Genomic DNA, 40,970 nt, shown 5'->3' with positions numbered 1-40,970 from the left:
CGGTGAACGCATCCGCTGGCCATGCCCCGACCGGCCGGGGAAACGGTTGAGCCGCCGGTTGCGTGCCATCCGCCGCCGGCGATGAGGAAATATCCCGACCCCCGTCGGCGACACGCCAGCATCCCGGGTTTCCAGAGCTATCAACATCCATTATCTAGAGTCACGGCGCGTGACGAGCGCGTGGTCGGAAGCTCGGCAGGACGAAATTCCACCGTGGTCCACCGACTATCCAGGTCTGTCCAGGGGGGCGTCCTTGTCTGGTTCGGGTGATTCGCCATCGGTAAGTGTGGTGATTCCGGCGCTCAACGAGGCGCGGAATCTGCGGGAAGTATTCGGCCGACTTCCGGTGGACGCCGAAATAATCCTGGTGGACGGGAACTCCACCGATGACACCGTCCGACTGGCCCGCGAGCTACGCCCCGACGTGGTCGTCGTCCGCCAGACCCGATACGGCAAGGGCAACGCCATGGCCTGCGGCTTTGCCGTGGCATCGGGGGACATCGTGGTCACGCTCGACGCCGACGGCTCGGCCGACCCGGCCGAGATACCCTCCTTCGTCGCGGCCCTCGTCCAGGGCGCCGACTTCGTCAAGGGAACCCGATTCGCCCACCGTGGCGGCAGCAACGACATTACCCTGCTGCGTACTCTTGGAAATCTCTTCTTCTGTCATCTGGTCAACCTGCTCTTCCACCGCCGGTTCACCGACCTGTGCTACGGCTACAACGCATTCCGGCGAGATTGTCTGCCGATGCTCGGGCTGATGCCGGGAGAAACCGACGGCATTCGGCGGCATGGCGACGGCTTCGAGATCGAAACCTTGATCACCCTCCGTGCGACCAAGGCCTGCCTGCGGGTCACCGAGGTCGGCAGCTTTGAGCACAAGCGCCTTCACGGCGCGAGCAACCTGAATGCGGGCCGGGATGGTATGCGCGTCCTGCGGACCATCCTCGTCGAATGGTCGGAAAACCTTACCGCCCGGTCACGAAACCGCGCCAGGTGGGACGGCATGCTGCTCAGCAGTCCCGGTCAACCGGTATCGACCATCGTCAGCCAGCGACGTCCGGGCGACCTTCCCCATGGCCGGCGCAGGACAACCGGCGCGACGGAATACGCGTGATGACCCCCCCGGCCGGCCCGCGGCTCTCGGTGGTCATCTGTGCCTATACCGAACGGCGCCGGCACGATCTGCAGCGCGCGGTGACCAGCATCGCCGAACAGACCAGGAAGGCCGACCAGCTGATCCTCGTCATCGACCACAATGACCGGTTGCGCCGGTGGGCCGAGGCTGCGTACCCCGGTGCCACCGTGATCCCCAACACCGGCCGCCGTGGCCTGTCCGGTGCCCGCAACTGCGGCGTCGGGGCCGCCACCGGCGACGTGGTCGCCTTCCTGGACGACGACGCCCACGCCGAGCCGGACTGGCTGGCCCAGTTGGCCGCCCACTACACCGACCCCCGGGTCGCCGGGGTCGGCGGTGCCGCCATGCCGGTGTGGCCGCACCGCCGACCCCGCTGGTTCCCCCCCGAGTTCGACTGGGTGGTCGGATGCAGCTACGTCGGGCTGCCGACCGACACGGCTGCGGTCCGTAACCCGATCGGAGCGGGGATGTCGTTCCGGCGGGCCGTGTTCGATCGCGTCGGCGGGTTCACCGAGGGGCTTGGGCGGGTCGGCACCACACCGCTGGGCTGCGAGGAAACCGAGTTCGGTATCCGCCTTCAGGCGATCCTCCCGGACGCTGTCGTCCGCTACGAGCCACGGGCACGGGTCTGGCACCAGGTAACCGGCGACCGGGCCTCCCTGCGGTACTTCCTGGCACGCTGCCATGCCGAAGGCCTGTCCAAGGCCGCGGTAGCCGACCGGGCCGGGGCGGACGCGGCGCTCGCCACCGAACGGCAGTACCTGAGGCGGACGCTGCCCCGAGCACTGGCTCGTGACCGCCACAGCCTGGGCACCTGGCCGCGAGCCGGGGCCGTGCTGGTCGGCACCGGGTCCACGGCCATCGGCTACGCACGCGGCCGGCTACGCCTCGCCGCCGGCCGGCGTGACACGCCACGTCAGCCGATCCCGTCGGAGGTAGCTGTGATCCCGATTCTGCTGTACCACTCGGTGACCGATTATCCGGTGGCGAGCTATCGACGTTGGACGGTCGATACCGCAACCTTTGTCCGCCATCTCACCCTCATTGCCGGTTCCGGCCGGGTACCGCTGACGGTGTCCGAGTATGTCGAACGGAGGCGGCACCAGACCCTGCCTCCGCGACCGGTCCTCATCACCTTCGACGACGGATTCGCCGACAACCTGGCCGCCGCTCGTGAGGTCGTCGCGCACGGGCTCACCGCGACCTGCTACGTCGTCACCGACTGGATCGGCCAGGTCGGCATGCTGCGCGGCGCCGACCTGCGGACCCTGGCCGGCCTCGGGGTCGAGATCGGTGGTCACAGCCACACCCATCCCCGGCTCGACGAGCTTCGCCCCGACGAGGCGCGCCGGGAGATCAGCGACTGCAACGCCCGGTTGACCGCTGCGATCGGCGCACCGGTGGGCTCCTTCGCCTACCCCCACGGCAATTACGACCATGCCGTTCGGCGGCTCGTCGGGCAGGCCGGCTTCACGTCCGCCTGCGGGGTGCGCAACATGATGTCGCACGGCGCCGACGACCCGTTCGCCCTTGCCCGACTGACCGTGACGGTYGACACCCCGGACCGGCAGATCAGGGCGTGGCTGGACGGGGCCGGCCGCGCGGCCCCCGCTCGGGAGTTGCTGCGTACGCGGGGCAGCCGGCTCTCCCGTCGAACGAGGGCTCGGCTCCTCGGCCCGCGTCTACCCTACCGACCAATCGTCACCGATCTGCCCGTACCAGCCGATCTGCCCGTACCAGCCGTCCCGGCGGCGTTCGGGGAGGTGCGGCCGTGACCACCACGCCGCCGGCCATGATGCTGCCGGGCGACGGTCCGATCGCGCTGCACGAGGTAGAACTGTCCGCGCCGCTTCCGGTGCTCACCGGTGACGGGCCGGCACAGGTGCTGGTCCGGCTGCACGGCCGTCCCCTGGGGGTGGTCGCTGCGACGCTGTCCCCGGCCGGCCTGCGCCCGGACCAGCTCGCCGGCCGGGTCATGGACAGACTCGGGCCGGACGTGGCCGCCCACCTGACCGCGGACGGGCTCGCGGTTCCCGAAACGGTCCCGATCGACGGAGTTGTGACGTCAGACGTCTGCCGGCCGGTGCTCCCCGCCGAGCTCGCCGGGACCGTCGTCGTGACAAGCTGCGTCGCCTCCCCCTCGCTGGCGGCCACGCTCGCGGGAATCCTGGCGCAGTCCGTGCCAGCGCAGGAAATCATCGTGGTCGACAACCGGCCGCGCACGAGCGGCATCCGCGAACAGCTCAGTCGGATGGCCGGCGAGGTGCGCTACGTCGCCGAGCCAGAGAGGGGGCTTTCCCGGGCCCGCAACGCCGGACTGGCCGCCGCGACCACACCGGTGGTCGTCTTCACCGACGACGACGTCGAGGTCGACCCGCGCTGGTTGGAGTTCCTCCTGTCCGGGTTCGCCGCCGGCTCGGGTGTCGTCGACGAGACGGTGGGGTGCGTCACCGGGCTGATCCGGCCACTGGAGCTCTCAACCCCGGCGCAGGTGTGGTTCGAGCAGTTCGGCGGCTTCGGCAAGGGCTTCGTCGGACGCCGGTTCGACCGCACCGAAAATCGATCAGGCGACCTGCTCTATCCCTATACCGCGGGCGTGTTCGGCAGCGGCGCGAACAGCGCTTTCCGGACTGATACGCTGCGTCAGCTTGGTGGTTTCGACGAATTTCTCGGCACGGGCACCGCGGCCCGCGGTGGCGAGGATCTCGACATCTTCCTGTCCGTGGTGCGCAGTGGCCACGTCCTGGTCTACGAGCCGGCCGCGCTGATCCGCCACCTGCACAAGCGGACCACTGTCGAACTGCGGCGCCAGATGTACGACTACGGGGCCGGCCTCGGGGCGATGGTCACCAAACGCATCGCGACTCAACCCGCCGAACGCCTCCAGATCGCCCGTCTCGTCCCCGGCGGCCTGCATCATCTTCTCCACCCACGCAGCAGCAAGAACGCCGGCAAATCCCGTGACTATCCCCGGTCCCTGACCTTGATCGAGTTGGTCGGTGTGGCCCGAGGGCCGGTCGGCTATGCCGCCAGCCGGGCCCTCGCCCGGCGCCGGCAGCGCGATCTTCCTCATGACCACGCACCGACTCCCGGTGCTCCCCCCGCCCCCTTTCCCAGGGCGCCCATCCCCGAACCGCGGATCTCCACCGTGACCACTGGAGCGCAACCATGAGCAGCGTGTACGCCCGCCGAACAACGCAGGCGGCGCTCGTGGCGGTAACCGTGATGCTCGCCTTTCTTGTGGTCTGCCGAACAGATTCTCCGGTACGGGTCCTGCTCGCCGTCCCCGCCGCCTTCCTCCTTCCCGGGGCCGCCGTGCTGGCCAGGCTCCCGGTCGACGGGACGGCGGCATGGATCGGGCTTGCCGTCGCCATCAGCCTTGCCGTCGACGTCCTGACCAGCATGCTCATGGTCTGGTCGGGATGGTGGCACCCAGCCGTGATGCAGTCCGTCGTGGGACTTGCCTGCTGCGCGGTCCTCATCCACAGCCTGCGCGCGGAGCTGCGCGCCCAGCCGCGCGCCCGGCCGCGCGCTGACGGGAAGGTGCGAGGGCGTTGACCGGCAGACCGCTGCTTCCGCCGGAGATACCGGATCCCCGGCTCGGCCAGAACGCGGCTTCCCAGCCCCACGCCGCGGCTGCCCGGGCCCGCCTGCGCTCGGTCCGTCAAAGACGGCCCGAGGACCCCGGAATCCGGCGGCCGGCGCGGTTGTCAGGCCCCTTCGCGACGGGCCTTCGCTGGCTGTTTCCGCTGGCGGTCGGCATCACCCTCTGGGGGCTGTCACTGCGGTGGATCCACGTCGAGAACCTCACCGACTACGGTCTCCCGCCGGCACTGCCCATCGCCTGGTACGTCGGCCTGGGCGTGCTCCTGCTCGGCGCTGTCGGCGCCGTCGGGCGGGCCCGCTTCCAGCCGTTCATCGCGGCGGCCTACCTGCTTGCCTGCATTCTCGTGCTCTACGGCACCCTTCCGCTCATCCTGGACGTTCCGCACTACCCCTGGGTGTACAAGCACATCGGCGTGGTCCGCTATATCGAGCAGCATGGCGGCGTCGACATCGACATCGATATCTACCACCGATGGCCCGGCTTCTTCGCCGGTACCGCGGTCTTCGGCTCGCTTGCCGGCCGACCCAACCCGATCGCCTTCGCCGCCTGGACCGAGGTCTTCTTCACCGGCATCGACGCCCTTCTCGTCTGGGCGGCCACCAGGACGCTGCTTCGCGAGCCACGGATCGCTGCGGGCGCGGCACTGGTCTTCGTCGTGACGAACTGGGTCGGGCAGGACTATTTCGCCCCCCAGGCCCTCAGCCGGACGCTGGCCCTCGCCCTGTACCTGGTGCTCCTGCGGCAACTCCGCACCGGCGCGCCGAGGGCCATCCTGCGGCGGACCGTGCGGTCCGCCGGAGTCCACAGCAGAAGGCCGCCGCTGCGCTTCGCCGCCCCGCCAGGCCCAACCTGGCCGCTGCCGGTGGCGGTCGGCGTCGTGCTGCTCCTGGACGGGGCGGTGGTGGTCAGCCACCAGTTGACCCCGTACCTGCTCCTCCTCGGAGTCGGTGCGCTGACCGCGGCCGGGCTTGTGCGGCCGCGGTGGGTGGTGGTCGCCATGGCCGGTCTGACGATCGCCTATCTGATCCCGCACTTCGCCTATGTTCAGGATCATTTCGGGGTCTTCAGCAGTCCCGACCCGTTCGCGAACGCCCGGTCAGAGGAGCCGCCGCTTCCTTCGTCGGGGAAGCTGGCCAAAACCACCGGACTGATCCTGACCGGCACGGTCTGGGCGCTGGCCGGAGTCGGCGGGCTGCGCCGGCTGCACCGCGGTGACGGCCGGGTGCTCCCGCTCATCCTGCTGAGCATCGCACCGGGCGTCATCCTGTTCGGGCAGAGCTACGGCGGTGAAAGCATCCTGCGGGCGATTCTGTTCTCCCTGCCCTGGTGCGCGCCGTTGGTGTGCTGCGCCGTCGCGCCGATGACCGGGCGGTGGCGACGGCGGCACGTCCTGGCGGGCTGCGGCGGGATTCTCCTCCTCGCCACGCTCTTCATGCCCGCCTTCTTCGGGAAGACGGAACTGAATCTCATGAACGCCGACGAGGTCCAGGCCGGTGATTATCTGTACGCGCACGCCCGGCCCGGGTCGGTGGCCGTGCTGACCGGGGCCACCTTCCCGAGCCGCTACGGGGCTCGATATCCCGAGGTGGACGATGTCCTGATCACCGACACCTTCGGCGAGCGCGCAATCAGGCCATCGACGGTGAATGCCGTGGCCGACTTCATCGGAACGTACCCGGGACGGGGTTACCTCGTTTTCTCGACGGCACAGGAGGTGTATGACCGTGTATACCGGACGGCGACCGCCGGTGCGCTGCGGGCGGTGGAGACGGCCGTCCGCTCCTCGCCGCGGTTCCGCCTCTGGTACGCGACCCGGAACACCCGTATCTACGAACTCGCCGGATAGCACCTGGACCCTGCCGCGGCCCCGTTCGCCGCGGACTCTGCCGCTATCGGCGAACGGGGCCGCCGGCCAGAGCGGTGCCCAGAGCGGTGCGCTGTACCGCAACGGCATGGCGTTGGCGATGAGCGGCGGCCTCTCGTCGTTGGTGGGCAGCCTCTACTGGGTGCTGGCCGCCCGGCAGGCCGACCGGCCGTCGGTCGGCGAGGCCACCGCCCTCATTTCGGCCCTCACCGGTCTGTCCTACCTGTGCCAGCTGGGCCTGGGGGGCGCATTGACCGCCTTCCTGCCGCAGGCGGGGGGCCAGGCGCGCCGCCTGGTCGTCGGCGCCTACGCCGGCGCGGCCGGCCTCAGCCTGCTGGTCGGTTTGAGTTTTGCCTTGCTGGCCGCCCGGATGAGCCCGGCTCTCGCAGTTCTCCAGTCACCCCGGATCGCCCTCTTCTTCGCCATCTCGGTGGCGATCTGGTCGCTGTTCGCACTGCAGGACAACGTCTTCACTGGCCTGCGGAAGGCGGTCGTCGTACCGATCGAGAACACCGCTTACAGCGTCGTCAAGCTCATTCTGCTCGTCACCTTCGGTGGCGGGGTGAGCGGACTGGCATTGTTCACCTCCTGGGTGATGCCCGCGGCGGTAGCCGTCATACCGGCGTCGGTCATGCTGCTGGTGTGGCTGCGACCCGCCGGACGTGCGCCAAGCCCACCCGGGCTGGCCGCGGACTTCCGAAAATACCTGGCCGGCGACTCGCTGGCGGAGCTGGTGTCCCAGCTCAGCACGACGCTCCTGCCGATGATTGTCATCGCCCGGATCGGGGCGACGGAAGGGGCCGCGTTCGGAATCAGTTGGTTGATCATATGCACGGTCGACGAAATCCCCTGGAGCCTCGGGACCTCGCTCACGGTCGAAGGCGCGCAGCCCGGCGCCGACTCTCGCCGCCTCCAACGGGCGATGCTGCGCCGCATTCTCCCGATTGTTATCGGAATCGTCCTCGCCMTCATCGTCGCCGCGCCGCTTGTACTGGCTCTCTTCGGCCCCTCCTACCGGGCCGACGCGACCACTGTGCTTCGACTGMTGCTGTTGGGCTCGGTCGCCCGCACAGTCGTCATCCTGGAGCTGTGCACGGCCCGCGCGCAGCGGAGGGCCGGGTGGCTCGTGTGTATCGAGGCGCTGCTGGCGGTGCTGGTGCTGCCCAGTCTCTGGCTGCTGGGTGGGAGCCTGGGACTGGCGGGGGTCGGCCTGGCCTGGTTCGGATCACAGACCGCGACCGCGTGTGTGGTGCTCGCCGCGGGTCGAACCGGCGATGACCAGGTCGACTCGCCACCCTACCGCGGCTTCTCCGCCCGCCCACAGGTCAGCACCGGAAAGCGCGCGTCCTGAACATCGAGATCCTTGCGACTGACGTCGCCGACTGCCAGACCCAACAACGCCGAGACACCGGCCAGGACGTTTCCGAAACCCTCCACCGTGGCCTCGATCCCGACTCGGGCGAGTTCGGCGCGAAGACCCGGCGGCGTCCAGCGCCACTTGTCGTCGGCCCCGTCGTCCACGTCAATACGTCCCAGTGCCGGAACCGAGATCAACAGGACGCCGTTCGGTCGAAGCGACCGCCACAGATTCTCCAGACAGCAGCCCGGAGAGGTGTACTGAAGGACCTGAGTGAGAATCACACAGTCGAACTCGGCGGCGGGCAGACTGTCCGCGACATCGAGGTCGACATGAAGATCGGCATGATGGTTCGTCTTATCCCGGTCGATGATCGTAATCCGACCCGGAGTTCCGAACCGCGAGCTGTATTCCGCGTTTTTGACCTCCAGTACATGCCCCCGGATATCGTTGGCATGCCGACTGATCCACTGTTCGATATAGTGCCGGTCGACCGGCAGCCCGCGGTCCCATCCGTAACGGTCGCTGAACGGCCTGACCCGTTTCATGTTCCCCCACGACACCCGGCGCCCAGGCGCGTTCCGCAGCGTCCAGTACGCCATCTGCCGCACCACTTGCGGCGATCGCCGGTAGTAGCCGAGAGCCCACTCCGGCGGGAATCTCTCCCGCTCGACCGCCGGGTTCCCCGCCCTGGGCCTGTCACGTTGCATCACGTCACGCGTCACAGCCTTTCCGGTCGTCGTCACCGCCAGGCGGCCGTTTGCCGCTCCCGGGCGTAGAGCAACGGTCCGGCGGCGTAGCCGGCGAACTCCCGCAGCAGGGCACCCTTCGGGGCCTGGACCCGCCCGTCGAGCCGCTGGCTCGTCGCATGGCCGATGCGGGCCATCCCACGCAGGCCTCGTGGGATGCGACGTACCACCTCACCCCGGGTCGACCGCTGGAGAAGCAGCTTGGCCAGGAAGGCCGTGAAACCGGAGCCGTAGCCGAACATCTGAGCGAGCAGCGCCGCGTCGTCGGCGCGGTGGTGATGCCAGACGAAGGCGGCTGGTTCGTACGCGATCGCTCGGCCCGCCCGCAACATGCGCACGAAGAGATCGAGGTCCTCGCCGCCCCGGCTCCTGGTGCCCGCTCCCAACGCCTCGTCGAAGCCACCCAGGTCCCGCAGGAACGCGACGTCGAACCCGACATTCGCGCCGGTGCCGACGAAACCTATATAGGGGTACAGCGGACCGTGCCGCTCGTTGTCGGCGAGGTCGAAAAGCACCGGCTCGCAGCGGGTGGACCAGTACGACGCCCGGGCGTCGAAGTAGACTTCGGCCGCGCTCACGATGCTCGCCGTGCAGACGAGTCCCGTGACGCACGCAACGTCCGGCCGGCGCCGGAAACCCCGAACCAGCCCGTCGATCCAGCCGGGGTCAACCGAGACGTCGTCGTCGGTATAGGCGACGTACACCCCCCGCGCCAGCGCGAGCCCGCGGTTGCGGGCGCGGGAGAGACCCGGGCGTGGTTCGGGGACATAGCGGAATCGTTCGTCGGTGGCCGAAAACGAGTCGACGACCCGCTTCGTGGCGTCGCTCGACGGGGCATTGTCCACGATGAGGAACTCGACGGCCGGATAGGTGACCTCCGTGAGTCGACGCAGGCAGTTGGCCAGGATCTCACTGCGGTCTCTGGTGGCGACGACGACGGAGACGAGATCCGTGGAATCGAGATCGGTGGATTGAACCTTGTTCGGGCAGGCCTCGGTGGCCGCGGCAGGCCTGGTGCGGGCGTCGAGGCGCTCGAGCGGGCGGAGACCCTCGCCGACCAGGTGATCGTTGATGCGCCCGCCGAACTCCGACCAGACCCTGCCGAGCAGCTCATCGACGTCGATGCCGGTGGCCGTCCTGGCGGCCGCCGCGTAGCCGAGCGGCTCACCGTGCAGCAGGGCGAGGACCCGCGCACGTCGCTGACGGTCGCGTGGCGGCACGACCGAGCGCACGACGCCCCCGGCCGACACCTCGAGCTCACAGCACCAGATACCCTCGTCGGCCGCGGCTGGGCCGGCCGGGGACTCCCGATTCCCGTGCAGGTTCATCCGACGCTCCTCGCCTCGTGATCTTCGGCCTCGTGATCTTTGGTGTGTCCGCGGATCGTCCGTTGGACCGGGAGAACTCGACGCAATGCCCCACCCAGTTCCCGCTCGATGTCGGGACGGATGTCGGGACGTCGGTAAACCTGCGATCTGCGCACCGTCTCGACGAGCGCATCAACGCGGGTATGGCGCTCCACCTCGATCCTGGGCAGGGCATAGCGGTCCTGAGCCGTGGGGAAGGCGCGCCGAGTTTGCAGCGCGAACGCCGCGTCGTATCCCGCCTTCTTCACCATCATGCGCACGCGCGCGTCATGTTCCCCGTAGGGATAGGCGAACAGGCGTGGCACGGGCAGCCCGATGGCCGCGAGGTCGCCGCGCGCCGCGGAAAGATCGTCCCACAGGCCGGCCCCACTCATCCTCGTCAACTGCCCGTGAGTGCGGGAGTGCGCCGCCACTTCCCAGCCTTCCTGGTGAAGGGCACGCAGCCGGCTCGCGTCGAGGAGCGGCAGCCTGGCGGCGCCGTTCACCGCATCCCACCTGTTCCAACCGCCGATCTCTTTCGTGACCACGAAAACCGTCGCGGGAATACCAAGTTCCCGAAGGACGGGCACGGCGTGTTCGAACAGACTCGAATAGGCGTCGTCGAAGGTGAGGACCAGCGACTGATGCCGGGCGGGCCGGCCGTCGAGATGATGYAGGAGTTCATCGACCCCGACGAAGGTGAAGCCGGCGCCCAGCAGGGCTGTCAGCTGGGCCCGGAACTGTGGCGGGGGAACCGCATACCTACTCAGCAGGGGATCCGACACGTCCTCTATCGCATGATAGGCAAGGATCCGCAGGCCAACGTCCGGTGCGTGCAGGAGACCGCCGCGCTGGTGGGTTCCCCGCCAGTAGGAGCAGTCGCGTAGTCCCAGGAACATCCATCTGGTGGGCCGGTCCACCTTCCCGGCGCTGACTCTTCCGAGCACGAGACCCGCCGGGACGCGGGACGCCCAGGGCGGTGCCGCCGCCGCGGCCCTGGTGAGGCTTCCTCTGATCGTCTTCCCGCCATGCTGGGCAAAGAGCAGGTCACCGAGACCCGGATGTTTTCGGGAAAGCGCGGCATCGGCCTGCCCGGCCTGCGTCCACTGCCTCAGGTGCGCCTCGGGCGAAACGACGTAACGCTGGTAGGAGACGGCGTCGGCGGCGAATCGAACCCGCGCACCGCTCTGCAGCAGCCGGTAGAGGAAGTCGGTGTCCTCACCGCCGAAGCTGCCGCCGGCGGTAAAACCCGTGTCGAAACCGCCGAGCCTGGCGAAGGTCGACGCCCGCATCGACACCTGCCCGGAGAGCAGGTCCGCGACGGTCAGCCGCCCGTCCGACCGCAGCAGCCTCCGGCGGCGTGCCCGGGCCCACCGGTCGACTCCGTAGGTGAGCACCGTAGGAGGCGAGGCGGGGTGCATCGGGATGTGGCCGACCACGGCGTCGGCGCCGGCGGCGAGAAGCCGCTCATGCTCGACGAGGAGCCGCCGGTCCGCCGCCATGTCGTCGTCGAGAAAGAGGATGAACTCGCCGAGCGCGCCCGCGGCGCCACGGTTTCTCGCTGCGGCCGCGCCCGCGTTCTCCTGCCACAGGATTCGCTTGGAGAACGGCAGAGAGACAGCCTGGAGAGCCTTCTCAGTGCCATCCGTGGAACCGTCGACGACGACGATCAATTCGCAGGGCCACGGCATATCGAGATACCTGAGTTCCGCAATACTCTGCAATACCACGTCTCGGCGGTTGTATGTCGGCATCACAATGCTGAACCGGACCGAACGCCCATTACGGGCGGGCTGCCCCGCCGAATGGTCCGGGATGTCCACGCTCGGTTTCTCACGGTAGCTCATCGCGAATTCCACCGAGCCAACCCGGATGACGCTCGCCCCATGGGCCTGACTCTAGTTCGAGCCGGTCGGTGCGGCGGGACGCGACCCGCGGTCGTGTCGTCCAGGCAGATCAACCTCACGATCGCGTTCCACGAGCGCGGATAACGCTACGCGGCACGCAGCGGCAGAGCCCGGTCCCGGTCACCGGCAACGTACCCGGTCGCTTCCTTCGTTTTCTTCACACCGTTGATGCGAAGTAATCCCATGGCGGGTAGTACCAGGGTTAGTAATCCCAGGGCAAGGTTCCTGGGGATGGTCATGGTGTGTGGGCGATTGCGAACTCCCTCGACCGAGGCGTCGCCTGACCGGGGCGCCGCTACTGGGCACCCAGTAGCGGCGCCGCTACCGCGCATCCGGCCGGCGGGGCTGGTCGCGCAGGCGTTCCAGCGCCCGCCGGTCGCGCTTCGTCGGCCGCCCGGCGCCCCGATCGCGCACGGCCACCACCGGCGGCACCTCGCGCGCGACCGGCGGGCTGCGGTCGACGAAGGACTCCGCGGCAACGGGCGCGCCGACCCGCCTGTGCGGGATCCGGGTGACGACGACGACCCGCTCGTGCCCGGGCTGGCGCACCCGGATCTCGTCGCCGGCCCGCACCGGATGGGCCGGCTTGACCCGCTCGCCGTTGAGGCGGACATGGCCGGCGCGGCAGGCGGCGGTCGCCTGCGATCGCGTCTTGACCAGGCGCACGCACCAGATCCAGGTGTCGATCCGGGCGGTTCCCGCCGGCGACGTCATAGGCGTGGGCGACGTCATAAGTCTGACTGTACGAATCGACCGGCCGACCTGTCGTCGTTCGGGGACGGTCAGGCGGTGACGATCGACCTGCGTGGCGGTAGCAGGGCGCTCGTGACCGCCGCGACCGTGCCGGCGCCGGGACCGGCGTCGGTGAGAGCCGCGACGGAGTCAATGGGGTGGGAAGGCCGTGACGGGCCCGGTGATCGACAGCCGCACGCGGGTGCCGGGTTCGGGAAGCTGGCGCCCCGGCACCCGCGCCGTCACGGTGCGGCCGGACCGGTCGAGCCGGAGCTGGACGGTGGCGTCGTGGCCGAAGTACCGCACCTCGGTGACCCGGCCGACCACCACGTTCCGCTCCTTGTTCCGCTCCTTGTTCCGCTCTTCGTTCCGCTCTTCGTTCTCGTTTCGGTCCTGGCTCTCGTGCTGGTTCTGGTTCTCGTTCTGGTTCTCGTTCTGGTTCTTGTCGCCGTCCGCCGCGGCGAGGAGCCTGATCTGTTCCGGCCGGACGAGCAGGCGCGCCTCGCCCTGGGGAGACCCGGGCCGGACGGCGAGTTCGCCAAGGTCGCAGGAGGCGGTGAGCCCGGTGACGACGGCGGGCATGAACACGGCGGCGCCGACGAAGGCCGCGACGGTCGGGTTGCCGGGTGAGGCGTAGACGCCCTGGGGCGTGCCGGTCTGGGCGATGCGACCGGCGGCCATGACGGCGACCTGGTCGGCCAGTGACAGCGCCTCGTTCTGGTCGTGCGTGACGAGCAGCGCAGTGGTCCGGTTGGCACGCAGCGCTTCGACGACGGCGCGGGCGGTGTTCAGGCGGAGCCCCGCGTCCAGGGAGGAGAACGGCTCGTCGAGCAGCACCAGGGACGGCCGCGGGGCCAGGGCCCGCGCCAGCGCCACGCGCTGCTGCTGGCCGCCGGAGAGCTGATGAGGGAACCGGCGGGCCAGGCTCGCGTCCAGCCCGACGAGGTCGAGCAGCTCGGCGGCCCGCCCGGCGGATCGGCGTTCGGCGCGGGGCAGGCCGAACCCGATGTTGGCCGCGACGTCCACGTGCGGGAACAGGGCACCTTCCTGCGGGACGTACCCGACCCGCCGCCGCTGGGCGGGAACGCTGCGACCGGGGCCGAACACCCGTTCGGCGCCGAAGTCGATCGTCCCGCCGTCCGGGTCGCCGAATCCCGCCACCAGCCGTAGCAGGGTGGTCTTGCCGCAGCCCGACGGCCCGAGCACGGCCGTCACACTGCCGTCGGGCACTCGCAGATCGATCCCGGCGAGGGCTGTCGTGGCGCCGAACCGTTTGGTGACCTGGCTGACACTCAGCGCTGTCACGTGCTTCTCCTAGCAGAACGGGTGAGCAGGAAGGTCGCCGGGGTCGACAGCAGCACCATCAACCCCGCGTAGGGGGCGGCCGCGCCGTAATCGACGTCGCKGACGTTGCTCCAGAACTCGGTCGCCAGGGTGTCGGTGCCGGTGGGTGACAGCAGCAGGGTCGCGGTGAGTTCGGTGACCACAGCGAGGAACACCAGGATGGCGCCGGCGCCGACGCCGGGGGCGATCAGCGGCAGGGTGACCCGCAGCCAGGCCCGCGTCGGGCGCAGGCCCAGGGCGTGTGCGACGTCGTCCAGGACGGGTGGCGCCTGCGCGATCGCGCCCCGTACCGCCACCGTGGCCCGCGGCAGGAACATGATCGCGTAGGCGGCGATCAGGAGGGTGGTGGTCTGGTACACGGCCGGCAGGATGTGCAGCGATACCGTGACGAGAGCGAGCGCCACCACGATGCCCGGCAGCGCGTTGGCCGTGTAGGTGCTGCGTTCAAGCAGCGTCCCGATCCGGCCCGGGTGGCGTACCGCGAGCCACGCCACCGGAAGCGCCAACAGGACGGTGCACAGCGCGCCGGCGAGGCCGAGTCCGGCCGCGGTCGCGGCGGCGGTGGCCAGTTCGACGGCGGGGAAGGCGGCGGAGGCACCCACCAGCAGCCAGCGGACGAGGCTCACCAGCGGCACGCCGAGCGCCAGGCCCACGACCGCGCCGAGCCCGCCGACGGCGGGGGCGGTGAGCCGGCCGAGCCGGGCGGGTTGCGCGGTGCGGCTGGCTCCGGGCCCGAGCCGGGCGTAGCGGTGCCGACCGCGCAGGCTCAGCTCGGTGCCGACCAGGACCGCGCAGTACAGCACCAGGACGCCGGCGAGCATGTTCGCCGCCGGGCCGTTGAACGACGAGCGGTACTGGTCGTAGATGGCCGTGGTGAAGGTGGGGAACCGCAGCATCTGCAGGGCGCCGAACTCGGCGAGCAGGTGCAGGCCGACCAGCAGCGACCCGCCGAGGACGGCCGGGCGCAACTGCGGGAGCACGACCCTGGTGAACGTCCGCCACGGGCCGAGCCCGAGTGACCTGGCGGATTCCTCCAGCGCCGGGTCCAGCCCCCGCAGGGTCGCGCCGACGGGGAGGTAGACCAGCGGGTAGTAGGCGAGTGTCACGATCAGCAGGGCGCCCGGGTATCCCTCGACGTCCGCGGTCAGCGAAACCCAACCGTAGCTGACGACAAACGCGGGCAGTGCCAGCGGAGCGGCGAGCAGCACGTGCCAGACCCGTCGTCCCGGCAGGGCCRTCCGTTCCACCAGCCAGGCGGCGGCCGTGCCCAGGACGGCGCTGGCCGCCATCCCGCCGGTCACGAGCTTGGTGGTGTTGACCAGCAGCTCGCCGACCCTGGGCCGGATCAGCAGCCGCCAGGCCTCCGACCAGCCCACACTGACCGTGTATCCGACGACGAAGAACAGTGGGACGGCCGCGAGCAGCGCGACGAGCACGCAGGCCAGCAGCAGCGGGCGCGGGTACGCCGGGCCGGTGCGTACCCACCATCCCGCCGTCGTGGGCTGGCCGTTCAGAGCAGGCCCGCCCGCTGCATCAGTTCGACGACCTTTGGTCCGTTCAGGGTCGAGATGTCGATGTCGGGCGGATCGAGGGTCGACAGCGGCTTCAGCGCAGGGTTCGTGGGGACCGCGTCGGACACGGCGTACTCCAGGGCACCGCTGTCGACCAGCGCCTTCTGCCCGGCGTCGCTGGTGAGGAAGGCGACCAGCCGCTGCGCCTCGGCCTGCTGGTCGCTGGCCGCGAGGACGCCGGCGCCGGAGACGCTGACGAACGCGCCCGGGTMCCGGTGGCCGAAGAAGTGCAGGTCGACGTTCCTGCTGTCCTTGCCCGACTCCGCCTGGTCCTGGTACCAGTAGTAATGGTAGATCACAGCGGCGGGGACCTCGCCCGCGTTCACGGCGCGCAGCGCGGCGATGTTGTTGTCGTAGATCTTCGCATTGCGTTTCAGCCCGGCGAGYCACTCGGCGGTGGCCCCCTCGCCCTTCACCGCGAGTACGGCGCTGACGATGGCCTGGAAGTCCGCTCCGGCCGCCGCGACACCGACCTTCCCCTTCCACGCCGGTCCCGCCAGGTCCATGATCGACGTGGGCAGCTCGTTCTTGGCGACCTGCCCACGGTTGTAGATGAACACCGTCGACCGGGCCGCGAAACCGACCCAGTTGCCGGTGCTCGGGACGTACTGGTCAGGCACCTGGCCCAAGGTGGCCCGGTCCAGTTTGCTGAAGCGGCCGGCGCGGTCGACCAGCGTCATGGCCGGCGAGTTCTCGGTGACGAAGACGTCCGCCGGCGAGCTGTCGCCTTCCTGGACGATCTGGTTCGCCAGCTCGGGGTCGCCGCCGCGACGCAACTCGACCTTGATGCCGGTCTGCTTGGTGAACGCGTCCACCATCACCCRCATCAGGTCCTGGTGCTGCGCGTTGTAGAGCGTGATCGTCTTCCCGTCGTCCCCCGAGCCGCACGCTGACAGGCCGGCCAGGCAGGTGGCCGTCACCAGCACGACCAAGGTTCTTCCTAACGAACCCATCGGGCTCCTCCAGCTGAACACTCCACCTGAACCCTCCACCTGGACAGACACGTCCGACCGACCTCGAACCCCTAATCGGTGTAGAAGTTAACTCATGCTTACCTTAGCGCCGTAGAATGTGACGAGTGGCACAAGTCGGGAGCGCTGGCGGGCGAACCGCGGAGCGGACGCCTGGCGCCGAGTGGGATCGGCACGCCCGCCGTGAGCCGGCTGAGAAGGCCCATGGCATGGAACGAGACCTTCCACGCGGCGACGCCGACGGTGAGCGAGGCCAGCAGCGCCAGGACCGGATGGTCGTCCTGCAGAAGGGGGAACACCTGCCAGTGGGTCAGGTAGATGTAGAGCGAGCTGCCGGCCAGCGGGCCCGCCAGCCGGCGCAGCGGGCGTGGGCAGCGGACGCTCGTGGTCCAGGCCAGCAGGAGCACGCCGCCGAGCACCACGTGCTCCCGGCGTGCGTCAGCGAAGAACCCGGGGATGGTGAGCGCCGCCGCCGCGGTGAGGGCCAGCCGCTGCCGTACCGTGGTCGCGGCGGCGGTGGCCCATCCCAGCGCGAACAGCCAGAGCACCGCCACCGACGTCTGGGTGTGGCGTGGTCCCGGCGGTAGGGCCACGACGTCGAAGCGGGTGAGCAGACCGGCGGCGAGGACACCGGCGGCGACGGCCCACGGGCGGCGCCGCTGCCAGCGGTCGAACGCCGGCACGCCGAGCAGGGCCGCGAGGACCAGCAGGATCTGGACCAGGGCTTCGACGAACCAGAACTCCCAGGGTGGGCCCGCGCGGTCCGGCCCGAACACGCTGTTGAGCAGCACGATGTTGGCGGGTTCGTGTTCGTCCATGACGAGCACGAGTACGGTGATGAAGACGATGCTCGGCATCGCGAGGTACGCGATGCTGCGGAGCAGCCCGCGGACCCGGTCGCGCCGCGGCGCCGCGGTCAGGTGGAAACGGGCGAAGTTGTAGCCGGCGACGGCGATGAGGAGATGGGCGCCCCCGAGGATGCCGCCGACGGCGTCGAAGGTGTTGGCGTGCGTCCCGACGATCAGCACGATCGCAACCGCCCGGAGCAGCACGCTGGTCTCGATCGAGCTGCCAGAGCCGCCAGCCCGGCGCTTCGGTCGCGTGGCCGGCTTCAGGTCCCGCACGGCCATGGTGTGCCAGCCGGCGGGCAGGTGTCCGAGGGCGTCCTCCAGCCGCAGTGACAGTTCCACGTAGGACAGCGAGTCGCCGCCCAGGCTCACGAAGGTGCTGTCGTCGGTGACATCGTCGCGGTGGAGCAGCTCGGCGAACAGCCGGCGTACGTCGGCTGTTCCGTCCGACGGTCCGTCCCGTCCGGTGGGCGCGGTCGTGCGCGCCGGTCGCGCGTCGCGGGCGATCTCCTGCAGCGCGACCAGATCCGGTTTGCCGGTGGCCAGGCGGGGCAGGGCGGCCAGGCGGTGGACGCGGACGGCGTTCTCCGGCAGCCGGCAGGCCCGCGCGACCAGCCGGCGGACCGAAGGCGTGTCCCGGTCACCCTCGATCATCACGTCAACGGCGTCGTCGCCGGTCACGCAGCAGGCGCTGAGCCCCTGGCCGGCGAGGGTGTCTTCCACGTGTTGCAGGTCGATCCGGATCCCGAAGACCTTGGCGAATCTGGTCTGCCGTCCCACGATCTCGTACAGGCCGTCATCGGTGCGGCGCGCGACGTCCCCGGTGCGCAGCTCGTCGAGCGTCGGACCGAGCGCGAGGTCCGAGGCCGTCCGCGCGTAACCCATCATGACGTTGGGCCCGGAATAGACGAGCTGCCCCAGATCCCCGGTGCTGTCGGTGCTCCCGGTGCGRTCGGCCAGCGGCTCGAGCCGGAACGACCCGCCCGGGACCGGGACTCCGATGGTGTGGGGGTGGGTCGGCGCGAGGTGCGGCGGCAGGCAGGACATCCGCGCCGTGGCCTCGGTCTGGCCGTACATCACGACGAAGTCCCAGCCGTTGCGTCGTCCGAGCTCGGCGTAGCGGGCCACCCGGTCCGGCGCCAGTCGACCGCCGGCCTGCGTGATGTAGCGCAGATGCGGCAGCGACATCGCGTCGAAACCGATCCTGTCGAGCAGGTCGAACGTGTAGGGGACGCCAGCCAGCGAGGTTCCCTGCCCGTCCCGGAAGAGGTTCCAGAAGCAGGCGTCCACGACGGACAGGGACGTCAGGATCAGACCGGCCCCGCACAGGAGGTGACTGTGCACGACCGACAGCCCGTAGCAGTAGTACAGGGGCAGGGTCGTCGCGGCGCGGTCGCCGGGGCGAAGGCCGAGGCACTCGACGATCGACTCGGCATTGGCCTGCAGGTTCGTGTACGACAGCCGGACCAGTTTCGGTGAGCCCGTCGAGCCCGACGTGCTCAGCAGCAGCGCGAGGTCCGGATGAAGGTCGTGCTTCGAGCCCTCCCGCCGCTGCTCGACGCGGGTCCGCGTGCCGGCCGGGCGGATCACCACGTCGGGGTCATAGGACGTGATCAGGGCGTCGGTCGACGCGGCGTTGTCACCCGGCACCAGCAGGACCGCGTGCCCGGCGGACAGCGCCGCCAGGTACAGGACGAGGACGTCGATCGTGTTGACCGCCGCGAGGAGCACCAGCCGCCGCCCGGCGCCGAGCCGACCGGCGGCGGCGTCGACGCGTGCCGCCAGTTCGCGGTAGGACAGCCGGCCCTCAGCCGTGACAACGGCCGTGCGGTCACCGTGCCGTTCAAGGTGGCGGGCGAGGAACACAGTCGAGCTTGCGAGGGACGGGCCTGCCTTGGTCACCCAGCCAATGTACAAGTAAGGAAAGCCTACCCTAAGTCATACCTCTCACTGCGCCTACGTCATCGACCTGTGACGTTCGGTGCCGCAGCCGCCCATGGATGATCTTGCTGTGTGGCGGTGGCAGTGGCGGCGGCAGCGGTGGTGATGGTGGCCCCCCGCCCCAGGGCGGCACCCACCTGCTGGGAGGAGTTGAGTAACGCCGCGGGCGATATGGCGTCGTCGTCGGTTCGGAATGATGTCCAGCGGATAAGCGTGGTTCGCCGGGTGGCGGGCATCAGCTTGTTGACCTGTGATGTCGAGCGCCAGCTGACGGCAAGGTCCTTGTATCGGTGACCGACGAGGGGAGAATAGGATCGTGAGCGACATAACTGCCTCAGATCGTCGTACACATGAAAGATCCACAAATGTGCCCTGGTTTGGTTTTCTCGCCGTTGGAGCAGCTTTTGCCCTGTTCGCGCTGGCCATTCCGCAGTTCGATCTGACCACGGTATGGTCGATCGCCGTGCTTCTCGGGATCGTCCTGCTCCTCTTGTTGACCTGTGATGTCGAGCGCCAGCTGACGGCAAGGTCCTTGTATCGGTGACCGACGAGGGGAGAATAGGATCGTGAGCGACATAACTGCCTCAGATCGTCGTACACATGAAAGATCCACAAATGTGCCCTGGTTTGGTTTTCTCGCCGTTGGAGCAGCTTTTGCCCTGTTCGCGCTGGCCATTCCGCAGTTCGATCTGACCACGGTATGGTCGATCGCCGTGCTTCTCGGGATCGTCCTGCTCCTCGGTGCGGTGAGTGAGTTGCTGGCGGCGGCGGCGACGGCCCGGGACTGGCGCTGGTCCCATGCGCTGCTCGCGGTGCTGTTCGTGGCCGGCGGGGTGGTGGCGCTGGTCTGGCCGGATCCCACGGTCAAGGCAGTGGGCCGGATCGCGGCCTGGTTCTTTTTGATCAAGGGTCTCTACGACGTCGTCAACTCGTTCGTCGCCCGACGGACTGAGCAGCAGGCCGCGGCCGGGCAGTACGCCACCGCGGCGGAGGGCCGCCCCACCCCGGCCCAGTGGTGGATGCCGCTGATCGTCGGTGCGTTGGAGATCGGGGCGGCGTTCTGGGTGGTGGGTTCCCAGCGGGTCTCGTTGCCGCTGCTGGCCCTGTGGGTGGGCCTCACGGCCCTGGCGATCGGGCTGACCAAGATTGCCATGGGGTTCCGGCTGCGGGGCGTTTCCCGACCGCCCGCCTCGCTGGAGGGCCTGGCGATTCCCGGCTTCGGCGCCGGCGCGGTGGAAGGCAGGCGGCTGGAGGAGGGGCGCGTCCAACGACCCGTGTCCGGGAACCGTTGACGATCCCGGGTGGTCCCCGGATCCCGGCCCCGGTTTCTTCCCGGCCCATCGGCTTCCGCCACCGCGGTCGGTCTGACCCTGACGCCCCACCGCCCCGACTCGCGTCAGGGCGGTGGGGCGTCAGGGTTGTGCCCCGCGGGAGGCCCCTCGCCGCCTCGGCGCGCGTCGGCATAGCCTCGGCGGCGTGATCCGTGAGTCGCTGCCCGTCCCGTCGTGGGTGATCCGCTTGCATGCGCGTGCGCTCGCGCGGTTGACCGGCGCGCCCGAGGCGCGGCGCAGCGTCCGGTTCTTCGCCGACCAGGGCCGGGTCGTCGCGGTCCTCGTCGGGCTGTCCGTTCTCGGTTCGGCCGCCGTCGCCGTCGGGCCGTTCGTCCTGCGCCATCTCATCGACACGTCGTTGCCCACCGGCCAGGTGCGTGACCTCGTCGTCCCCGTTCTGCTGCTGTGCGCGGTGCTGGTGTTCGAGTCGAGYGTGCTTTCGGTGCGCATGGCGCTCATCGCTCGGCTCGGCGGCGTTGTCTCCGTGCGGATCCGTCAGACGGTGAACRCTCACCTGCAGCGCCTGCCCTTCGCCTTCTTTCCCCGCAGCCAGCAGGGGGAGGTGATGACGGTGATGTCCACCGACGTCCTGAACGCCCAGAACGCGATTTCCGCCACCGTGCAGGCGGTGGTCTGCCGGATCGCGGACATCGTCGTCGGCTCGATCGTCGTCTTCGTGCTGGACTGGCGTCTGAGCCTGGCGGTGATGGTCTTCGCGCCGGCCACGCTGCTGATCGTCCGCTCGGGCCGGCGGCGGCTCGCCGCGCTGTCCATCCGCCAGCGGGAGCTCGACGGTCTGCTCATGGTCCAGGTCGCCGACACCTCGTCGGTCTCCGGGGCGCTGCACGTGCGGCTGTTCGACCGGGTCGACTACGAGCAGACCCGCTTCGACGCGGCGGGCGCCGAGCTGCTCGCCGCCGCCGAGGATCAGGCCCGGCTGATGTCGCGGGTCCGGTTCCTGGTCAACCTCGGGATTATCGCGACGATGACGGCGGTGCTGGCGCTGGGGGCCTGGCTGGTCTCCAGCGGTCGCATCACGCTCGGGACGGTCGCAGCCCTGGGCGGCGCGTTGCTGGTGGCCTTCGGACCACTRTCGTCCGCTGTCAACCTGCGTGCGGAGCTCGCGGGTGCGGGCGCGTCCTTCCGGCGGATCTTCTCCCTGCTTGACGTCCCGCAGGACGAGGTACGCCTGAGGTTCGAAGGGGCCCGGGCCCCCGCGCTGACCGTCCCCCGCGCACCGCGGTCCGGGACGGAACCGGTGCCGGCCGCCGCTCGCTGGGGAGTCGATGCCGGCCGGGGACTCGATCTGACGTTCGACGACGTATGGTTCTCTTACGATCTTGCCACGGCCGAGGACCGGCCGGACGGCGACTGGCCGGACGACGACCCGACGTGGAACCTGCGCGGGGTGACCCTGAAAGTCGCCGCGGGGACGACGACGGCGATCGTCGGGGCCAGCGGGGCCGGCAAGACGACCATCACCTATCTGGCCAGCGGCATGCACCGGCCGCGGCGCGGCGGCATCCGTCTCGGCGGGGTTCCCCTCGACGACATCCCGCCGGATAGTCTGCACACGATGATCGGCGTCGTCCCTCAGGACCCGCATCTGTTCCATGACACGATCGCGGCGAACCTCCGTTACGGCCGGTTGGACGCAACCGACGACGAGCTGCGTGCCGCCCTGGCGGCCGCCAGCCTCTCCGCCCTGCTCGACCGGCTGCCCGAGGGCCTGGCGACCCGGGTCGGCGCCCGGGGCTACCGGTTGTCCGGTGGTGAGCGGCAGCGGTTGGCCATCGCCCGGGTCCTGCTGCAGTCACCACGGGTGCTGGTGCTGGACGAGGCGACCTCGGCGCTGGACACCGTCTCCGAGGCCGCCGTGCGCACCGCCCTGGACCGGCTCGCGGTGGGGCGGACGTGCCTGGTGATCGCGCACCGGCTGTCCACGGTGATTGACGCCGACCGCATCTACGTGATGGACCACGGCCAGATCGTCGAGGACGGCACGCACAGCGAGCTGCTCGCCGACGGCGGCGCCTACGCCCGCCTCTACCGGCCCACCGTCGTCTGATCGGGTGGGGGCTGTCGGTGGTGGTGCCGTCGCGAGCTGGCCGGCGGGAGGCCGTTACCCGCGTCGGCAGCCTTCCCGGTGCGCCCGGACCGCCCGTAGCACGCCCCGGGCGAGCAGGAACAGCACGAACAGCATCCCGCCGGCCGGCAGCGCGACCAGCAGCGCGGAGACGACCTCCGCGAATGCGGTGACCAGCTTCCCGTCACGGGTCGCCCGGCCCGCCAGCCCGAGATAGTCCCACATGGCCCGGGTCGTCCGGGTAAGCACGAACGGAACCGAGACCATGAGCACGACCAGGTTCACCAGGATCAGCGGCGCCGCGAGCAGCGCCCAGGCGGTCACCACGATCCGGGCCGGCCGGGTCAGCCCGTCCGGTCGGCTTCGGATGTCCGGCGGGGTCAGCCCGTCCGGTCGGCTCCGTCCTGCTGATCGGGCAGGYCGCCCGCGCGGGACGCGGTTGCGCCGCCGTGRCAGCGTCGCGCGTAGCGCCGGCCCCATCCGGTTGAACAGGTCCGGTACCCCGGCCAGGTCGCTGACGATGTAGTAGCCGTCGAGCCGGACGAAGGGCGCAAGCTGGCGTATGGCATCCAGGTGGACAAGGACGACGGCGGTCACCAGCACACCGGCGTGGGTGAGCGCGAGAGCCCCGGCGAGCAGCAGAACGAACAGTCCGTTGAAATAGATGCCGCCGAGGTCGGTGCGCAGCCGGCCGAGCCGGCTCAGCCGGTAGGAGTCGGTGACGTCGGTGAAGAAGGCCGGCCACACCAGGTACATGCCGAAACCGATGACTCCCGGGCGGGCACCGCCGTAGTGGCAGGCCGCGGCGTGCCCGCATTCGTGGAACAGTGCGCCGGCGAGGGCCAGGCCGACCACCACCAGGATCAGCGCCGGGGTCGCGAGCACCTCCGCCGCGCTGTCTCGGACGCTGTGCCGGCCGAACGTCCACACGTCGGTGACCACCAGCAGGGCCAGCAGCAGGGCCACGGCCGCTGGCCGGAACAGCATCGCGAACACCCGGCTGACCCGGTGCACGGCCGGCGCGGGTAGCAGGGTGTGCCGGGCTGCGAGTGTGAACAGCGCCTTCGCCCGTGGTGCCGGGGTGACGCCGTTCTCGCTGGCGATCAGGCCGAGTGGCATGAGCCGATCCGCTACGAGGTACGCGACGTCGGCGCCACTCATCCGGCGGGCGCAGACCACCGTGACCCGGTCGGCAATCGCGGCGACGTCGCGGGCGCCGTCCGCCGCTTCGAGGATGTGCGCGAGCAGTTCGGTGAGTGCGACGACCTGACCGTCGGCGCGGCGGGCCAGGAAGACGGGTCGGGCCAGGCCCGACCCGGTGAACTCGCCGAGTAGCGCCAGGCCGTCGGCCCGGCTCGGTCTGGCGGGTACCTCGGTCGGCCCGGGAACGCCCGTCGGATCGGTGACGCCGGTGACGCCGGTGATATCGGTGACGCCGGTGATATCGGTGAGGTCGGGCGTCCGGTCCGGTTTGGAAGGCACCGGCGGCATCGTTGTCGGCCGGGTGGACGACCGGGTGGACTCGGTCATCTGCGTCCCATCCTCATTGTCATGAACTGGCGGGAAGCCGGCCGCCGGTCCGTCGACCGGCGGCCGGCCGGGTGACCACCCCGGAGGAATCCGGCGGTGTATCTGTCGGTCGTAGCGGTAAAGCGGTAAAGCGGTAAAGCGGTCGGTGTTATTTCTGTATGATGATGTTGATGCTCGGTACCAGTGTGATGAGAATGGGCAGGAATCCACCGGCGACCTGCGGCTCCGCATGAGCGTCGATCTGTGCCATTTTCGACCAGGGGGAGCCGACCGGAAAGAAGGTTGGGTCAAACTCCTTCCGACCGATCTCGACCGCGGCGAGAGTCGTCCGTTCGGGTAGTAGTTCCGCCCATTCCAAGAACAGTTCTCCATTCAGCTCGCCGGCGCAGTTGCCCGTGATATCGTTCATCCTTGTTTCCCACCGATCTGAGTTGCCTCGGATATTCGGGCGGTGGGAACGCTAGCCACCGCTCAACCTGGTGGCCAGCACCTGCACAAGGTGTGTCACGGTCGTGCCAGCGTCGGTCGAAACTTCGGCTGGCCTTCTCGGATCGGCCTGACCGAGGCGAGGGCATGCCTTCCGGCCGGCCGAAGGATAGTCGGCCGGCCGGTGGCCGCGGGTGCACGGTGCCCTTGGCGACCTCGGGAGAACGTGGTCGGGTGCGGTTACCCGGCCGGGGAGACCGGCGKGAGGAGCAGAATCGTTCCGGAGTTCACCACTGCTCGATGCGGTTCCAGCTGTTGGCGATGGTCTTGACGAACGCTCCGTCGCTGTAGGCGGTCTGCGGCTCCGGATGATTATCGATTTGGGCATTGTTGCTGCCCGGCGAGCCGACCGGGTAGAAGGTGGGGTCGAACTCGGTGCGGTTTATCTCGATCGCCGCCAGGGTCATGCGCTCGGGCAGCAGCTCCGCGTGTTCTTGCGCCAGCTCGACGACGTCTGTCTCCCTGCGGTCCCTCATCTTCTGGCTCCCCTGTGTGTCGCTCGGTACCCGTCATGACGCAGGATGTGGGCACCGGCCGGTGGCGAGGAATCGGCCGGCGCGGGGCGGGGTCAGAACTCACCGGAGGGCGCGGATTCCGCGGCATCCGGTGGTACTACCGAACTGTAGGAGCCGCGGTTACCCTCCGCAACACGGATCTTGTCCTCGGTCGATCTGACCGGTCCAGGCCCACTCGGCGGGTGGTCGGATCATCATCCGCGCCCGGGCKCGAGCCTGGCGTGGGGAAGGCCGATTCTCTACGGATGATTCACCATGGCATTTTTCCCGATGGCGATAGATGGGAAATCAAAAATGGTAGACAATATTGAACTATGGTGAATTTTGTCAAAAAATATAAAATAATACTGACGTGTCGAACAATGCCGATCCACTTGTTGATGGATGTTCTCTTCCTCGGGGCTATCTTCGGCGGTGGATATCCGGATGCGGTCCGTTCAAACGACAGCAATTTTTCGCGTGGATGGTAGCGTCGTCGGTGTCCGAGGTCCCGCGTGAACGACGAAGGGTGGACAGGCGATGGCCGCGGCACCGATAGTTCCGCTGCATATACGGCGAGCGCAGTTCGATCCGATCGAGGAACTCGTCCGGATCCGGGACACCGACGGCGTCTGCCGCGTTGTCACCGTGTTCGGGATACCCGCGTATCTGGTCAGCCGGTACGAGGACGTCCGCGAGATACTCGCGGATCCGGGCAGGTTCAGCAACGTCAATCAGTGGGTCGTAGGTCCTGGCGGTCCCGTCCTGAGTGATGAGGAAATCGCCGAACTGCGGGCGGGGCAGATGCTCGCGTTCGATCCGCCAGATCACACCCGGCTGCGCCGGATGCTCACCCCGGAGTTCACCGTGCGCCGGATGCGCGGGTTGGAGCCGCGGATCCGGGACATCGTCGACGCGGCGCTCGACGAGGTGGAACGGGCCGGCCGGCCTGCCGATCTGGTCGCGACCTTCGCGCTTCCGGTGCCGTCGCTGGTGATCTGCGAGTTGCTGGGGGTGCCGTATTCCGACCGCGCGGAGTTCCAGCAGCGCACCCGCCGGCAGATCGACGCCTCGTTGCCGATCGAGCAGCGGCTGGCCCTGCAGCGCGAGGCCCGTGCGTACATGGCCGGGCTGGTCACGCGGGCGCAGGCGGCCCCGGGCGAGGACCTGCTGGGCATGCTGGTGCGCGAGCACGGCGACGAACTGAGCACCGCCGAGCTGGTCGGCATCGCCTCGCTGCTGCTGGTCGCCGGGCACGAGACGACGTCGAACATGCTTGCTCTCGGCACCCTGGCGCTGCTGCGCCATCCCGACCAGCTCGCCATGGTCCGCGACGATCCGGCCCAGGTCGAGCCCGCCGTCGAGGAAYTGCTGCGGTGGCTGTCCATCGTGCCCTCCGGTGTGCCCCGCACGACGACGACCGAGGTGGAGATCGCCGGTCACCGCATCCCGGCGGGCGAACAACTGCTCCTGGCGCTACCCGCGGCCAACCGAGACCCGGCTCTCGTCGGGGATCCGGACCGGCTCGACATCACCCGTGGCGCTCCCGGCCACGTCGCTTTCGGCCACGGCGTGCACCACTGCCTGGGAGCGCCGCTGGCCCGGATGGAGATGCGCATCGCGTTCCCCGCGCTGCTGCGACGCTTCCCCGATCTCGCGCTGGCCGTGCCCTACGAACAGGTCGCGTTCCGTACCCATCATGTCGTACACGKGCTGCACGCACTCCCGGTCACCTGGTGAGACCCGGTCCCTGGTGGAAGAGGGCGGAACAGGAGGGTGTCGCATGAAGATTGTCGCTGATCGCGCCGTCTGTGTCGGCGCTGGGATGTGCGTGATGACCGCGCCGGAGGTCTTCGATCAGGGTGACGACGGCCTCGTCGTCACCCTGATCGAAGAGGTCGCCGCCGGTCGGCTGGACGCTGTGCGCCGATCGGTCGCGCTGTGTCCGTCGAAGGCGCTGCGCGTGCTGGACGACTGACGAACGGGTCGGCCGCCCGGCGGGCGTCACGCGGTGCAGTTGCTGGTGAAGCCATCCGTGGGCGGCGTGGATCCCGGGGGCGTGGACATGGCACCTCCGATGCGTCGCGACCGGGGTCATCGGGCGCACGTCCGGATGGCGGGCGAGATCCGGTCTCCGCTGATCATAATAGGTTGATGAGCTGACGGATCGCGGCGCATCAAGACCCTGATGCGTGGTTCCGTGCCGCTCCGGGGTGCCGTGTTCCGGACCGCCGTGTTCCGGACCGCCGTGTTCCAGGGGTACCGTGCTTCCGGTTTTGGGGGCTTTCCCGACCGAGAATTTCCGTAGGCCCGCTCGGCCGAAGGTGGTCCATGAGCCAACGGGCGCGTCCGCACGTCCACCGAGACGGCGGCGTATATCTTGGGGTCGCGTCATATCAGTCCCGCGTCCGGAGTAACGTCTCCTTAGCGGTGCCACGCTGATATGCYGGCTGAACCCGACAAAACCCTCGGAGGAGACAGACTGTGTCGGATTCGCAAGGTCTTGTGTTCGCGTCAGCGGAGTGGCTGCCCAACGGAACCGAACATTGGGCCAACTTCAAGGTGACCATCTCCAACTACTCCACCGAGGACGTGGTGGATCCGGAGATATCCTGTACGTTCGCCGCGCCCCGGCTCATCCGGAATGTTTACGGACTGGTGTTCAACCCAGTTGATCGRCCGACTGACGTCGTCACTGGCCGCCTGGTGTCCGAACGGAAGATCATCCAGGCGAGGGGATCGCAGGAGTTCACCCTCGCGATGCAGAACGGTGGTACGGGCGCCGGCTCGGATCCCGCCCTGCTGCCGAACGGCTTCACGGTCAACGGGGAGAACGCCAACCCACCCGAGGACACCGATCCGCCCACGGTGCCGGAGAAGCTGCGCATCACCGGCTGGGCGCCGCACAGCCTGCACCTGACCTGGGATCCGTCCACGGACAACATCGCGGTGGCGGGCTACGAGGTGTTCTACCGGACTCCGGGTGGAGAACCCCGTGTCCTGGCGACCACCGCCGCCGAGGCCACGGTGTCGGGGCTGAACTCGTTGACGGAGTACATTCTGCGGGTCCGCGCGTTCGACGTCAGCGGCAACCGGTCGGAGCTGTCCGAGGAGGTAGCCGCGTCGACTACCGCCCCCCTCCCGGACCCCGGTACCTGGGATGCGCCGCGAGCGCCCTTCGTCGACTACACCGCATGGCCGAACCCGAAGCTCGCCGAATACGGCTCCCTGTCCGGAATCGACAGTTTCTTCGTCGGCTTCCTGGTGGCGCAGCCGGGCGGCGACAAGAAGGTGTACTGGGGCGGCTATCCGAGCTACGGGGAGGCCGCGACAGGCGATTTTGGCAAGGAGGACTTCGCCGCGTTCACCGCGCAGGGCGGGAAGGTCATCCTCTCCTTCGGGGGTGCTTCCAACGTCCCCCTGGAGGATGTGGAGACCGACGTTTCCAAGATTGTGGCGACGTATCGGGCGATCCTCGCGAACTACGGGGTCAGCCATGTCGACTTCGACTTCGAGGGAGCGTTCATCCAGAACCGGGCGGGGTTGGAGCGGCACGTCGCCGCCATCTCCCAGGTGCTCCCGGCCTACCCCGGCCTGAAGATCTCCTACACGCTTCCCGTCGACGGCGCTCCCGGCAGCCTGGTGGGTTTCAACCCCGACGGGGTGCGTCTGCTGCATCTGCTCGCCGACGCGGGCGTCCAGCCATCGCTGATCAACGGCATGCTGATGGAGTTCGGCCAGACGGCCCCCTCGGACGCCTATGAGTGCTGCGTGATCGCGCTTAACGGCATGTTCACGCACATCGCCGGGGCCTGGCGCGACTGGGACGAGCAGAAGGTCTGGCGGCGGATCGGCGCCTGCCCGATGTTCGGCCGCCACATCAACGGCCGGATCTTCACGCTGGACCACATGCGCCGGCTCGTGGAGTTCGCCCGTACCCACAACATCGGCGCCGTCTCCGGTTGGGACGCCACCCGGGACTACAACCAGGGCCGCCTGCCCGAATGCGCCGACTTCAACGGGAACGACCTGGCGAAGTGCACCTACGTCGAGCAGAACCCGTTCGACTTCTGCAAGATCATCGCCACCTACCGACCCGAGTCCGTTCCCGCCGCCGCGCTGCGGCGGTAGGTCCGCGCCCGCGGCCCGGCGGCGCACGTAGCCGCCGGGCCGCGGTCCGGCTTTCCTGGCGGCATTCCGCCAGGCGGACCGGCGGATCCGTCAGGCGACGGAGGACATCCCCGGTTCCCAGATCTCGAACCCGGCCGCCAGGTAGCGGTTCCTGGCCGCGGCTCGCATGATCTTGCCGCTGCTGGTCTTCTGTAGCCGGCCCGGCAGGGCCAGCACGAGGTCGTTCACCGAGAGGTCGTGTTCCCGCGTCACCGCCGCCCGGATCGACGCAGCGACGTCCCTCGCGTCGGCGGTGAGGCGCTGCTCGTCCCTGATCTCCTGCACGACGACCAGCTTCTCGCTGTCGGCACCGGGAACCGAGAACGCGGCGCACCCGCCGGGGCGCAACGCGGGGTGGGCCGACTGGACGGTGAGCTCGATGTCGTGGGGATAGTAGTTCCGGCCCCGAATGATCACCAGGTCCTTCAGCCTGCCCACGACGTAGACCTCGCCGTCGACCAGCAGGCCGAGATCGCCGGTGCGCAGGTAAGCCCGGCCGGTCTCGCCGTCGAACTCGGCGTGGAACACCTCGGCCGTCGCCTCCGGGCGGCGCCAGTATCCCTGCGCCACCTGGTCGCCGGAGACCCAGATCTCGCCCACCTCGTCCGCGGGGCACGGGCGTCCCGTTTCGGGGTCCACTATCCGGAGCTCCTCCTCCGGGAGGACGAGCCCGGATCCGACGAGACTCCGGCCGCGTCCGCCCGATGCCGGCACATAGCGCCGGTGACCGAGCGCCTCGACGTCCGCCTCGAGGGCGCGGGGACCGCGGCCCTTCCGGCTGCCGGTCACGAGCAGGGTCGCCTCGGCCAGGCCGTAGCACGGGTAGAACGCCTTCTCGTCGAACCCGTGGGGCGCGAAGATCGCCGAGAACCGGCGCAGGGTCTCGTGACGGATGGGCTCGGCCCCGTTGAACGCGACCTTCCAACAGCTGAGGTCGAGGTCCGGCACATCCCCCCGGGCGGCCCGTGCGACGCAGACATCGAAGGCGAAGTTGGGCCCGCCGCTGGTGTGGGCCCGGTACCGGGAGATGGCCGACAGCCAGCGCAGGGGCCACCGGATGAACGTCATCGGCGCCATGAGGATGCTGGTCGCCCCGAGGTAGAGCGGCTGCAGGATGTTGCCGATCAGCCCCTGGTCATGGAAGAACGGTGCCCAGCCGACGAACGTCGAGTCCTGATCGTGGTCGAACGCGCGCCGGATCATCTCCTGGTTCGCGGCGAGGTTCCGGTGGGAGACCATGACCCCCTTCGGATCGGACGTGGAACCGGAGGTGTACTGAAGGAAGGCGACGGAATCCGGCGGACAGGGCCGGGGGCGGAAGCTCGTGCCCGCCTGGTCCGTCTCGTTCGTCTCGTCCGCCACCTGGTCGACCGGCAGCCAGGGGAGGGGGCCACGGATCGATTCCACGACGGGCCTGATGTGCTCGACCATCGCGCCGACGGTGAGCACGGCCGAAGGCTCGCAGTCCTTGATGATGCTCCGGGTCGCGTCCTGGATCAGGTTCCTGCGCGGGGGGTTGACGGGGACCGCGATCACCTGCGCGTAGAGGCAGCCGAAGTAGGCGACGATGAAATCCAGACCCGGCGGGAAGAGCAGCAGCGCCCGGTCGCCGGGCCGGCAGCGCCGGATCAGCTCCCCGGCCACGGCGAGCGCCCGCGCGTGCAGGTCGCCGTACGTCAGTACCGCCTTTTCCGCCTCGTGTTCATCCACGAACACGTAGGCCCGCCTGGCCGGCTGGCGGGCGGCGCGGTTCTGTAGGACTTCCGGCAGCAATGTCGCGTGCGGCACCCTTGTTCCTTCCCTCGACTTTCCCTCCCGCCCCGGGAGCGGCTCGACGGAGCTCATTCCAACGCCGCGGCGATGCGCGCCGCGATGGCCACCCGGTGGCGTTGATGGAAGAAGTGATCGCCCGGGAAGGTGTGGACCGCGAAGGCCGCGTCCGTCTCGTCCCGCCAGGCTTCGATCTCGGCCAGGTCGACAACCGGGTCCGCGGTTCCGTAGAAGGCCGTGATCGGGCAGCGCAGCCTGGGTTCGGAGCGGTACGCGTACTCCTCGCTGAGCGTCAGATCGACTCTGGTGAGCCGTAGCGTGTAGCGCAGGAAGGCCGCACTCCGATGTGAGCCCCCCGTGTCACCCATCGTCTTCAGCGCGGCAACGAGCGCGTCGTCCGGCAGGTGATGGATCGGTGCCCTGCTGGCGGGCCGGTGTGGCGCCCGGCGGCCGGAGACGAACAGATGCACCGGTGGGATACCCGCCGCACTCAGCGCGCGGGCCAGCTCGAAGGCGACCAGTGCTCCCATGCTGTGGCCATACAACGCCACGGGCGGGTCGATCAGCCGGGTCACCTGTGGTAGCAACGCGTCGACGRCATCGTGCACCAGGCGCAGCGCGGGCTCGGCCACCACGTCCTCACGACCGGGCAGCTGGACCCGCACCGCCGCGACGGTCGACGGGAACAGCCCAAGCCATCTGGCGAAGGAACTGGCTCCGGCACCGGCGTGCGGGAGGCAGATGAGCCGCACGGCGGCATCCGTCGGTTCGTACCGCAGCCACGTCCGGCCCGTCAGCCCGGTGCCCGTCAGCCCGGTGCCCGATACCCCGGTGCCCGATACCCCGGTGCCCGTCACCCGACACCCCGCACCGAGACCGGAAGCTGCTTCAGCCCGCGGACGATGAAGCTGTGATCCTGCCAGTCGGGTTGCGTGACCAGGAGTTCCAGGCGTTCGGCTCGCCGGTACAACCGATCAAGGGCGACCTGGGCCTGCAACTGCGCCAGAATCCCGCCCAGGCACCCGTGCATCCCGTGGCCGAAGGCGAGATGCCCTCGTGCGTCGCGGGTGATGTCGAACTCGTCCGGCCGGCTGAACACCGCGGGGTCGCGGTTCGCGGCGCCGAGGCACAGCAGAACCTGATCGCCTGCCCGGATCCGGCTTCCGTCGATCTCGACCTCGCGCGTCGCGACGCGCTTGGTCAGCTGCAGGGGACTGTCGTAGCGCAGAGCCTCGTCGACGGCGCCGCCCAGCAGCTCCGGCCGACGGCGCAGGCGCGCGTCCTGATCCGGGTGCTGGAGCAACGCGAGGAGACCGTTGCCGATGAGGGATTTCGTGGTCTCGTTGCCGGCCACGAAGCACATGATGCAGACGAAGACGACTTCCTCATCGCTGAGCCGGTCGCCCCCGGCCGTCCGCGCGGCGAGCAGCCGGCTGATCAGATCGTCACCCGGCCGGGACCGGCGTTCGGTGACCACGTCGTCCAGGGCCTGCGCGAATGTCTCGACGACGTCGGATACCCGGGTGAAGTCCTCGGTCTTCATCAGCCCCGGCTCGAGCAGGAAGCGGATGTCATGCGTCCAAGGCCCGACGCGCTCGCGCAGGCTGTCCGGAAGGGCCATCCAGTCGCACATGACCGTGAGCGGTAGGGGCCCCGCGAGATCGGCGACGACGTCCATGCCGCCGTCGTCCCAGGCTCGCCGCACCAGCCGCTCCGCGACCTCGTGGACGCGGGGGCGCAGCTCGGCGACCGCCTGCGCCGTGAATACCCGGTTCACCAGGCCACGCAGCCGGGCGTGGTCGGGGTTGTCGGTGAAGACGAGCGACTTGGTCGCCAGCCGCCCGATCCGCGCCACGTCGTCCCGCGACAGCCGCGACGCCTGCCGGCTGACCAGCTGGGGGATGAGCCCGGCGCTGAACGTCCGGTCGTGCAGGACACCGCGCACGTCGGCGTGCCGCGTGAGCACCCACATGCCCAGCGTCCGGTGGACGGGCTGCGCGCCTCGAAGCCGCGCATAGAGCGGGTACGGACTGCGCCGGAACTCGGCGCCGAAGGGGTTGAAGCGGATCGGTGCCCGGGTGGCTTCGGCGGTCGCGGTGTCGGCGGTCGCGGTGTCGGCGGTCGCGGTGCTGGGTGTCGGGGACGTCATCCCGCCCGTGCTCATCCCGCCCGCACCCCGCGGCCCTCGAAGTATCCGCTCCCGAAGGGCTGAAGGACGAGCCTGAGCAGGCAGATCTTTCCCATCCGGAACCCCAGGGCGGACAGCTTCAGGTAACGCTCGTACCGGGCGACCACCTCCGGTCCGACGACACCCACGGCCTCCTCGCGGTGTCGGCGCAGTCGGCGGGCCCACTCCTCGCATGTCCAGGCGTAGTCGAGCCGACCGTTGTGCACCGACTGGATCTCGAAGACACCCTCCGCCGCGGCGGTGATCTCCGTGAGCGTCGGCAGATCCGCCGCCGGAAATATCTCCTGCTGAATGAAGGCGCTCGCGTTCTCGCGGGACATGTTCGCGTAGGCGATCGTCTGCAGCGACAACACGCCGTCCCGCTTCAGCCAGCCGTGGCAGCGGGTGAAGAACTCCCGGTACAGGCGGATCTTCTCGGCGGACGAGTCGTCGGGTCCGGCGAAGTGCTCGAAGGCACCGATGGAGATGATCCCGTCGAACCGGGTGCCGGGTTCGTAGTGCGCCCAGTTCTCCGTGCGCACCTCGACACCGGGATAGCCGCGGGACCGGACGAAGGCCGCCTGCTCCGCACTGAGGGTGAGACCGACGGAGCGTCGCACCCCGTGCGTTTCCGCCAGTCGCCCCAGGATCGAGCCCCACCCGCAGCCGATGTCCAGAACGCTTTCGGCGCGGTCGGCGCGAATCGCGTCCAGGTGGAACCGCAGCTTCCTTTCCTGGGCTGTTTCCAGGGTGTCGTCCGCGCCTTCCCGCAGCGCGCAGGAGTAGGTCAGCGAGCGGTCCAGCCAGAGCCGGTAGAAATCATTTCCGACGTCGTAGTGGTGGCGGATGGCCGCCGCCGCTCCGACCGTCCGATCGTGTCCGACCGAGGTGGCCATGACGACTATGCCACGTGCCGCGGGAGCTGCGTGTGCAGGTACGTGGCGACCGCGTTGAGGTTCGGGTTCTCGAACAACGCCTCGGGCGGTAGGTCGACGCCGTAGCGTTCCTCAACCTCGATCAGCAGGGAGACGGCGAGGGCGGAATCGATTCCCAGTCGATCGAAGTCCGCGTCCGGATCGACCTCCTCCGCGGGTATCTCGAGGAGACCCGCGACATACTCCTGGCACCAGGTGACAATCTCTTCCCTGCTTGGCTCCACCGTGCTCGCTCCTTATACCGCGGTACTCGGAGCGGATCTTCTGGCGGCGATGCGCTTCGCCGCCATCCGCTCTTCGGACGGAAGTTTGACATCCCAGGCGAGGCCACTGACCGCGAGCAGCCTGATGAGCCAGTAACCCGGATCGAGGCGGTACCACCGCAGCCCGAAGGAGGGCGAATCGGGGAACGCGTGGTGATTGTTGTGCCACGATTCGCCCAGGCTCAGCAGGGCGAAGATCCCGCCGTTCCTGCTGTTCTCCCGGGACTCGTAGGGGCGGGTGCCGAACATGTGCAGGAAGGAGTTGATCCCCCAGATGACGTGTTCGAGGACGAACATCCGTACGAGACCACCCCAGAGGAAGCCGCTCACCGCCCCGGTCCAGCTTTGGTAGACGAGGCCACCGACGAGCGCCGGGAGCAGAAGCCCGAGCGTCACCCAGTAGTAGTAGAGGCGGGCCACCCGGACCAGCGCGCGGTTCTTGATCAGATCCGGCGCGTAGTGGACGACGTTGGGATATTCGTGGCGGCGCATCCACAGGAAGTGCGAGTGGGCCAGGCCGCGGAGCCGGCCCTTCAGACCGTTGCCGGCGAGATTCGGCGAGTGCGGGTCTCCGTCGCGATCGCTGCACTCGTGGTGCCGCCGGTGCAGAGCGACCCAGGACACCACGCCGCCCTGGCCGGCCATCGAGCCGAGTACCGCGAGCGCGGCCGCCGCGGCCGGCGCCGCCTTGAACGCGCGGTGCGTGAAGAGCCGGTGATAGCCGACGGTGATGCCCAGACCGGTCAGGAGCCACATCGAGAAGAGTAGGGCGAGTTCGGTGGCCCCGATCGGATGTACCGCGAGAAACGCGATGGCGGCGGCGGTGCCGGCAATCGGGAGGACGTCGAACAGCAGGAAGTGCCGGCGCTGCAGGCGATGCAGGTAGGAATTGCTGATCGTCTTCCGGCGGGGAGTGGATCCATCGGCTCCGTACCCGTTTTCAGAGTACCCGGTTTCAGGAATGTGCGTTGCAGGCTGGAAGCCAGCCATTCTCGACCGCCTCCTCCGGAGGGCTGCGGATGGGTCGTCGGCCCGAACTTTTCCGATCGTAACAGCCGTCGTGGCCGGTTCCGGAACATGCGCCGGAGTAATCGATCGTGAGATTGTGTTTCGTTATCGTCCGCTGCTGAGCCGCACCCGCCGGCTCTCCGGCCCACGGATAGTGCGGGTGCCGCGGTAGTGCGGATGCCGCGGTAGTGCGGGTGCCGCGGTAGTGCGGGGTGTCGCCCAGCACCGTCATAGGGCGACACCGCATGGTCAGGGCGACAGCCGGATGGGGAGTGTCTCCAGGTCACGCACGGCCAGATGCGGGCGATAGGAGGGAGGGTCGCTGGCCGGCGTGAGGCTACCGGCCCGGCGCACGAGTGCCTGCAGGGCGATCTCCGCCTCCAGTCGGGCGAGCGGCGCGCCGAGACAGTAGTGGATCCCCAACCCGAAGCCGAGATGACGGGGGGCGGGTGTCGGCCCGGCGTACCGGCGGATGTCGAACCGGTCCGGCTCCGCGAAGGTCCGCGGATCCCGCCCGGCGGCGGCCAGCATGATGACGCCGACCTCGCCCGCGGCGAAGGAGTGCCCGGCGACCTCGGTGCCACGCAGCGCGAGACGCCCGACGAACTGGACGGGCGGGTCGTGGCGCAGCGTCTCGTCAACGAGTGCGGGCGCCAGGTCGGGGTCGGCCCGCAGCGCGGTGAGCTGGTCGGTGTCACGCAGCAGGGCGAGCACCGCGTTGCCGATCAGGTTGATCGTGGTCTCGTACCCGGCGACCAGCAGCAGAGCGCACAGCTCCAGCAGTTCGGCCTCGGTCAGGCTGTCACCCTGCTCCCGCACCGCCACGAGAAGACCGAGCAGGTCGTCGGTCGGCCGAGCCCGTCTGGCCGCGATCAGATCCGTGAAGTAGGCGTCGAACTCGACGGTGGCCTTCCCTCGCAGGGCCAGCTCGTCGGGTGTGAGCAGATAGTCCGGATCGAGGCCGCGGGTGAGGGCGGTTCCCCAGGCCCGGAACGTCTCCTCGTCCCGCACGGGCACACCCAGCAGATCGCAGATGATTCTCAGGGGAAGGGGACGGGCGAACGCGTCGATCAGATCCACCTCGCCAGCCGCGAGCGCGGCGTCGAGCAGCGACTCGACCAGGACGGTGATCTGTGGCCGCAGCCCGGAGATGACCCGGGGAGTGAACGCCTTGCTGACCAGCCCGCGCAGCCGGGTGTGATCGGGCGGGTTCACGCCGAGGAGCGACCGCAGCCCGCCGTCGAAGCTGTTGGCGGAACGCCAGGCGTTGGTTCCCCCCTCACCCCGGCCCCAGGCGGCGTCCTGCAGAACGTGCATGCAGTCCTGGTAGCGGGTGAGCAGCGTGACCTGCTGGGCGCCCAGCGGCAGACGGTAGAACGGATCCGCCTCCCGTAGGGCGTGGTAGCTGGGGTAGGGATCATGGCGTCGGGCCGGATCGAACGCGCCGAAGGCCGGCGGCGTGCCGACCGCGGCCGCACCGGACGGGGAATCGGCATCCATTGTCAGCTCCTCGCTTCCGGTGGTCGGTGACCCCGCAGCCGCGCCGCCGCCGCTGCGTGCGACCGTGAAGGACGTTTGCAGGGCGAACCGGACTCCCGATGAAGGGAACGCGAACGGACGACGAGAAGAACGGGAAGGACGGGAAGGACGAGGAGACCGAGAAGGCCGACCGGCCTCTCCCTCATTGAGGGAGAGGCCCGCCGGCGGCGGTGACGACCACCCCGACCGCGGCGGCGATGAGCAGGGTGAGAACGACGCCGCGGCGCAGGGGCAGCAGGAGGATCATGGCGCCGCCGAGGGTGGCATACTGCCAGGGCCGGTCGAGCGCGCCGGCTAGCGGGATGGCGGAGCCGAGGATGGCGCCGRCCGCGGCGGGGGCGGCGCCATCGAGGAAGGCGCGGATTCGCGGTTCGGCCCGCAGCCGGGCGAAGTGGGGACCGCCGAGCAGGATGAACGCGAACGACGGACCGAAGGCGACGGCTGCGGCCAGTAGCCCGCCGCCAATCCCGGCTGCCGCGTACCCGACGGCGGCGACGGTCTGCACGACGGGGCCGGGGGTGATCTGTCCGAGCGCGACCGCGTTGAGGAACTGGTCGGCGGTCATCCAGTGATAGTGGTCGACCGCGTCGGTCTGCATCAGCGGGATGATGACGAAGCCGCCGCCGTAGGACAGGGCACCAACCTTGAAGGCAACCCAGATCAGCGCGAGCAGCCCGCCGGTGCCGGTTGCCGCGGCGGCGAGCAGGGGCATGGGTGGCGCGGCAGCGCCCGGCTGGCGGCCGGGCCGATGGTGGCGGCGGGCGGCCAGCTCGAACGCGCCGCAGCCGAGCAGGACGAGCACCAGCCACGGGCCGACAGCGGCGGCAGCCGTCGCCCCGGCGGCCAGGTAGCACGGCCAGCGCAGGCGGCTGACCGTGCGGGCCCGCCGCCAGCTTGCCGGCAGCAACGCGACGCCGGTCTGGACGGCGACGGCCGCGACCGCGGAACCCGCCCCGGCGCCGGCGGCGCGCACCCACCGCGGCGGCGAGCCGGCGAGGAAGATCGCCGCCAGCGCGAGAATCAGGATCAGACCTGGCACGATGAACGCGATCCCGCCAACGAGCGCACCCGGCCGGCCCCGGAGCCGCCAAGCGCAGTAGATCGCCAGCTGGGTGGACGCCGGTCCGGGCAACAGGTTACAGACCGCTACGGCGTCTTCGAATTCGGTGGCGGTCAGCCACCGCCGTCGCTCCACGCAGAGCTGGCGCAGCAGCGCGATGTGCGTCGGCGGGCCGCCGAAGCCGAGGCAGCCGATCCGGCCCCATTCCCGTAACACGGCGAGCAGGCTCGGGTGAGCGGGGGTGGCCGCGGACGGCGCATCGAGCTCCACGGTTGACATCCTCTCCTCCCCCGAGGGAGGGGATTCCCGGGCCTCGCGGCACCCGGCCGGGTGGTCAGGGTCGGCGCCGATCCACGAACCCTCCCTCCCCTGAAGCACTCGACTGAAGCACTCGACCGGCTGGCCGCGAGATGGTGGCCGCGAGGGTGTGTCGCGGCCACCATCTCTGCAAGCCAGGCAGCTCGGTCAGATCTTTCAGATTTTAGCGAGGAGGTTCCGCATACTCGTGATCTCGGCGTTCTGGGTGTTCTGAATATTCTCGGCGAGCTGCTGCGCCGGGGTATAGCGTCCGTCGCGGATTTCCGTCTTCGCCATGGTGACGGCTCCCTGGTGATGTGCGATCATCATGGTGAGGAACATCTTGTCGAAGGCGGGTCCGGTCGCGTTCCCCAGCGCGGTCATGTCCGCGCTGGACATCATTCCTTCCATGGTGTCGCCCGGCATCATGGTTTCTGATCCGTGGCCGTTCATGCCGTGGCCGTTCATGCCGGGGCCGCCCATGCCGGGGCCGCCCATGCCGGGGCCCGATCCGCCGCCGCCGGCGGGGGGAGCGGTGGGCTGCTTCCAGGCCRTGAGCCAGCCGACCATCGTGGTGATCTCCGGAGTCTGCGCGGCGCGGATCTGCGGCGCGAGGGTCTTCACCTCCGGGTTCTGGGCGTGGGTGCCGGCCAGGTCGGCCATCTCGATGGCCTGCCGGTGATGGGGGATCATGTTCTGGGCGAAGATGACGTCGGCGGCGTTGTAGTCGGTGCTGCCGGTGGCACTGGTGGCACTGGTGGCACCGGTGCTGCTTCCCCCGCTGCCGCACGCGGTAAGAACGGCTGCGGCCAGAAGCGCCGGGATGAGCAGGATGAGTCGTCTCATGCTGGTTCCTCGTCTGCCAGGTGTCGGTAGATCCTTGTGCGGGTTCGCCGTGCGGAAGTCCGTGGGGACGCGCAGGCGAAAGCCGACCGGTCTACAGGCGGAGCACGCAGAGGCAGACGAGTGAGGGTGCGTGGGACGGTGGCGGTCCGCCGGGGGGCGATCGTCCAGGCCGGGATGACGCCACACGTAGCCGGCTCCGGGCGGTGAAGGTCGAGCGGACGGCGCGGGTGAGCAGCAAGGCGATGAACAGGACGCCGGCCAGGCGAAGGAACGCCAGGCACAGCTGACCGGCATGCCCGTCGTGGCCTGCGTCTGTGGCCGGCATCGTGACCCTGGTCCGCGGGTCGAGACCGGCCAGGTGGACGGGCGCGGAGCGCGGATTCATCCCACCGTCGGGCATCGTCGCGTCGGGCATCGTCATTGATTCGCTCCGGGCCGCGGGGAGCCCGTGCGTGCCGGAGTCGGTATGGCCGGCGTGCGCGGACAGGCCGCCGTGCATGAGCAGAATGCCGAGGAGCACGGGCACGAGAAGCGGGAGCAGATGCAGCCTGCCCGGGGTGCTCTTTTCTCTTCCTCGGCGCCGGACCCTCACCGTTGCATGATGCTCCACGCGCAGGCGCTCGGTAAAACCCGCGCCCGGGCCGGCTCGTCTCTCGCACGGTCGAAAGAGCGGCTTACCGGACCCTGCCGACGTAGTAGCTGCTGCTGTAGATGGGCTGTAGGTTGACATTTCGTCGAGTTTGTGGCGCGGCCCACATATAGCCGTTGCCTGCGTAGATGCCCAGGTGGGTGATGTTGCCGGGAGTCCCGAAGAAGATGAGGTCGCCGGGCTTCTTCCCGGACCTGGGGATGCGCACCGTGGCCTGGAACTGCTGCTGGCCGGCCCCTGGTCCGCACCCGAGTTGCACATGCCGCACGGCTCGGACGCCGTACACCGACCACCGCACCGCCGGACCCTTGTTGACGATGTCGACCCGATCCAGCCCCAGAGAAACTGCGACAGCACGGCTCGCCGTGGTCTCCTCCCCGGCGTCGTCGAGCCAGCAAGGAGCTATGATCATGGTGTTGCGCGGCAGGGACCTTCGGATCCAGCAGGCTTGAGAGGAGACGCGATGATTCAGGATCGCGGTCCTTCCCTTCGTCCCCGATGCCGACGACCCGTACGGCATCGGGGACGGCTCGTCGACGCCCTGCTGTCCGGCAGCTACCTCGCCCTCACCCATKCCACTGTCGACTTCGACCCGACCCTGCTGGCGGCGACCGAGACCTATCGRCAACGCGGCATCCCACGCAGCCACGCAGCCGCGCCGAGGTGGAACGTTTCCTGGCTGGCCTGGAACTCGTCGAGCCGGGCGTGCAGGTCGTGCATCGCTGGCGGCCGGACGACACCACGCCGAAAGACGTCACCGACGCCCAGGTCAACAACTACGGCGCCGTAGGCCGCAAACCGTAACGTCCCTCCGATCGGCCCCGATGCTGGCGGTACCCACCTCCAGAGAAGCTGTGTCTCCCCAGATCACCTCTAGCGGGAGTTTCCTAGATAGTTCGATCTTGGTTGGAGTTTTCGCAGCTCATGACCAAAGTTGATCTTCCGGATGTGTATTACCTAAGTC

Annotated in this window: 34 protein-coding genes and 1 pseudogene; 13 read left to right on the top strand and 22 right to left on the bottom strand. The window is 69.3% G+C overall.

The window, feature by feature from the left end:
- The first annotated feature begins 286 nt into the window (after positions 1 to 286).
- The 6 genes from KBI5_RS10170 to KBI5_RS10145 all read left to right on the top strand — a co-directional run bounded on the left by KBI5_RS10170 (position 287) and on the right by KBI5_RS10145 (position 7,960).
- Positions 287 to 1,117: a glycosyltransferase family 2 protein gene (locus KBI5_RS10170; protein ID WP_330219007.1), complete on the top strand. Its 831-nt coding sequence runs from the start codon at positions 287 to 289 to the stop codon at positions 1,115 to 1,117.
- Positions 1,117 to 2,913 (top strand): glycosyltransferase, encoded by a 1,797-nt coding sequence (locus KBI5_RS10165; protein WP_011436019.1) that lies wholly within the window; start codon positions 1,117 to 1,119, stop codon positions 2,911 to 2,913. Before KBI5_RS10170 ends, KBI5_RS10165 begins: the two co-directional genes overlap by 1 nt.
- Positions 2,910 to 4,310: a glycosyltransferase gene (locus KBI5_RS10160; RefSeq protein ID WP_011436020.1), complete on the top strand. Its 1,401-nt coding sequence runs from the start codon at positions 2,910 to 2,912 to the stop codon at positions 4,308 to 4,310. The genes KBI5_RS10165 and KBI5_RS10160 overlap by 4 nt, the downstream gene beginning before the upstream one ends.
- Positions 4,307 to 4,696 carry a hypothetical protein gene (locus KBI5_RS10155; protein ID WP_011436021.1) on the top strand — a complete coding sequence of 130 codons (390 nt, stop codon included), beginning with the start codon at positions 4,307 to 4,309 and terminating at the stop codon, positions 4,694 to 4,696. The genes KBI5_RS10160 and KBI5_RS10155 overlap by 4 nt, the downstream gene beginning before the upstream one ends.
- Positions 4,693 to 6,591: a hypothetical protein gene (locus KBI5_RS10150; protein WP_011436022.1), complete on the top strand. Its 1,899-nt coding sequence runs from the start codon at positions 4,693 to 4,695 to the stop codon at positions 6,589 to 6,591. Before KBI5_RS10155 ends, KBI5_RS10150 begins: the two co-directional genes overlap by 4 nt.
- Before the next feature lie 118 nt (positions 6,592 to 6,709).
- Positions 6,710 to 7,960: a hypothetical protein gene (locus KBI5_RS10145; RefSeq protein ID WP_133056997.1), complete on the top strand. Its 1,251-nt coding sequence runs from the start codon at positions 6,710 to 6,712 to the stop codon at positions 7,958 to 7,960.
- Here the strand turns inward: KBI5_RS10145 and KBI5_RS10140 are convergent.
- The 8 genes from KBI5_RS10140 to KBI5_RS10105 all read right to left on the bottom strand — a co-directional run bounded on the left by KBI5_RS10140 (position 7,906) and on the right by KBI5_RS10105 (position 19,336).
- Entirely contained in the window at positions 7,906 to 8,676 is a 771-nt protein-coding gene (locus KBI5_RS10140) for a class I SAM-dependent methyltransferase (RefSeq protein ID WP_011436024.1), read from the bottom strand. The two genes, KBI5_RS10145 and KBI5_RS10140, sit on opposite strands and share 55 nt — an antisense overlap.
- Positions 8,677 to 8,708: 32 nt before the next feature.
- Complete coding sequence (locus KBI5_RS10135) at positions 8,709 to 10,043, bottom strand: glycosyltransferase (RefSeq protein ID WP_011436025.1); 1,335 nt, start codon at positions 10,041 to 10,043, stop codon at positions 8,709 to 8,711.
- The gene (locus KBI5_RS10130; RefSeq protein WP_023840911.1) at positions 10,040 to 11,908 is read right to left on the bottom strand and encodes a polysaccharide deacetylase family protein; all 1,869 of its coding nucleotides are present in this window, start codon (positions 11,906 to 11,908) and stop codon (positions 10,040 to 10,042) included. Before KBI5_RS10130 ends, KBI5_RS10135 begins: the two co-directional genes overlap by 4 nt.
- 381 nt (positions 11,909 to 12,289) lie before the next feature.
- The gene (locus tag KBI5_RS10125) at positions 12,290 to 12,682 is read right to left on the bottom strand and encodes an RNA-binding S4 domain-containing protein (protein ID WP_023840909.1); all 393 of its coding nucleotides are present in this window, start codon (positions 12,680 to 12,682) and stop codon (positions 12,290 to 12,292) included.
- A 168-nt stretch (positions 12,683 to 12,850) separates the two neighbouring features.
- Positions 12,851 to 14,005 (bottom strand): ABC transporter ATP-binding protein, encoded by a 1,155-nt coding sequence (locus KBI5_RS10120; protein ID WP_011436029.1) that lies wholly within the window; start codon positions 14,003 to 14,005, stop codon positions 12,851 to 12,853.
- Entirely contained in the window at positions 14,002 to 15,480 is a 1,479-nt protein-coding gene (locus tag KBI5_RS10115) for an iron ABC transporter permease (protein ID WP_241882793.1), read from the bottom strand. Before KBI5_RS10115 ends, KBI5_RS10120 begins: the two co-directional genes overlap by 4 nt.
- A gap of 74 nt (positions 15,481 to 15,554) precedes the next feature.
- The gene (locus KBI5_RS10110) at positions 15,555 to 16,568 is read right to left on the bottom strand and encodes an iron ABC transporter substrate-binding protein (RefSeq protein WP_085015095.1); all 1,014 of its coding nucleotides are present in this window, start codon (positions 16,566 to 16,568) and stop codon (positions 15,555 to 15,557) included.
- Positions 16,569 to 16,666: 98 nt separating this feature from the next.
- Positions 16,667 to 19,336 carry an AMP-binding protein gene (locus KBI5_RS10105; protein ID WP_023840906.1) on the bottom strand — a complete coding sequence of 890 codons (2,670 nt, stop codon included), beginning with the start codon at positions 19,334 to 19,336 and terminating at the stop codon, positions 16,667 to 16,669.
- Positions 19,337 to 19,691: 355 nt separating this feature from the next.
- Here KBI5_RS10105 and KBI5_RS25200 point away from each other — a divergent pair, with 355 nt between their 5' ends.
- From KBI5_RS25200 to KBI5_RS10090, 3 genes are all read left to right on the top strand, one after another.
- A complete protein-coding gene (locus KBI5_RS25200; protein ID WP_241882792.1) occupies positions 19,692 to 19,919 on the top strand; it encodes a hypothetical protein in 228 nt (75 codons plus the stop codon).
- A 73-nt stretch (positions 19,920 to 19,992) separates the two neighbouring features.
- Positions 19,993 to 20,667, top strand: coding sequence for a DUF308 domain-containing protein (locus tag KBI5_RS10095; RefSeq protein WP_235186898.1), 675 nt, complete (start codon positions 19,993 to 19,995; stop codon positions 20,665 to 20,667).
- Between the two features lie 184 nt (positions 20,668 to 20,851).
- Positions 20,852 to 22,774: an ABC transporter ATP-binding protein gene (locus KBI5_RS10090; RefSeq protein ID WP_241882791.1), complete on the top strand. Its 1,923-nt coding sequence runs from the start codon at positions 20,852 to 20,854 to the stop codon at positions 22,772 to 22,774.
- Positions 22,775 to 22,828: 54 nt separating this feature from the next.
- On the opposite strand, the gene KBI5_RS10085 is transcribed toward KBI5_RS10090, so the two are convergent.
- The 3 genes from KBI5_RS10085 to KBI5_RS10075 all read right to left on the bottom strand — a co-directional run bounded on the left by KBI5_RS10085 (position 22,829) and on the right by KBI5_RS10075 (position 25,284).
- Positions 22,829 to 24,322 carry a hypothetical protein gene (locus KBI5_RS10085; protein ID WP_085015094.1) on the bottom strand — a complete coding sequence of 498 codons (1,494 nt, stop codon included), beginning with the start codon at positions 24,320 to 24,322 and terminating at the stop codon, positions 22,829 to 22,831.
- Positions 24,323 to 24,470: 148 nt separating this feature from the next.
- Positions 24,471 to 24,731, bottom strand: coding sequence for a hypothetical protein (locus tag KBI5_RS10080; RefSeq protein WP_011436036.1), 261 nt, complete (start codon positions 24,729 to 24,731; stop codon positions 24,471 to 24,473).
- 304 nt (positions 24,732 to 25,035) lie between these two features.
- The gene (locus KBI5_RS10075) at positions 25,036 to 25,284 is read right to left on the bottom strand and encodes a hypothetical protein (RefSeq protein WP_011436037.1); all 249 of its coding nucleotides are present in this window, start codon (positions 25,282 to 25,284) and stop codon (positions 25,036 to 25,038) included.
- 558 nt (positions 25,285 to 25,842) lie between these two features.
- Between KBI5_RS10075 and KBI5_RS10070 the strand changes: the two genes are divergently transcribed.
- From KBI5_RS10070 to KBI5_RS10060, 3 genes are all read left to right on the top strand, one after another.
- On the top strand, positions 25,843 to 27,042 hold the full coding sequence (locus KBI5_RS10070; protein ID WP_085015093.1) for a cytochrome P450: 1,200 nt from the start codon (positions 25,843 to 25,845) through the stop codon (positions 27,040 to 27,042).
- Positions 27,043 to 27,085: 43 nt separating this feature from the next.
- Positions 27,086 to 27,280, top strand: a complete 195-nt coding sequence (locus KBI5_RS10065; RefSeq protein WP_023840904.1) for a (4Fe-4S)-binding protein — start codon at positions 27,086 to 27,088, stop codon at positions 27,278 to 27,280.
- 506 nt (positions 27,281 to 27,786) lie between these two features.
- Complete coding sequence (locus KBI5_RS10060; RefSeq protein ID WP_011436040.1) at positions 27,787 to 29,433, top strand: fibronectin type III domain-containing protein; 1,647 nt, start codon at positions 27,787 to 27,789, stop codon at positions 29,431 to 29,433.
- A 90-nt stretch (positions 29,434 to 29,523) separates the two neighbouring features.
- Here KBI5_RS10060 and KBI5_RS10055 read toward each other — a convergent pair whose 3' ends face one another.
- The 11 genes and pseudogenes from KBI5_RS10055 to KBI5_RS25195 form a co-directional block, all read right to left on the bottom strand.
- Positions 29,524 to 31,260 (bottom strand): fatty acyl-AMP ligase, encoded by a 1,737-nt coding sequence (locus tag KBI5_RS10055; protein ID WP_011436041.1) that lies wholly within the window; start codon positions 31,258 to 31,260, stop codon positions 29,524 to 29,526.
- 53 nt (positions 31,261 to 31,313) lie between these two features.
- Positions 31,314 to 32,099 (bottom strand): alpha/beta fold hydrolase, encoded by a 786-nt coding sequence (locus KBI5_RS10050; RefSeq protein WP_085015091.1) that lies wholly within the window; start codon positions 32,097 to 32,099, stop codon positions 31,314 to 31,316.
- Positions 32,096 to 33,391, bottom strand: coding sequence for a cytochrome P450 (locus tag KBI5_RS10045; RefSeq protein WP_049760874.1), 1,296 nt, complete (start codon positions 33,389 to 33,391; stop codon positions 32,096 to 32,098). The genes KBI5_RS10050 and KBI5_RS10045 overlap by 4 nt, the downstream gene beginning before the upstream one ends.
- Before the next feature lie 11 nt (positions 33,392 to 33,402).
- Entirely contained in the window at positions 33,403 to 34,305 is a 903-nt protein-coding gene (locus tag KBI5_RS10040; RefSeq protein WP_011436044.1) for a class I SAM-dependent methyltransferase, read from the bottom strand.
- Between the two features lie 5 nt (positions 34,306 to 34,310).
- Positions 34,311 to 34,568 (bottom strand): acyl carrier protein, encoded by a 258-nt coding sequence (locus tag KBI5_RS10035; RefSeq protein WP_011436045.1) that lies wholly within the window; start codon positions 34,566 to 34,568, stop codon positions 34,311 to 34,313.
- 12 nt (positions 34,569 to 34,580) lie between these two features.
- Positions 34,581 to 35,597, bottom strand: coding sequence for a fatty acid desaturase (locus KBI5_RS10030; RefSeq protein WP_011436046.1), 1,017 nt, complete (start codon positions 35,595 to 35,597; stop codon positions 34,581 to 34,583).
- Between the two features lie 267 nt (positions 35,598 to 35,864).
- Positions 35,865 to 37,115 (bottom strand): cytochrome P450, encoded by a 1,251-nt coding sequence (locus tag KBI5_RS10025; RefSeq protein ID WP_085015090.1) that lies wholly within the window; start codon positions 37,113 to 37,115, stop codon positions 35,865 to 35,867.
- Positions 37,116 to 37,296: 181 nt separating this feature from the next.
- Positions 37,297 to 38,493 (bottom strand): chromate efflux transporter, encoded by a 1,197-nt coding sequence (chrA, locus tag KBI5_RS10020; RefSeq protein WP_085015097.1) that lies wholly within the window; start codon positions 38,491 to 38,493, stop codon positions 37,297 to 37,299.
- Between the two features lie 195 nt (positions 38,494 to 38,688).
- The gene (locus KBI5_RS10015) at positions 38,689 to 39,357 is read right to left on the bottom strand and encodes a DUF305 domain-containing protein (protein WP_085015089.1); all 669 of its coding nucleotides are present in this window, start codon (positions 39,355 to 39,357) and stop codon (positions 38,689 to 38,691) included.
- Between the two features lie 91 nt (positions 39,358 to 39,448).
- Positions 39,449 to 39,949 carry a hypothetical protein gene (locus KBI5_RS10010; protein ID WP_011436050.1) on the bottom strand — a complete coding sequence of 167 codons (501 nt, stop codon included), beginning with the start codon at positions 39,947 to 39,949 and terminating at the stop codon, positions 39,449 to 39,451.
- 82 nt (positions 39,950 to 40,031) lie between these two features.
- Positions 40,032 to 40,235: pseudogene (locus KBI5_RS25195) on the bottom strand (NlpC/P60 family protein); the annotation flags it as partial.
- A 434-nt stretch (positions 40,236 to 40,669) separates the two neighbouring features.
- Between KBI5_RS25195 and KBI5_RS28700 the strand changes: the two are divergent.
- Positions 40,670 to 40,810: an SAM-dependent methyltransferase gene (locus KBI5_RS28700; protein ID WP_341350257.1), complete on the top strand. Its 141-nt coding sequence runs from the start codon at positions 40,670 to 40,672 to the stop codon at positions 40,808 to 40,810.
- The last annotated feature ends 160 nt before the right edge of the window (positions 40,811 to 40,970 follow it).

The organism is Frankia sp. KB5, assembly GCF_002099325.1.
Lineage (GTDB): Bacteria > Actinomycetota > Actinomycetes > Frankiales > Frankiaceae > Frankia > Frankia casuarinae.
Note: the sequence above shows the minus strand (reverse complement) of the source record. Positions and strands in the feature narration are given on the sequence as shown.

Excerpts from the sequence above, each read along its gene's own strand:
- KBI5_RS10155 (WP_011436021.1), top strand. The coding sequence starts at position 4,307 with ATGAGCAGCGTGTACGCCCGCCGAACAACGCAGGCGGCGCTCGTGGCG.
- KBI5_RS10140 (WP_011436024.1), bottom strand. The coding sequence starts at position 8,676 with ATGCAACGTGACAGGCCCAGGGCGGGGAACCCGGCGGTCGAGCGGGAG.
- KBI5_RS10135 (WP_011436025.1), bottom strand. The coding sequence starts at position 10,043 with ATGAACCTGCACGGGAATCGGGAGTCCCCGGCCGGCCCAGCCGCGGCC.
- KBI5_RS10125 (WP_023840909.1), bottom strand. The coding sequence starts at position 12,682 with ATGACGTCGCCGGCGGGAACCGCCCGGATCGACACCTGGATCTGGTGC.
- KBI5_RS10080 (WP_011436036.1), bottom strand. The coding sequence starts at position 24,731 with ATGAACGATATCACGGGCAACTGCGCCGGCGAGCTGAATGGAGAACTG.
- KBI5_RS10075 (WP_011436037.1), bottom strand. The coding sequence starts at position 25,284 with ATGAGGGACCGCAGGGAGACAGACGTCGTCGAGCTGGCGCAAGAACAC.
- KBI5_RS10065 (WP_023840904.1), top strand. The coding sequence starts at position 27,086 with ATGAAGATTGTCGCTGATCGCGCCGTCTGTGTCGGCGCTGGGATGTGC.
- KBI5_RS10045 (WP_049760874.1), bottom strand. The coding sequence starts at position 33,391 with ATGACGTCCCCGACACCCAGCACCGCGACCGCCGACACCGCGACCGCC.
- KBI5_RS10040 (WP_011436044.1), bottom strand. The coding sequence starts at position 34,305 with ATGGCCACCTCGGTCGGACACGATCGGACGGTCGGAGCGGCGGCGGCC.
- KBI5_RS10030 (WP_011436046.1), bottom strand. The coding sequence starts at position 35,597 with ATGGCTGGCTTCCAGCCTGCAACGCACATTCCTGAAACCGGGTACTCT.
- KBI5_RS10025 (WP_085015090.1), bottom strand. The coding sequence starts at position 37,115 with ATGGATGCCGATTCCCCGTCCGGTGCGGCCGCGGTCGGCACGCCGCCG.